This is a genomic window from Fontibacillus phaseoli (assembly GCF_003337355.1).
GTDB lineage: Bacteria > Bacillota > Bacilli > Paenibacillales > Paenibacillaceae > Fontibacillus > Fontibacillus phaseoli.
Genome location: NZ_QPJW01000002.1, coordinates 571,236 through 618,405 on the forward strand (window position 1 = coordinate 571,236; position 47,170 = coordinate 618,405).

Annotated in this window: 47 protein-coding genes and 2 tRNA genes (1 of these 49 running past the window's edge); 12 read left to right on the forward strand and 37 right to left on the reverse strand. The window is 50.9% G+C overall.

From position 1 onward, the window contains the following. Positions 1–203, forward strand: the 3' end of a protein-coding gene (locus DFP94_RS09920) for a YdeI/OmpD-associated family protein (RefSeq protein ID WP_114496304.1). 466 nt of this gene lie to the left of the window's left edge; the window shows 203 of its 669 coding nt (coding positions 467–669); its start codon lies off the left edge, out of view; its stop codon occupies positions 201–203. A 77-nt stretch (positions 204–280) separates the two neighbouring features. Here DFP94_RS09920 and DFP94_RS09925 read toward each other — a convergent pair whose 3' ends face one another. From DFP94_RS09925 to DFP94_RS09945, 5 genes are all read right to left on the reverse strand, one after another. Then, positions 281–514, reverse strand: a complete 234-nt coding sequence (locus DFP94_RS09925; protein WP_114496305.1) for a YuzB family protein — start codon at positions 512–514, stop codon at positions 281–283. A 26-nt stretch (positions 515–540) separates the two neighbouring features. Then, a complete protein-coding gene (locus tag DFP94_RS09930) occupies positions 541–843 on the reverse strand; it encodes a HesB/IscA family protein (RefSeq protein ID WP_114496306.1) in 303 nt (100 codons plus the stop codon). 135 nt (positions 844–978) lie between these two features. Then, on the reverse strand, positions 979–1,236 hold the full coding sequence (locus DFP94_RS09935; RefSeq protein ID WP_114496307.1) for a hypothetical protein: 258 nt from the start codon (positions 1,234–1,236) through the stop codon (positions 979–981). Between the two features lie 190 nt (positions 1,237–1,426). Beyond that, a complete protein-coding gene (locus DFP94_RS09940) occupies positions 1,427–2,359 on the reverse strand; it encodes a M14 family metallopeptidase (protein ID WP_245954664.1) in 933 nt (310 codons plus the stop codon). 66 nt (positions 2,360–2,425) lie between these two features. Then, on the reverse strand, positions 2,426–3,061 hold the full coding sequence (locus DFP94_RS09945; RefSeq protein ID WP_114496308.1) for a TraX family protein: 636 nt from the start codon (positions 3,059–3,061) through the stop codon (positions 2,426–2,428). Between the two features lie 100 nt (positions 3,062–3,161). On the opposite strand from DFP94_RS09945, the gene DFP94_RS09950 reads away from it, so the two are divergent. Next, positions 3,162–4,073 carry a diacylglycerol/lipid kinase family protein gene (locus DFP94_RS09950; protein WP_114496309.1) on the forward strand — a complete coding sequence of 304 codons (912 nt, stop codon included), beginning with the start codon at positions 3,162–3,164 and terminating at the stop codon, positions 4,071–4,073. A gap of 57 nt (positions 4,074–4,130) precedes the next feature. Here DFP94_RS09950 and racE read toward each other — a convergent pair whose 3' ends face one another. The 7 genes from racE to DFP94_RS09985 form a co-directional block, all read right to left on the reverse strand. Further along, positions 4,131–4,949 (reverse strand): glutamate racemase, encoded by an 819-nt coding sequence (racE, locus tag DFP94_RS09955; protein WP_181873091.1) that lies wholly within the window; start codon positions 4,947–4,949, stop codon positions 4,131–4,133. A gap of 182 nt (positions 4,950–5,131) precedes the next feature. Further along, complete coding sequence (locus DFP94_RS09960; protein WP_114496310.1) at positions 5,132–5,590, reverse strand: YtxH domain-containing protein; 459 nt, start codon at positions 5,588–5,590, stop codon at positions 5,132–5,134. Between the two features lie 153 nt (positions 5,591–5,743). After that, a complete protein-coding gene (locus DFP94_RS09965; protein ID WP_114496311.1) occupies positions 5,744–6,172 on the reverse strand; it encodes a DUF86 domain-containing protein in 429 nt (142 codons plus the stop codon). Positions 6,173–6,192: 20 nt separating this feature from the next. Then, the gene (locus DFP94_RS09970) at positions 6,193–6,480 is read right to left on the reverse strand and encodes a Dabb family protein (RefSeq protein WP_114496312.1); all 288 of its coding nucleotides are present in this window, start codon (positions 6,478–6,480) and stop codon (positions 6,193–6,195) included. Positions 6,481–6,699: 219 nt separating this feature from the next. Beyond that, a complete protein-coding gene (locus DFP94_RS09975) occupies positions 6,700–8,007 on the reverse strand; it encodes a 6-phospho-beta-glucosidase (RefSeq protein ID WP_114496313.1) in 1,308 nt (435 codons plus the stop codon). Continuing rightward, positions 8,007–8,996, reverse strand: a complete 990-nt coding sequence (locus DFP94_RS09980) for an N-acetylglucosamine kinase (RefSeq protein WP_114496314.1) — start codon at positions 8,994–8,996, stop codon at positions 8,007–8,009. The genes DFP94_RS09975 and DFP94_RS09980 overlap by 1 nt, the downstream gene beginning before the upstream one ends. A 75-nt stretch (positions 8,997–9,071) precedes the next feature. Next, positions 9,072–9,983: an AraC family transcriptional regulator gene (locus tag DFP94_RS09985; protein ID WP_114496315.1), complete on the reverse strand. Its 912-nt coding sequence runs from the start codon at positions 9,981–9,983 to the stop codon at positions 9,072–9,074. 237 nt (positions 9,984–10,220) lie between these two features. On the opposite strand from DFP94_RS09985, the gene DFP94_RS09990 reads away from it, so the two are divergent. From DFP94_RS09990 to DFP94_RS10000, 3 genes are all read left to right on the forward strand, one after another. Beyond that, positions 10,221–10,529 carry a hypothetical protein gene (locus tag DFP94_RS09990; RefSeq protein ID WP_114496316.1) on the forward strand — a complete coding sequence of 103 codons (309 nt, stop codon included), beginning with the start codon at positions 10,221–10,223 and terminating at the stop codon, positions 10,527–10,529. Positions 10,530–10,629: 100 nt separating this feature from the next. Then, positions 10,630–10,705: transfer RNA gene (locus DFP94_RS09995), tRNA-Ala, on the forward strand. Positions 10,706–10,718: 13 nt separating this feature from the next. Then, a tRNA-Lys gene (locus tag DFP94_RS10000) sits at positions 10,719–10,791 on the forward strand. A 149-nt stretch (positions 10,792–10,940) separates the two neighbouring features. Here the strand turns inward: DFP94_RS10000 and DFP94_RS10005 are convergent. Further along, positions 10,941–11,924, reverse strand: a complete 984-nt coding sequence (locus tag DFP94_RS10005) for a glycoside hydrolase family 43 protein (protein WP_114496317.1) — start codon at positions 11,922–11,924, stop codon at positions 10,941–10,943. A 334-nt stretch (positions 11,925–12,258) separates the two neighbouring features. On the opposite strand from DFP94_RS10005, the gene DFP94_RS10010 reads away from it, so the two are divergent. Continuing rightward, positions 12,259–13,443, forward strand: coding sequence for a winged helix DNA-binding domain-containing protein (locus DFP94_RS10010; protein WP_114496318.1), 1,185 nt, complete (start codon positions 12,259–12,261; stop codon positions 13,441–13,443). A gap of 14 nt (positions 13,444–13,457) precedes the next feature. Here the strand turns inward: DFP94_RS10010 and pfkB are convergent, their stop codons facing one another. Beyond that, the gene (gene pfkB / locus DFP94_RS10015; protein ID WP_114496319.1) at positions 13,458–14,372 is read right to left on the reverse strand and encodes a 1-phosphofructokinase; all 915 of its coding nucleotides are present in this window, start codon (positions 14,370–14,372) and stop codon (positions 13,458–13,460) included. A gap of 260 nt (positions 14,373–14,632) precedes the next feature. On the opposite strand from pfkB, the gene fabV reads away from it, so the two are divergent. Both fabV and DFP94_RS10025 read left to right on the forward strand, forming a co-directional pair. Beyond that, positions 14,633–15,823, forward strand: coding sequence for an enoyl-ACP reductase FabV (gene fabV / locus DFP94_RS10020; protein WP_114496320.1), 1,191 nt, complete (start codon positions 14,633–14,635; stop codon positions 15,821–15,823). A 642-nt stretch (positions 15,824–16,465) separates the two neighbouring features. After that, positions 16,466–18,529 (forward strand): HelD family protein, encoded by a 2,064-nt coding sequence (locus tag DFP94_RS10025; protein ID WP_114496321.1) that lies wholly within the window; start codon positions 16,466–16,468, stop codon positions 18,527–18,529. A 55-nt stretch (positions 18,530–18,584) separates the two neighbouring features. Here DFP94_RS10025 and DFP94_RS10030 read toward each other — a convergent pair whose 3' ends face one another. From DFP94_RS10030 to DFP94_RS10050, 5 genes are all read right to left on the reverse strand, one after another. Next, entirely contained in the window at positions 18,585–19,574 is a 990-nt protein-coding gene (locus tag DFP94_RS10030; protein WP_114496322.1) for a helix-turn-helix transcriptional regulator, read from the reverse strand. 53 nt (positions 19,575–19,627) lie between these two features. Then, positions 19,628–20,125, reverse strand: coding sequence for a DinB family protein (locus tag DFP94_RS10035; protein ID WP_114496323.1), 498 nt, complete (start codon positions 20,123–20,125; stop codon positions 19,628–19,630). A 101-nt stretch (positions 20,126–20,226) separates the two neighbouring features. Beyond that, a complete protein-coding gene (locus DFP94_RS10040) occupies positions 20,227–21,882 on the reverse strand; it encodes a stalk domain-containing protein (protein WP_181873092.1) in 1,656 nt (551 codons plus the stop codon). A gap of 179 nt (positions 21,883–22,061) precedes the next feature. Continuing rightward, positions 22,062–23,411, reverse strand: a complete 1,350-nt coding sequence (locus tag DFP94_RS10045) for a lytic polysaccharide monooxygenase (RefSeq protein ID WP_114496325.1) — start codon at positions 23,409–23,411, stop codon at positions 22,062–22,064. Between the two features lie 600 nt (positions 23,412–24,011). Next, positions 24,012–24,848, reverse strand: coding sequence for a patatin-like phospholipase family protein (locus tag DFP94_RS10050; RefSeq protein ID WP_114496326.1), 837 nt, complete (start codon positions 24,846–24,848; stop codon positions 24,012–24,014). 492 nt (positions 24,849–25,340) lie between these two features. Here DFP94_RS10050 and DFP94_RS10055 point away from each other — a divergent pair, with 492 nt between their 5' ends. Beyond that, entirely contained in the window at positions 25,341–25,547 is a 207-nt protein-coding gene (locus DFP94_RS10055; protein WP_147273846.1) for a hypothetical protein, read from the forward strand. Positions 25,548–25,604: 57 nt separating this feature from the next. Here the strand turns inward: DFP94_RS10055 and DFP94_RS10060 are convergent, their stop codons facing one another. Continuing rightward, positions 25,605–26,246 (reverse strand): DedA family protein, encoded by a 642-nt coding sequence (locus DFP94_RS10060; protein ID WP_114496328.1) that lies wholly within the window; start codon positions 26,244–26,246, stop codon positions 25,605–25,607. A gap of 135 nt (positions 26,247–26,381) precedes the next feature. Next, on the reverse strand, positions 26,382–26,921 hold the full coding sequence (locus tag DFP94_RS10065) for a PadR family transcriptional regulator (protein ID WP_114496329.1): 540 nt from the start codon (positions 26,919–26,921) through the stop codon (positions 26,382–26,384). A gap of 201 nt (positions 26,922–27,122) precedes the next feature. Here DFP94_RS10065 and baiCD point away from each other — a divergent pair, with 201 nt between their 5' ends. Continuing rightward, positions 27,123–29,051, forward strand: a complete 1,929-nt coding sequence (gene baiCD / locus DFP94_RS10070) for a bile acid Fe-S flavoenzyme BaiCD (RefSeq protein WP_114496330.1) — start codon at positions 27,123–27,125, stop codon at positions 29,049–29,051. A gap of 86 nt (positions 29,052–29,137) precedes the next feature. On the opposite strand, the gene pstB (DFP94_RS10075) is transcribed toward baiCD, so the two are convergent. The 6 genes from pstB (DFP94_RS10075) to nrdR form a co-directional block, all read right to left on the reverse strand. Beyond that, a complete protein-coding gene (pstB, locus tag DFP94_RS10075) occupies positions 29,138–29,896 on the reverse strand; it encodes a phosphate ABC transporter ATP-binding protein PstB (RefSeq protein WP_114496331.1) in 759 nt (252 codons plus the stop codon). A 10-nt stretch (positions 29,897–29,906) separates the two neighbouring features. Continuing rightward, positions 29,907–30,794 carry a phosphate ABC transporter permease PstA gene (gene pstA, locus DFP94_RS10080; RefSeq protein WP_114496332.1) on the reverse strand — a complete coding sequence of 296 codons (888 nt, stop codon included), beginning with the start codon at positions 30,792–30,794 and terminating at the stop codon, positions 29,907–29,909. Then, entirely contained in the window at positions 30,791–31,693 is a 903-nt protein-coding gene (gene pstC, locus DFP94_RS10085; RefSeq protein ID WP_114496333.1) for a phosphate ABC transporter permease subunit PstC, read from the reverse strand. The genes pstA and pstC overlap by 4 nt, the downstream gene beginning before the upstream one ends. A 77-nt stretch (positions 31,694–31,770) precedes the next feature. Continuing rightward, positions 31,771–32,712: a phosphate ABC transporter substrate-binding protein gene (locus DFP94_RS10090; RefSeq protein WP_114496334.1), complete on the reverse strand. Its 942-nt coding sequence runs from the start codon at positions 32,710–32,712 to the stop codon at positions 31,771–31,773. Positions 32,713–32,923: 211 nt separating this feature from the next. After that, positions 32,924–33,112: a hypothetical protein gene (locus DFP94_RS10095; RefSeq protein ID WP_114496335.1), complete on the reverse strand. Its 189-nt coding sequence runs from the start codon at positions 33,110–33,112 to the stop codon at positions 32,924–32,926. A gap of 41 nt (positions 33,113–33,153) precedes the next feature. Continuing rightward, positions 33,154–33,624 carry a transcriptional regulator NrdR gene (gene nrdR, locus DFP94_RS10100; RefSeq protein ID WP_114496336.1) on the reverse strand — a complete coding sequence of 157 codons (471 nt, stop codon included), beginning with the start codon at positions 33,622–33,624 and terminating at the stop codon, positions 33,154–33,156. A 131-nt stretch (positions 33,625–33,755) separates the two neighbouring features. Between nrdR and DFP94_RS10105 the strand changes: the two genes are divergently transcribed. After that, the gene (locus DFP94_RS10105; RefSeq protein ID WP_114496337.1) at positions 33,756–33,980 is read left to right on the forward strand and encodes an alpha/beta-type small acid-soluble spore protein; all 225 of its coding nucleotides are present in this window, start codon (positions 33,756–33,758) and stop codon (positions 33,978–33,980) included. An 89-nt stretch (positions 33,981–34,069) separates the two neighbouring features. Here the strand turns inward: DFP94_RS10105 and DFP94_RS10110 are convergent, their stop codons facing one another. The 10 genes from DFP94_RS10110 to DFP94_RS10155 all read right to left on the reverse strand — a co-directional run bounded on the left by DFP94_RS10110 (position 34,070) and on the right by DFP94_RS10155 (position 46,139). Beyond that, positions 34,070–34,633, reverse strand: coding sequence for a lytic transglycosylase domain-containing protein (locus DFP94_RS10110; protein WP_114496338.1), 564 nt, complete (start codon positions 34,631–34,633; stop codon positions 34,070–34,072). Further along, on the reverse strand, positions 34,630–35,226 hold the full coding sequence (gene coaE, locus DFP94_RS10115; RefSeq protein ID WP_114496339.1) for a dephospho-CoA kinase: 597 nt from the start codon (positions 35,224–35,226) through the stop codon (positions 34,630–34,632). Before coaE ends, DFP94_RS10110 begins: the two co-directional genes overlap by 4 nt. Continuing rightward, on the reverse strand, positions 35,223–36,221 hold the full coding sequence (gene mutM, locus DFP94_RS10120) for a DNA-formamidopyrimidine glycosylase (RefSeq protein ID WP_114496340.1): 999 nt from the start codon (positions 36,219–36,221) through the stop codon (positions 35,223–35,225). Before mutM ends, coaE begins: the two co-directional genes overlap by 4 nt. 32 nt (positions 36,222–36,253) lie before the next feature. Next, positions 36,254–38,917, reverse strand: a complete 2,664-nt coding sequence (polA, locus tag DFP94_RS10125; protein ID WP_114496341.1) for a DNA polymerase I — start codon at positions 38,915–38,917, stop codon at positions 36,254–36,256. A gap of 197 nt (positions 38,918–39,114) precedes the next feature. After that, positions 39,115–39,774, reverse strand: coding sequence for a phosphate signaling complex protein PhoU (gene phoU / locus DFP94_RS10130; protein ID WP_114496342.1), 660 nt, complete (start codon positions 39,772–39,774; stop codon positions 39,115–39,117). Positions 39,775–39,794: 20 nt separating this feature from the next. Further along, entirely contained in the window at positions 39,795–40,550 is a 756-nt protein-coding gene (gene pstB, locus DFP94_RS10135) for a phosphate ABC transporter ATP-binding protein PstB (RefSeq protein WP_114496343.1), read from the reverse strand. A gap of 156 nt (positions 40,551–40,706) precedes the next feature. After that, on the reverse strand, positions 40,707–41,810 hold the full coding sequence (locus DFP94_RS10140) for a methyl-accepting chemotaxis protein (protein WP_245954666.1): 1,104 nt from the start codon (positions 41,808–41,810) through the stop codon (positions 40,707–40,709). Positions 41,811–41,932: 122 nt separating this feature from the next. Then, entirely contained in the window at positions 41,933–42,658 is a 726-nt protein-coding gene (locus DFP94_RS10145; protein WP_114496345.1) for a response regulator transcription factor, read from the reverse strand. Between the two features lie 119 nt (positions 42,659–42,777). After that, entirely contained in the window at positions 42,778–44,580 is a 1,803-nt protein-coding gene (gene pnpS, locus DFP94_RS10150; protein ID WP_114496346.1) for a two-component system histidine kinase PnpS, read from the reverse strand. Positions 44,581–44,582: 2 nt separating this feature from the next. After that, positions 44,583–46,139 carry a fumarate hydratase gene (locus DFP94_RS10155; protein ID WP_114496347.1) on the reverse strand — a complete coding sequence of 519 codons (1,557 nt, stop codon included), beginning with the start codon at positions 46,137–46,139 and terminating at the stop codon, positions 44,583–44,585. A gap of 118 nt (positions 46,140–46,257) precedes the next feature. Between DFP94_RS10155 and yfbR the strand changes: the two genes are divergently transcribed. Next, positions 46,258–46,875, forward strand: coding sequence for a 5'-deoxynucleotidase (yfbR, locus tag DFP94_RS10160; RefSeq protein WP_114496348.1), 618 nt, complete (start codon positions 46,258–46,260; stop codon positions 46,873–46,875). The last annotated feature ends 295 nt before the right edge of the window (positions 46,876–47,170 follow it).

A 47,170-nucleotide genomic window follows, 5' to 3' on the forward strand; every position in this document is an offset into this window, starting at 1 on the left:
TCCCGAAGGTGGAGCAAGATTTGCAGGACACGCCGGAATTACTTGCCTTTTATCAGTCCTTGACGCCGGGTTATCAAAAAGATTGGGCCAGATACGTGTACAGCGCCAAACAAGAGGAAACAAGAACCAAGCGCCGGGAGGAGATGAAAATGATTCTTGGCGCAGGCTATAAGAGCCGCGAACTGTACCGTAAAGAACAATAAGTCTAGGTGTTCATTCACATATGAAATCCAGCAAAAAGCCGCCCTGATCTGAGTATCACGGCGGCTTTATTTAACGCTTATTCTTTAGGTTTCTTTACAAAGGGCGCGGCCTTCGCCAGCACTTCGTCCTCCGTCGGTCCGCTGACATAGCGGCCGTTAATATAGACGAAAGGTCTTTTGCCGCACGGTCCGCAATACGATTTGCAGCCGATTTTAATCTCGGCGTCCGGCGCCAATTTCTGCAGTTTCGGCACAAACGTCTTCATGCGGATATGATTGCACTTATCGCATATTCGTATATCGTTAGCCATGCTATTCCCTTCTTATCGTATACTGATTAGTGATCTCCGTGATTCCCTTTGGAAGGATTCGTAATGACGAAGCCCTCTTGCGGGAAATACAGATAATCTAACTTCACGCCATCCAGCAACGGCTCGTCCTTATCAAGGATCACGTCGATCTCCTTATCGGTCGAGACGATATGGTCGTTTTCTTTCGGCTTGACCAAATCCATGCCATAATGAGCGTGGTCCCCATGAGCATGCGTAATGAGCACCTTCAAAACCAGCCCTTTATTCTCTTCCTTGTCCAGCTCTTTCTTTATCACTTTCGCCGCATTGCGGGTAATCTTGACGCTCATATGATCTCTCCTATCCTATCCAAAATAACATCCTCAACATTCCTATTGTAAAGAAACATCGTCTATCGTGCAACATTACTTTGCATGCGGATCGGGCACGGCCCGTCTACTTTTCCAAAGCGCAGAACATCTTGTTCATGGATCCAGTCGTTTTACCTCGGGCCGGTCTTTCCGTTCCGCCCGGGTCACGAACCAGTTCATTAACAGCATCGTTACAGCCATGTCGTCGAGCGGAATCAAGGGCAGTACGTCCGGCAACACCCAATACAGCAAAGCGGGTGCCACTAGAAGCAGTTTGTCCGAGAAAGGAACCCGAGGAGAACGCAGCAATCCGGGAAGCCGGCGAAAAACATGCGACCAATGGCGCAATGACCAGATTTTTGACCATTTCATCGACAATCCCCTCCTTATATAAGTAACATACCCTTTTTTCATAGGAATCAATAGGTCTTATTGGCGCCGAAACAGCATGATCCTTACCGATCCCAGCCGTTAATCAGGCAATTAAGACAGCCCGAAACCGGTCTCCTTCCTTGCCTGGCATACGCCGCAAAAGAACAAAAAAATCCGGAGGTACAGCCCGCTACCCCCAGATAAATTCTGCCAAGATGGGCGCAAGGCCTTCATAGATTTCATCAAACTGCCCCACCGGGAGCGGGTTCACGCCCTCCCCTGCCTCTACGGTAAAACCGGGTCGGCGGAATTCGTCGATGAACCAGTCCTTGTAGCCCGCGTCGCTCCCGCTCAGCTTGACGGCGCGGTAACCGGCACCACTATCCCTGCCGCCGGACGCCGCGGCAAGCCGCGCGGCCATGGCTTCCGCTTCCCGCGGCTCGCGGTCGCGGTAGTTCCAATAAATCTCCTTGCCCTGCGTGTGCAAGGAGAGCACCCGGCTGAAGCGCTCGGCGCGCGTCAGCTCGGCCAGCGCGGCCGCCTCCGGCTCGCTGAGCGGATGCGGGCCGCCGTAGTCCTGCGGCGCCGGGGCCGTCAGCCCCCGGCGCTGCCGCTCCAGTTCCCAGCAAGCCGGGAACTGGTCGTTCAAATCGACGCCGCGGATATTGGCCTTCCAGCGGCGAAAATCCCCGCTGCCGCCGTTCCACGCGGCCAGTTCCTCCGCCCAGGCGCAGCCGGGCGGAATGCCGTCCTGCGCCAGATCGGCGCCGTCCGGGTTCGCCATCGGCACCGCCCAGAGCGTGACCGCGTCCAGCCCGCAAGCATTTCCTGCACCGCGCCCCGAGGCCAGTTCCTCCACGAAGCGCAACAGCAGAGGAGCCGTAATCCACTCATTGGCATGGACCGCGGCATTGATGTGCACCGGCTCTGGCCCTTTTCCCAGGATTAGCGCATACAACGGCTTCCCGAGCACACTGCTTCCGATTTGCCGGCAGTTCAAACCGTCATAGATGTTCAGTAAAGCATTCATTTGACCTACGAAATCGGCGTTGCGGTATCCGCCGCGCTCCATCGCGACGATGGGACGACGGATTTCATCTTCTGCTCCAACCAGATTTTCCAAGCCCCCTCCCCAAATTACATCATCCAATCCGAGAGTACGTCCTACAACGGAAATTTGCGATATTCGTTATCCGACCCCAAAGCGCAGTCCGAAAACAATCAATGCTAAAACAAACAGATGGACGGGATAAAAAGACCGCCACACCCAAGACGGCACGCGCCAAGACTCCAATCTTCTCCAAATGTCCGGCCCAAAAGCGATAATCAGCGTCGGCAAGAGGCTGACCATTTGAATGACCCAGCCGTAGGACATCAAATAAACGAAATTCAGCAGCAGATGCATCAGCAACATTTGCGTGGAGCGCGCATATTTGAATATAAGCACAAGGAGCAGTCCATATGCCCCGTAATCGAACGGTAGCACCTCCATGATAATGCATGAGCCTGCAATGACCAGGACCGACAAGGGTCCGGGTTTAATACTGTCTAAAAGCCGCAGCACGAGCATAGCTCCCAACAAGGTTGCAACCACATTCAAACCGTCATTCAACACCAACTGATAAGGGATTTGAGACACGACCGCAATCAGCAGCAGTCTTATCGCATATCTTCTAAAATTCGAGGTGTGCGCGTAACCTTGAACAAGCGCATAAGCGTAAATCGGAAATGCGATCCGGCCGATCACTCTCCATAACAAGTCGCCGGGAAAAAACAGCAGTCCGACATGGTCGATCAACATCGTTATCATGGCAATCAGCTGCATGAGAATACTCCTTTTTACTTAAAAATGATTTCTTTTTAAAGCTAATTTGCTTACACTGAAATTACAGATGGATGCTTGCTAAATTGATGGAGGAATGACCATGTATTTATTTATCGTGAATAGAAATTCCGGAAACGGAGGAGGCTACCGGGTTTGGAAAAAAATCCAGGAGCTTCTACACCACCGGAGCATACCCTATGATTATATATTTACCCAGAGTGCGGAGGAAGCGCATTCATATCTAATAGACCGGCTCGCCAACAAATCCGGCTGGAGCGCGGTTGGCGTCGTAGGCGGGGACGGCACGATCCACAGCCTGCTCCCGGCCATGCGCGATTCGGGCGTTCCGCTCGCCGTCTTTCCGGCCGGTTCCGGCAATGATACAGCCCGTGGGTTCCGCATTCCGAGAAAAACGGCTGCCGCACTGGATATCATGCTGGAGGGAATGCCCCGGAGCACCGACCTCATCTCCATCTCCGGCGGCAGCACGCTTACCGCACTGGCCGTCGGTTTTGACGCAGAAGTCGCGCACAATGTAAACCGCAGCCGTTACAAAAAAATATGCAACTGGTTCGGCATGGGTCGTCTCGCCTACGTAATCGGCGTCTTCCATACGCTCCTCACGTTCCGCCCCGCTCCGCTGACCGTCGAGTGCGACGGACAAGAATACACGTATACATCGGGCTGGCTAGCCGCAGTCAACAACGTGACCACCTATGGGGGCGGACTTTCGATCTGCCCTGAAGCTAAACCCGATGACGGTTTGTTGGACATCTGCATCGTTCACGACTGTTCGCGCTTTAAGCTGATGCTGCTGTTTCCGACGCTGCTGTTCGGCAAGCATACCCGGTTTTCCTTCGTAAGTATGCTCCGCGGGCGAAACGTCACCGTCCGAAGCAGCCTGCCCAGGCTGGCGCTCGGAGACGGCGAACCTGTCTCCTCGACCCCACTCACCGCATCGGCAGATCCCGGAGCCCTGCGGGTCATGTGTCCCCATACTCTTGCCGTATAACTGACTCTGTACAAAAAAACCTTTGGCGGGAAAACTCCTGTCCAAAGGTTTTTTGTTTCATCTGGAAGGATTCGAGACCTGCCAGACGATTGGCGTCAGTTCAATCTGCTTGCCCAGCCATTGCAGCGCGATTTTTCGGAACATTTCCGGATCCCCGCTGCAGAAAAACTGGTGAACCGGAATGTCGCTTCCCCGCGCCAACCGTCCTTTTTGATGTAGTACCGTGCTGATCTCCCTGGCGGTCTCATCTGCGGAACTGATGAGCTTGACACCAGGACCCATTACCTGATTCATCGTTGTTTTCAAAAATGGATAATGAGTACAACCCAATATCATACAATCGATCGGGTACTGTTTAATTTCGCGAAGCGCCTCCTGGACAACCTCCAGCGCTTCAGGCATTTCATAACGTCCCTGTTCCACAAGCGGAACCAGCGTGGGACAGGCCTCACTGACAATTTCAATTGCCGGATTCAGCTCTTTTAGCGCAGCGGTGTACGCGCCGCTCCGAATCGTGCCGATCGTCCCGATGACGCCGATTTTCCCCGTCTTGGTCGCGCTGATTGCAGCGCGCGCCCCCGGATAAATGACGCCGATAACGGGAATCGTAACTTTGGCCTGGATGTAATCCAAAGCCGCCGCTGTTGCGGTATTGCACGCGATTACGATCATTTTAGGGTCGAATTGAATCAAAAAATCTACAATTTGCTCGGTAAACAGGCGCACCTCTTCAGAGGAACGGGGTCCATAGGGGGTGCGCGCGGTATCCCCGAAATAAATAATTTTTTCTCTAGGCAGCTGTCTCATAACTTCCTTGACGACAGTGAGGCCTCCCACGCCCGAGTCTAGTATTGCGATGGCTTGCTGCACGAACATACCGCTTCCTTTTGCCAAAATTTGAATTGCTTTTTCTCTTCTACTTTATGTTTTTCCGGCATAAAGCGTACCTAAATCTTAACTTAATTTATATTGCGGTACAACCAAAAGGGCTGCTGCCATTTTTATCCTTAGCGCAACAAAAAGACCCTTTCGGGTCTCTTTGCGCCTCAATATCCAAATTACAATTTTTCTTCCGTGTCCGTATCCGCTGCCGGGACGATATCCTCAGCAGAAGGACTTCCGGCGTCGGATTTTTCGGCTGGGGCTGCTTCAAGCGCCGTTTCTTCCGCTACGCCGATAACAGCCGTTTCTTCAGGAGCAGATGCCTCTTCTTCCCCAAAGGAAGAAATCAGCACTTCCTTGTCATCGGCTTCCGTATTCCCTTTGGCCCCCCGCCATGCCTGGAAATCGTTCACCAGGCCCTCAGCCGTTTCCTTTACCTTGCCGGCCAGTTGGCTGCTCTGTTCGCTGACTTTCCCGGCTACTTCCTGCGTTTTCTCCCCTACCTGACGTGCACCATCGGCGATATCCTTACGCAGCTCGCGTCCGGGTTTCGGAGCAAACAGCAGCGCTGTCACCGAACCTACGATCGTACCGATGGCGGCACCCCAAATCCAACCTTTATTCCCTTTACCCACGTTTCATCTCTCCTTGTCAGGCATATGCCGCGATCAACATGTCGGGAACAGAATCCCTATCACTTTAATCAGGGCGAATGCCTATATCGTTAATATATTATAAGCAAAACGGGCTTATCCCGTCACACTTCTCAGCAAAAAAATTGGCGACTGTCATGACGCGATTCCTTCCTTATCCAAATACTCCCTCACGCGGCGGGAAAAATCGTCCAGAACCTGCGGAAGGCGTCCGGCCAGAGCATGATTTCCGCTTCGGTCCCAGTCAAAATACTCCTGAACCAGCGGTTTACGCAACCGGACCAGTTCGGTCAGCACCTGAAACAGGCCGTCATCGATTACTTTCTCATCATGCATGATTTCTACGATATCCTCGTAGCTGCTGGCATCACGCATAATAAACCCGTCAATCAAGTAGCTCCCCACATCCGTCACGATTTCAATCGCCAAATGAAGCGCCCTTTCTTCGGCATAACGCTCAAGCAATGCAGCTTCACCATTTGATCCGGCAGCCTCAAGGATTTGTACCACCTCGGGAAGCACGTTCAGCCGGCGTTCGATTTGTTCCCGGTTTACATAGTACATCACGTTCTCTCCCGCTCTTATTAGAATTCGAAATCGACTGCAACCTGGCTTTCACGGACTTGGGACATATGCTCGATCACTTTCTTGTGCTCGGGATGGACCTGATACCCTTCGAGATCGTCGAGAGAATCGAAGGTTGCCACCAGGGCGATATCGTAGGAACGGGCGGATTTGACCACGTCGATCCCCACTTCCAGTTCCTTGAGCTGCTCTACTTTGCCTTGTAAACCTCTCAGCACTCCCGCCGTAATTCCAATGCTTTCCGGCGACGAGTCCTTCAATTTAAACAACACGATATGCTTAATCATTCCGCAATCTCTCCTTCAACGTTAGTAGCCTAACCGGCTTTTGGCATGTCCAGATTCTCTAAACAAAATATATCATAACGGCAAGATGCAAGAAAGGAAGCATTTGGAGAAAAGCTCTTATTTGCTATCAGAACAGATGATCCATACCATAAAAAAAGCAGCCGGAGCGTTCCGGCCGCCTTGCTGCTTGGATTACGGCAGATGATTAGTTCAAAAGGATCATGCAAAAAAGTTGGGGAGGTATTTCCGGTGAGCTTCCAGCATCTCGTCCAGCAGCATTTTGGCCGTGGAAACCGAAGGCACCAGAGGATGATGAACCATTGCCTGCAGGGCAAGCCCCCGGTCGCCGCTGACCGCGGCGTCGATCGCCAAGCTTTCGTAAGTTTTAACCGCATGCAGCAGACCCTTGATTTGCTGCGGAACATGCTTTGGAGCAAGCGGGATCGGACCTGCTGAAGTGACGACGCAGTTGATTTCAATGCTGGCATCTTCCGGGAGAAAATCATAGATCCCGTCATTCGGTACGTTCAGGGTTTGAATATCGTTCCGACCCAGATATAGCGACTGCATTAATTGAACCGCGGCCTCGGAGTAAAATGCGCCGCCCCGCTGCTCGAGCTGCTTCGGCTTTTCTTCCAGGGACTCGTCGGCATAAAGCTCGAACAATTCTTTTTCCACGCGGCTAACGACATCGGCACGGGTCCCGTCCTTTTCGAGCGACGCCTTTTCTTCTTCAAGCATTTCGGACGTCATATAGTAGTATTTTAAATAGTAAGTCGGAATCGAAACCAGCGACTGTAAAAACTCGGGGTCCCATCCCAAAGTGGGCACATTTTTGGCGGTGTATTCGCCTTTGCCCATCAGAAGTTCCGGCAATCTCTCTTTGCCGTCAACCAGCGCCGATGTCACCCAGTGTAAATGATTGATTCCGACGAATTCAGGCAGCACTCTGCTCTCCGGCGTTCGGTAGGCTTCTGCCAAAAATTTCTTGAAGTTGATGGGGGAATTGCACAATCCGACGGTTTTCACCCGGGAATATTTGATTACCGCCTCCGTAACCATTCCGGCCGGATTCGTGAAATTCAGCATCCAGGCGTTCGGGGCGAGTTCTTCGATATCACGGCAAATATCCAGAATGACCGGAATGGTACGCAGCGCTTTAAACATGCCGCCCGGACCTGTCGTTTCCTGGCCGATGACACTGTGAGAGATCGGAATATGCTCATCCAGCTTTCGGGCTTCCAATTGTCCCACGCGCATCTGAGTCGTAACAAAGTCCGCTCCCCGAATCGCCGTACGCCGATCCATCGTCAGATGAACCTCCATCGGAATCCCCGATTTTTTCACCATTCGTTTGGCCAAATTCCCGACGGTTTCAAGCTTTTGTCTTCCTTCTTCGATGTCGACCAGCCACAGTTCGGAAACCGGCATATCCCCGTAACCTTTGATTAATCCTTCAACCAGCTCGGGCGTATAAGAAGAGCCTCCGCCAATGACCGCGATTTTGATACTCCGTTGCTCTTTCATCACTTCGCATCCCCTTTCAAATCGTCAAATGAAACCTTTTTTAGATTTTGCATGACCACGGGCTCCGCCTGAACCCCGGCTTGGTCCATGGCGCTAAGCACGGCCCCGGCTACGGGTTCCATGGTAATCCTGGCAATCCTGGCATTGGGGGCGGTTTGTAGCACTCTCTTTTCAAGCGCATCCTGCATGATGCCCGGCACGCTTTTTGCCAGCACGCTTCCGCCCAATACGACATCGAACTGTTCCTGCTCCATTCCTAGCCGCTTGATTAATGCCGCCGCCGCATTGCCAAGCTCCATCCCCTGTTCGGCTAGAATGCCTACGGCCACTTCGTCTCCTTGGCTTGCCGCCCGGAACATCAGCTCGGCCACATGCAAAGGCGGGGTATATCCTTCATCCAGAGCCGCATCCAGCATCTCGGGAACACTTGCGAACCCCGTCGCCTCCAACACCATGTCATGAAGCAGAGTAGGCCTTCCGCGGCCATCCCAAGCACGGATCGCCGAGCGGAAAACAAAATTAGCCATATCCCGTCCGGATCCCTGCCCGTCTCCGAATAAATAGCCAAATCCCCCGTACTGAACCTCTTCTCCAGCCCGGTTTCTTGCAGCCGCGTTGAATCCGGTACCACTGATGACAACGGCTCCGTAAGAACGGTCCGTACCGGCGCGCATGGCGATCATGGTATCGCAGGCGATGGCATGTCTGGGAAACCCAAGCCTGGCGATCATCGGGCGCAGGATTCGGTAATCCGGTTCCCGGTCCGCTCCGGCAAGCCCGAAATAGGCTGACGTAACCTCATCCGGTTTAAGTCCTGCCTCCCGGAGCGCGCTTAAGCACGCTAATGCTATATTATTCTCCGCATCCAATGGATTGGTCTGATGATTTCCGTTGCCGGTCACTCCCCTTCCAAGGGTTTCCCCTTTGGCGTTCACGATTAAGCAATAGGTTTTGCTTCCTCCGGCATCTACACCCAAATAATAATTCATCCCGCATCACTCCTCCTTTACCAGCATACAAAAAGAGCTATCGCAATTCTTCTGCAATAGCCCTTAAAAGTAATACTATTTTACTGTTTTGAGGTTTTCCCCTTCATTTCCTCCGCGCAGCCTTCTTCTTAAGGCACTTGGCGATATCCCTACATGATGAAGAAAGAGACGGTTAAAGTTGGACAAGTTGCGAAACCCGCAGGATTCGGCAATTTCAAGGATGCTTAGTCCTTCCTGCTCCAACAGCGAGACGGCGTATTCAAGCCGGAGCTGCACCAAGTAGTTCATTGGTGACGTTCCGGCGATTTGGCTGAACAGAGCGCTGAAACGCGAAGGGCTTAAATGGACGAGACCGGCAAGCTGATTCAATGTCCAAGGCTCGGCCAGGCTCGAATCCATCTTTTGTATCACCTCGCGGATTTGCTCCAGGTGCTTCGCGCTAACCCGGCCCGAATCACCTTGTTCTGCCCGGAAACGGCGATTAATTTCGGTCAGGAATAACAGCAAAAGACCCCGGATCGCCGAGATATAGGACGGCTGCACCAATTCGAATTCCCGAAACATGTCCTTAATATACTCTCCCAACAAGGAAGCGGAAGGATGCTTATGAGAAATCCGGTTCGGAAACTCCCTCCCGGTATGGCGAAAAGGCATTAATATATCGTGATCATATCTTTGCTCCGCCCCAAGCAAGGCTGGTTCAAACATCACGATTACCATTTCCAGGTTTTTGCCTTCATAAGCGCGGTGCAAGTCCTGGGAGTCGATCAGGAATAAGTCCCCCTGCTCAAAGTGATACTCCTTGCCGTTAATCACGTAGATGCCGCTGCCGCTGGATATCCAGTTGATCTCAAGCGCCCGGTGCCAGTGCAGCCGTTGAAAGGAAGGAGACACCCCCCTTGAGCTTGAAATCGAGAATGGAAATCGCGGGGGCAACTTTATTTTGTCCGGTTGAATATGCAGCGAAGAAGAAATTGTGGGTTTCACCTTATATCCCTCCCAAGATATGACCGATAGGCGACAAGTTGCAACGTAATCATATATTCTTATTGAACCATACCGTACAAGTCGGCACAATAGAGGCTCTAACCCTCGGGAAAATATCCCGTTCCGCCGGTATCCCTCGGTTGTCCAATCCCTATGAAACTATCAAACATATCATATATTGTCTTCGGATGATTAGAAACCGGAGATAGAATAAGCAACCATGAGGAGGTGAAAATTATGAGAGTATTACAATTCCTGTTGAACGCCCCTATCCGCAGGCGGATTAGAACACTCCAGGCCAAGCTTGAACTATTGGCAAACCGCGTGGAACAATTAGAACTTACCTTGGAAGCCTCCGGATTCCCGGACATCGAGACTAGAGAGAAACTGTACATGTCCATGGGTAAACCCCTAACCGTATTGGTCGGCGATTCCGTTATTCAGGGAACTTTATTTTCGATTCTGAATGAATCTCTCGAATTGCGCGACGATTCCGGGCAGCTTGTCATGATTCCTCTCCCTAGAATTACCGCCATTCGCTTCTAACTGCAGACTGTTTTTATATCCGGTAATGTTTTCCGGATATTTTTTTTACAAAGCCCTTGACATCCAGCAAGCATTTTTATAAAATAAAATAGTCGCTCACGGGGCCTTAGCTCAGCTGGGAGAGCGCATCGCTGGCAGCGATGAGGTCAGGGGTTCGATCCCCCTAGGCTCCACCAAACTACTTCTTATGGATCGTTAGCTCAGTTGGTAGAGCATTCGACTCTTAATCGACAGGTCCAGGGTTCGAGCCCCTGACGATCCATAACCAAAACGGCAGAGATGCCGTTTTTTTGTTGTCTTTTTCCTGGATTGTTCGCGCTGCCCATTCGGCGATCTCCATTCGTTTCCGCATAACCTGAAGAAGAGAGCTTTCGCTTCCCTCCTCAATCTTTCCGACGATCAGGCTTGATTCTAAAGATCATAAGGCTCGATCGTTTGAATCGTTCCATCTTCGTTGTATTTTAGCTCGGTATATTTTACGCTGCGTTTATTGTCAGCGCCGCCCGACAAGGAACTGTCATGGTAGAATAGATACCATTTCTCTTTGAACTGGACGATGGAGTGATGGGTGGTCCAACCGATGACGGGGTTAAGAATCGTTCCTTGGTAGACGAAAGGGCCCAGCGGATTTTGGCTGGTGGCGTAGACGATCTTATGCGTCGAGCCGGTAGAATAAGATAAGTAATAGCTCCCGTTATATTTATGAACCCACGGACCTTCGAAATATCGTCTCTCTTCGTCTCCCGCCAATATCGGATGGCCCTCTTTGTCCACGATCGAGATTTCTTTGGGTTGATCCTTGAAGGTTAACATGTCGTCGCTTAATTCAGCCACGAAGGGGCCAAGTGCCGGTTCATTGGCGGCTGGGCCTTCCGCATCGGGCATAAAGGTTCCCGTCTGCCACTTCTCGAGCTGACCTCCCCAGAGCCCGCCGAAATAGATGTAAGCCCTTTCGTCATGGTCTACGAAAACGGCCGGGTCGATACTAAAGCTGCCCGGGATGTAATTCGGCTCAGGTTTGAAAGGTCCGGTAGGAGATGAACCGGTGGCTACTCCAAGACGGAAAATATCGTCCTGATCCCTTGCCGGGAAGAACAGATAATACTTCTCGTTCTTGAATGCCGCATCCGGTGCCCACAATTGCTGCTTCGCCCACGGAATATCTCTCAAATGCAGGGCTTCTCCATGGTCTACGCAAACCGCACCTTCTTCATCCATGGAGAGGATATGATAATCTTCCATATCGTATTGGTCGCCATTGTCGTTCGACTCCATCACATGATCAAGGTCATGGGAAGGGTAAATATAAATTTTTCCTTCGAATACATGCGCGGAAGGATCTGCGGTATAGATATGAGTTACTAAAGGCTCATTAAACTTTGCGGGTTTTGTCACGTCATTTCCTCCTAATATTGTCGAAATGCCTGCCTCCTTCTCCATCCTATCAAACAAACCCGGGTCAGTGAATGCTCGAAAGTATAGATGATATCCAAAAAACTTTACATGTTCCCGCCCGATTTGTTGCGGATCATCTCGATAACTAATTCATGTACTTTGATATGAAAGTACAATATCACCGATCCCATTCAAACCTCGGCAAAACCTTGACACTAGGTTGTCAGGGTGTTTCCTTTACAATAAAAATAAATGAACCCTGAGACCTTCGGATTCGGGGCTATCTTCACCTTTTAATGATATTAGGTCTATATTACTTTCAGGAGGCTTGATTATGTCCGATTTGCCTAGCAATCTGCCATCGCCAGCCAGAGACTTCGATTCCTGCGGTGTACCTGGCGCTATCCTAGATATACGAACGCTAAACCGTTCGCTGCTGGCCAGGCAAATGCTGCTACAGCGTGAACGGATTACGCCTTTAGATGCTATCGAACGGCTTGTCGGCATGCAAGCTCAAGCACCGAACGCGCCCTACTTCGGCTTGTGGGCGCGACTGGAAAGCTTTCGCCAGGATGAGCTGTCCCGGCTCCTCCGGGACAAGCAGGCCGTGCGACTAGCGCTTATGAGATCCACGCTTCACCTGGTCTCCGCCCGCGATGCGCTGCGGCTGCGCCCCTGGGTGCAGCCTGTCCTCGACCGCGGGCTCAAGGGCAGCTTCGGCCGGCAGCTTGCGGGCTTGGACGCCGACGCGGTCGCCGCGGCTGGCCGTACGCTCATGAAGCGGCAGCCGATGACCTTCAGCGAGCTAGGCGGAGAGCTAGCCGAGCTCTGGCCTGAGCGCGATCCTGATGCGCTCGCGGCGCTCGTCCGCACCCGCCTGCCGCTGGTTCAACTACCGCCGCGCGGACTCTGGGGCGAGAGCGGCCAGGCCCGGCACACGACGGCGGGGGTGTGGCTTGGCGGGCATCAGGCCGAAGCCGGAACGACGACCGAAGATGAGGAAGACTCCTTCCTGCTTCGGTATTTGGCTGCGTTCGGCCCCGCTTCGATCAAGGACATGCAAACCTGGTCCGGCCTGACCCGGCTTATCAGGAGCGTACAAAGGCTCCGCCCTTGCCTAGCCGTTTTCCGCGATGAAAACGGCACCGAGCTGTTCGATCTGCCCGATGCCCCGAGGCCGGGTCCGGAAACTCCCGCACCGGCGCGATTTCTAGGCGAGTACGACAATATCCTGCTGTCGCATGCCGACCGGCGGAGAATCATCAGTGAGGCGAATTACCGGCATGTATTCACCAAGAACGGAATCATCCGGCCCACCATACTGCTTGACGGATTCGCAGCGGGAATCTGGAAACTGGAAGCCAAACGAAGCACCGCAACCTTAGTGGTTGATCCCCTCAGAAAGCTTGCAGAAGATGAATCGGAAGCGCTGCATCGGGAGGGAACCTTGCTCGTTGATTTTGCCGCGCCGGAATGCAATTCCATCGATATCAGGATAAATCCGGCACTGGATCGATAGTGTTTAAGATGCCGTTACAGCCAAGGAACCAGATTCACTTGCGGCAGCAACTCGCGAATCTGTTCTTCCCCAGCCAGATCATCGGATAAAGCAGTCGCGCTTCCCGACGCCACGCCGGTGCGGAACGATTCAAGTAAATCTCCGCCCAGCGCCAATCTGCCCAAAAACCCGGCGATCATCGAATCGCCGGCCCCGACGGAATTGCGCAGTATTCCCGGCGGAACATTTGCATAAAACGCGGTATCCGGAGTAATCAAGAACGCCCCGTCTCCTGCCATGGAAACAAGCACATGCTTCGCTCCCAATTCAAGTAGCTTCCGGCCATATGTGACGATCCGGTCTCTGGACTCCAGGGATACGCCAAACAGTTCGGACAATTCATGATGATTCGGTTTCACCAGCAGCGGCTGGTGTGCCAGGGCTCTCATTAGCGGCTCACCGGTCGTATCGATGACAAACTCGGCTCCCGCCTCCCTGCATACTTTTATGATCCTGTCATAAAAATCGCCGCCAAGCGATGGCGGAACGCTGCCCGATAGCACGACTATGTCTTCTTTTTGAAGACCGGACAGTTTATGCAGTAAGTTTTCACGTTCAGCGGGTGTGATATTTGGTCCTTGCCCGTTTATTTCTGTTTCTTCCCCATGCTTAAGCTTAATATTAATCCGCGTCTCCCCGGCGATATGTACAAAATCGGTTTTTAATGATTCCGCCCGCAGAAATTCCTCGATATGCCGCCCGGTAAATCCGCCGACAAAACCTAATGCGGTATTATCGGTCCCTAACCTGATCAGCATGCGTGATACGTTGATGCCTTTTCCTCCCGGAAGCTTCAAGTCCCGGTTCATCCGGTTCAAACCGCCCCATTGCAGACCCGGAACTTCAACGATATAATCAATCGACGGGTTTAGCGTTATGGTGTATATCATAAATAATCCCTCACTATATATTTATCGAAATGATCGACCCCGATCCGGCACGGATTTATTGGCCAATCCAGTACGGATTGCCGTATCGGAGACGTTGACGTAGTTAAAACTTAACACAAAGATTGCTGAATGGGGACGGATTTATTCATGATCTCCATCCCCTGCCCTTTTTCAAATCGATAATTACAGGTACAATAGATAAGATTAGTAAAAATTTAAGACAAGCACTATTTTCCGAAAGAAAGGAAAGACTCCAATCCATGATCATTAAACCACGAACCCGCGGCTTTATTTGTACGACGGCTCATCCGGAAGGATGCGCCCGTCAAGTGGAGCAGCAGATTGATTACGTAGAAAAACAGCCTGCCATTAGCGGACCCAAAAATGTGCTGGTGATCGGAGCCTCCACCGGATATGGCCTTGCCTCGCGCATTGTTGCCGCTTTTGGAGCCCGGGCCAACACCGTCGGCGTTTACCGCCCGAGCGCCGCAAGCGCAACCCGGACTGCGTCTGCAGGATGGTACAATTCCGCCGCGTTTGAACAAGCCGCCCAGGCAGCGGGACTCAAATCATTCAGCGTCACGGGAGACGCTTTTTCCGAGGAAACGAAGTCAAAAACCGCCGAATTGATCGCCAGAGAACTCGGACAGGTCGATCTGGTCATCTACAGTGTGGCAACGGCGCGGCGGACAGACCCGGCTACCGGCCAAAATCGCAACTCGGTGCTGAAACCGATCGGAAAACCGTATACGAACAAGACAGTGAACTTCCATACTGGAGATATCAGCATGGTGACCCTGGAGCCTGCGTCCGAGCAGGAAATTGAAGATACCGTTTATGTAATGGGCGGTGAGGATTGGCAAGATTGGATCCATGTACTTGAGAATGCCGGCGCATTGGCCCAAAATGCCGTCACCGTTGCTTACTCATATATCGGATCGCAAATAACCCTGCCCATTTACCGGGAGGGAACCATCGGTCAAGCCAAGGACCATCTGGAGCATACCGCTCAGGAACTGACCAAACAGCTGTCCGGGATCGGAGGCCGGGCTTATGTGGTCGTAAGCAAGGCTCTTGTGACTCAATCCAGTTCCGCAATTCCGGTCGTTCCGCTTTATATGTCCACGCTGTATAAAACGATGAAAGAGAAAGGGATTCATGAAGGTACGATTCAGCAAATGTACCGTTTGTTTGCCGATCGGCTTTACGGCCAGAGTACCCCTCAGCTTGATGAAGAAGGCCGGATCCGGCTGGATGACTGGGAAATGCGCGATGACGTACAGGCCGAAGTCACAAGGCTCTGGAATGAGCTGAAATCGGACAATATATATCAGCTGTCCGACCTGGAAGGATTCCGGCGCGAGTTTTTCCAGCTGTTCGGGTTTGAAGTGGACGGCGTGGACTACGAGGCGGATACCGATCCTGTCGTCGAAGTGCCTAACGCCAACTAAAGATAGATGAAAGGGAGCCTCTTCTCAAGGCTCCCTTTTGATATCGACCGTTAGCAGTAACTGTATTTCCTCCATCTAATATTAAAATTATCCGCCCAGGAAAAGAATTTACTGTATAACCTGCAGTTAATTTTTCCCGTTCCGCTCTTCACGACGCTAATGCCTGATTTTAGATGGAGGTTTTCCAGTTAAATTGCGAAATCCAGTAACTTCCGTTTATTTAGCTGTAGATTTTCCAGTTAATTGAGTCAGCCGGTAACTTGGTTAGCTTGGGTCACTTCTTGGGTTACTCTGGTTACTTCTTGGGTTGCTTGGGTTACTTCTTGGGTTCTTGGGTTCTTGGGTTATTGGGTTATTGGGTTCTTGGGTTCTTGGGTTACTTGGTTAGTTTCATCCGGTCAGATCGATATACTAATTTGCCAATTTCACAAGAGTCGCAGGATAGGATAGCTCTTTTATACACCAAAAAACGGTTGGACAAGGACAAAATCTCCCTGTTCCAACCGTTATTTATATGCTCAATCGTATAACTAATATTAGACCCACGTACAAAATATAATACTACAAGGGAAAGTATAAGTCTATACTTTTTTTAAGTTGCTTCTATACTTAAAGATATTCTTACTAGAGGAGGCAACGGGTATGACAGTAATCAATGAATCCGAGGCTGAGGAAAGAGCCTATGTGGAGACCTTGCTGGGCAAGCTCCGTCAGGCGATAGAACAAATGAATGAGGGCATTTCCTCCTCCTACCGGGAAATCATCGAAGCAAAAAAATACGTCTGGGAAAACATCGGCCAGTTGGACCCCGCGGAAAGGGCGGCAAACCGGATCGAGATCGGATTGAGCATCGATGCCGGCGAAAAATCGAAGGACAATCTAAGAAAGCTGTACAAACTCGAGCAGTCTCCGTTCTTTGGTAGAATCGATTTCCGGCGAGACGGCGAAAGCAAACCGGAGCCCTACTATATCGGAATTCACTCCTTTTCCGAAGGGGATAACCAAACCAATCTGATCTATGATTGGCGTTCCCCCGTAGCCAGCCTATTTTACGATTTTGGCATAGAACGGGCTAGTTTTCAGGCACCGGAGGGCAGGATTAAGGGTGAAATCACCTTAAAACGGCAATACAAAATTAAAGACGGAGCCCTCGATTATATGATCGAAACCTCGCTGAACATTAACGATGATGTTTTGCAAAAGGAGCTCAGCGGCAATACGGACGAAAAAATGAAAAACATTGTAGCGACGATCCAAAAAGAGCAAAACGCCATTATCCGTAACGAAACGTCTAAAGAACTCATCATCCAGGGCGTGGCCGGATCCGGGAAAACCTCGGTAGCCTTGCACAGAATTGCCTTTTTACTTTACAAATACAAAGGATCGCTAAGTTCAAAAAACATTCTGATCCTGTCCCCCAACAAAGTGTTCTCGGACTATATTTCAGGCGTGCTCCCGGAATTAGGCGAAGAAAATATGTTGGAAACCGAATTCGAAGACCTGGCGGCCGGAGAACTTGCGGGCATTTGCCCGTTCCAGACGTTCCATCAACAAGTCGCAGAATTGACGGAGCACAACGATGACGGGGCGAGAGAACGAATACGGTTTAAGGCCGCGACCGATTTCGTTAAAAAAATGGAGTCCTTTATCGCCTACGCGGATCAGGCCTTCTTTTCGCCGGAAGATATCGTTGTCGATCCATTTTTTATCTCTAAAGAGGAAGTAAAAATTGGTTACGAATCCTTGGACAGGATGCCGCTCAAGCCAAGGCTGGACAAACTCGCCGCCCAGCTTTCAGCCCAATGCAGAAACTCGGACGGAGACAAGCCCGACCCTTCCAGCGCCAAAAAAATCAAAACAGCGGTGAAGAAAATGTTTCGCTATTCCGGCCTTCTTCCGCTCTACAGGGAGCTTTACAATTACTTAGGAAGACCCGAGCTTTTCAAATATTCGGTACCGAAAACAAAAACCGTCGAATATTGCGATGTATTTCCTTTGGTTTACTTGAAACATTACTTTGAAGGATTAACGCCCTATGAATTTGTAAAGCACTTGCTCGTGGATGAAATGCAGGATTATTCGCTCATTCAATATGCCGTTTTGTCGATTTTGTTTACCTGCAAGAAGACGATTTTGGGTGATGCCAGCCAATCTGTGAACCCGTACTCCTCCTCCTCGCTTCCGGAAATCAGCGGCATGTTCCCCGGCGCGGAAACCGTGGAGTTGAACAAGAGCTACAGATCCACCCTGGAAATCACGAACTTTGCCAAAAAAGTCAAACCCAATGATACCTTGATCCCGGTCGAACGGCACGGCGAGGAACCGCAAATCCTGAAATGCCTCGATGCTTCGGAGCAATTATTGCGGATCGGGGAACTGTTGGATGATTTTTTCGCTTCGGAACATCATTCCATGGGGATCCTATGCAAGACGATGAAGCAGGCCAAGGATCTTTACGATCATTTGAAAATAGACCGGCAAGCTGTCTACTTGCTCGATTTCAAAAGCATCCGGTTCCATGAAGGCGTCATTATTACCTCGGCGCATTTGGCCAAAGGGCTTGAATTCGACCGGGTGCTCGTTCCGTTTGCGGATGACGAAACCTATAACAGCGAACTGGATCAAAGCCTTCTGTACATCGCCTGCACAAGGGCCATGCATCAACTAAAATTGACTTATTCCGGAAACCCGAGTCCATTTATTTAATGAAACGCCCAAAAACAAAAAGCCGATCCACTCCGGTTCTCCGGAGATATCGGCTTTACTCCCGCTTATCGTATTGCTTCGCCATTTCCTCGTAATACGATGCAATCCCCGCGCTTACTTTAGCCATGGTTTCGATCAACGACAACGGTTCAAGGATCTTCAAGGATCTGCCGTAAGTCAAAAGAAAGTAGGGGACATAGGACGACAAGGAGGCTTGTCCAAGCCGAAACACCGCTTCATCTGCCTGACGGGAAACCAGCGCATGGCCGAACAGCCAATGCCGGCTCAATTCATTGAGCGCCTGTTCGTGTCCGGCGATCCTTACGGTTACCATCGTTTCGCTATCCAGCGCCCCCGGGAGCAAGCTTCCCAGCAGATGGGCCTTGGCGGAAAACGTGCCCGGGCGTTCAAAACGCAGCTCGCTTGGCCGCAAGTCCACGATTCGGTCTACCCGAAAACTGCGCAACGTTTGACGTAGCCGGCAAAACCCCACCGCATACCAACATCCCTTCCAGTGGACGATCCCATAGGGATCGAATCCACGGGAGATCGGAGGTTCACTTCGGCCTTTATCATAAACCATTTCAAGGGTTCTGCCTTGAGCGGCTGCTTCCTCCAACTGCTGAAGAAAGATCCTTTGGCGCTCCTCCAATGGCGGATGGATCACCGTTACCCCTTGGTCATGAAGTTCCATCAGGTTCAACTGCTCTTCGTTCGTATACAGCTTCAGTTTACCGACCGCGCGTTCCAGCGCTTCCGTATGGGGATAACCGGCTTCCCTGGCAAAAGTGGATGACTGCACCAGCGCTTTTTGTTCCTCCTGATCGAACAGGAGCGGCGAATCCACAAATCGTTCCAGAATCCGGTAACCTCCTCCCGGACCGGAATCGGCGATGATCGGAGCCCCGCTGGCACATAACGAATCGATGCAGCGGTAGACCGTTCGAATATGAATCTCCAGTTTGTCCGCCATCTCCCGGGCAGTCATTTTTCTTCCGGAACGAAGCAGCCATAATATCGAGAGCATGTGATCCGCTTTAGACATGTCCGTTAGTTTCCTTTCCTTCAGTCGCCTCAGTTCATCCCATTGTAACGCTTTTATTTGAGCGGTTCCATCCCCGCGTCGATCCAGGAATCATAGGTTTGTCCGTACACTTCCGGAATCCGCAGTCCCGCTTGTCTCATCAGTACCGTCATCTGCCCCCGGTGGTGTGCCTGATGCATGACTGTAAACCGCAAGGTTGCTCCGTTCTTCCAGGATTGGCCCATCATATCCTGGCTTTCAAGCAGCTTGTCGTTATCCCACTGGGTCACTACCGCATCCAGTAGTGCATGGCTGACTTTAGCATATTCTTTGGCAATGACCGACGCGGACTCCGGAACTTGATTACCGCCCTCCGGCCCGTCAAAGACCAGACCTAATCCCGTCATATAATGCGGAGAGAGCACCAAATGCCAGGCGATATCTCCCAATGTTCTACGCCCGAATACGACTTCCCGCGATAGCGACTCATCCGTGAGCGCCTCCATCACCTTTTCCGTTAGCTTAAGCTCCTCTTCCCATTCCTTTGCAAAGTCCTTGATTTGGTTGAACATGATCTATTCCTCCTTTGGTTGAGTCGGTTCACTTCGAAGTATAAACAAAAATCACTGACAGTTACGGTCAGTGATTTTTGCAAAATTTAAATTCGACTATCTTAATTTACAATGATCGACAGCTTGCCATCTATGAAAACAATAGTGTCAAAGTCGGCATACACCCATGTTTCAATGACTTTTCCCTTAGCGGTGGTCGCGTCTTTGCCCGCCGGAGCGCCCCAGGACAGCAGAACCTGCTCTTTTGTCATTCCAAGGGAAATATAGCCCGCCTTGATCTGGCTCCACACGGTGGATGACCATTTGTACTTTTTATAAGGATCATAGTTGAAGAAGCTCGATCCATCCGCGAACAGGTCCGTTACGTAAGAAGAAGACATCGGGTAGCTCTCCAGCTTTTTACCAGAAGCGGACTTGAACACGACTACGAATTCACCTAATTCAACCGGTTGAATATCCGTAACCGTGACTTTGGAGAAGCGGTCCCATCCCTGAAAATAGTTAACCCAATAACTTTTCCCCACGTACTTAGCCAGACTGCCCTGGGCCACCTTCTTAACCAGCCCCGCCGTATCTGCGGATACAACGATCATTCCTGCCTGACCATAAGTAATTTCGGCCTGTTTCCACTGGCTGTTCCATTTGACCCCTGCTCCAGTAACGTCAATAAGCAGCGATGCCGGCATCATCATTCCTTGCTTGTCAACAATTGGTGCAGCTTTTAATTGAAACGGCTCTCCGTTCAAGTTTGCAGCTGTACTTTTTGGTTTCAGCGACAAGGAAATATCGCCTAATGCCACTTCAACTCCTCCGTCACTCGAAGCGACTGTTCCGCCTAAAGCTTGAACCACCGGTTTGACAGGGACGTAAACAACCCCTTCGATCAGTTTGGCATAATTCAAATTGTTGCGGAGGCTTGAAGATATCGTTACTGTTTTGGTCAAGCCGCCCGATGTCACTGTGGCCTCGATTTGTCCAACTCCAAGAACCTTGAAAGTTCCATCCGGCTGAATAGCAAGCAAATGAGGTTTTTGAACCTTAATATCTGCTTGAGATGCCTGAACTTTTATTTTGGCTCCATTGGTGTAGGTCTCCTGAATACCAAGAGTGATTCCATCTCCAACAAACGGGTTTGGATCGGAAACCGAGATATCCAGCTGTTTAACGCTCGGTACATCAACCGGGGTTATTTCCCCCTCATTGAAAAACACCCAACTGCCATCGCTACGCATGGCATAAAAATGTTCGCAATCCTCAAGAACCGAGGTTTTTACAATTTGACTCAGTCTGGATACCTGTTCGGTTAATTTATTCCGGTCCTTGTAATTTCCCGTCATCCATACCGTGCCGTCTTTGCGGGTAACCAGCAACGCGTCCGTCGGATGATCGCCTGTACTTTTTGCAAAAGCGATATGAGCGGCATCCTCGGTGATCGTGAACGGGATAATTTTGCCGTTGTCGTCAAAATCAGAGGTTCTGAACACGATAACCTTGCCGTTGCCGTATAACACGGCCACTTGTCTGTCATAAGCCGCCAAAGCTATCACGGAAGCCGCATCGGCTACTGTCCCCACCTTATTGTATAAATACAGTTTATAAGGATCCGCAAGGAGCACATCACCGTTCGAAGTTAATGCCGCAAACTGCTTCCCGCCATAACCGATCAAGCTGATTCCTTGCAGAGTTTTTATTTTTCCGCTGCCGTTCCAAACCGTACCGTCGTTTTTCAGCCAACAGTCGCCCTGCACCTGTTTCACGCCGGATTCTCCCTCTATGACATGCGGAGCCATGCCCACGCTCCATTCAACCAGCTTACCGTCTTCAGTAACGCCTGAACCGTTGAATAATTCGCCCCCGAAAAAACACCCCCTTGAGAAATCGTTCTCAAGGGGGGAGTGTCTAGCTTGTTCTAAAAGAGATGATTATATCATATCTATTATTTCAACAACCAAAGTGCGGGAACATTGCTAGGTTCCCATCCGACAAGCGAAGTATGGGCTTGACGGCATTCATACGTGCTTCCGTTGTAGCTTACCAGCGTCCCGACCGCGTAAGCTACATTCGGTGCCCAAGGCTGAGCGGATGGAGCGCTTGCCGTCGTAGCGCTCACAGCATTGCTGGCGGCGGACTCATTGCCGGCCGCATCGATGGCGCGCACCGTAAACGAATAGGCCGTACTTGCGCTAAGACCCGTTGCGGTATATGAGGTTGTCGTTCCGGAGACCGTTCCTGCCAGGGTGCTTCCACGATAGATCCGGTAGCCGGCAACTCCGACGTTGTCCGTGGAGGCGCCCCACGTGAGCGAAACGCTGGAGGAAGTCGGCGTTCCTTGTACACTCAAGTTGCCCGGAGCCGTTGGTGCCTGCGTGTCAGTCACGTTCGGACTCGTCGTCACACTGACGGTATTGCTGGCAGCGGACAAGTTCCCCGCGGCATCCACCGCCTTCACCTGGAAGGAATAAGGGGTGTTGGCCGTCAGCCCGGAGACCGTATAATTCAAGGTCGTGCCCGAGACGGCTGCGACTTGGCTTGAGCCGCTGTAAATCCGGTAGCCGGTCACGCCTACATTGTCCGATGAAGCGTTCCAGGACAAATTCACGCTCGTGGAAGTGACGCCCGACGAAGCAAGGGATGCCGGTGCGGTTGGTGCCTGATTGTCGACGGGATTACTGCCGCCGAAATTCACATCGATGACATTGTAAAATGCATTGGCCGTATCGGCGACTTCCCACACCGCCAAGATGACATGGTAACCGGTACGGGCCGGTACGTTACAAGTGTCTGAGTACGTATAAGGCGGTTGAACGCCGCCGTAATTCACGGAGCAAAACGGAGTCAGGTCGAACGAATCCCGGGTCAGCGGAGCATCCGGGTTCCAATTGGGTTTCGTAATATAGTATTTCCAGCTTGCCGTTCTGTGAGGGGCGGTCAGCTTCCAAGTGAAGGTATTCGTCCCGGAAGAAATATTGACTTTGGTCCAGCGGGTAGAGGATTGTTCATCCAGTTTCGGGAAGATTCCGCCTGCACTGGCGATTTTCCCGTCAGCGGGCCCCGCAGCCGGAAAACCCTTCGGAGCTTCCAGACTGTGAGGCTCATACACGACGGCGCCACAGTCCGTATTCTGGCCGGTTTTGCAAAGATAACCCCGGCTGCCCGGCGAATCGATATAACCGTGGGCGGATGCCTTTTCCGATAACAGGACCATACATAAAACAGCAATAAGCATAACTCCCAAAGAAGTAAACGCCTTCATCAACAATGAATTCGATAAACGAATAGAAGCCATTATCAATACCTCCTTAAGATTTGGATAGATCCTTTTATTTGGCAATGCTGTATACTTTCCTGTTACTCCAGATGAACGTAAATCCCGCCCCCTTCCATCCCGCATATTGGCCAGCACAATAAAAGTCTCATTCAGACCTGACACCGCACGCTCCTTCCTTAAGCAGATTTATATAAACCTTGAAAAGGCTTATATACAAACAGAAGTAATCTTGGAATATTGCTAGGGATAGGATAAGAAGATAGCGAAGTAGAGTAAATCGAAATGAGTAGAAGGCAATAAAAAGAGGAAGAAAAAAGGAAAAATTGTATCTTTGTCCAATTATATACCCACCTGTGACTTTTGTGTGAATATTCTTTAAAAAACAGTGATTTTTGACAGAAAGTGTAGTTATTTATAATTCTCAGAAGGACAAGTACGAACTACAATCCGGAAGGCCAGATTCTTTAGATTCTCGCCTACTGAAATAATTTTGACTGTAAATATCCAATAAAGCGGCCTGCATGCCAAAAAAGCTTATCCCCTTGTAATCCAAGCAGGAATAAGCTTTCATGATGTGTGGTTGTGAGGTGTGGCTGAAAATCGCAACGGCTGAGATAATTACTGGAACAGGCTGCGGATGTCGCTCATACGCTCTGACGCTAATGCATAGCCATGCTGGCAGCTTTCACGCAACTTGCCGATATCCTTCTCAAAGCTGTCCAGCGGTGCCGCCGGACGAATAATGACCGCCCGTCCTTCCCTTTCCAGTTGTTCGCATAATGCTACGGTTTCATTGTACCGCTCATGTCTCATGAGCAACACTTGCTCGAGTTTCGGATACTTGCGGCGAAGCAGCCGGGCTACCCTTACATTGCGTTTGCCCAGCGTTTTTCGGTAGCCTTCCGGCTGGGTTAACACAATCAAATGCTTGTCGTTCCCGTCGGCGATCGCTTTCCGAATCGGAATCGGATCGGCCAACCCTCCGTCATAATACTTTTGCCCGTTCAGTTCGATAGCCGGGAACACCAGCGGAATAGCGCATGTAGCCCGGAGCATGGTCCACTGCTCGTCCGCCTCTAGCCCGTTCATATATTCCGGCAAACCGGTGCTGGCGTTCGTCACCCCTACAAGAAGTTTGCCTGAATAATTACGATATGTTGCGGTATCAAACGGAATCAGTTTTGCCGGAATTTCCCCGAATACAAAATCGAGTCCAAACAAGCTGCGGCTCTTTAAAAAATTCCGGTATCCTAAGTATCTGGGGTCATGCCGATACTTCTCCATAATCTCCAGGTTTCTTCGCTTTTGCCTGGAGATATAGGAGATCCCGTTGCTAATCCCGGCGGAAACTCCAATACAGTATGGAAACATCAGGTCCTGGTCCAGCAGCGCATCCATCACGCCGGAACTGAAAATAGGACGTAGGGTTCCCCCTTCCAATACTAAACTCGGCACTCTAATCCTCCTTATTGCTTGAAGCGTTTTTCTGAATTCAAAGTTAACCTTACTAAAATCATAGTTCACGGAAATAAAAATGTAAATGATAAGCAATATTTCCGGTAATTATTAAAAAGGACCCCGCCCGCAGGCAGAGTCCTAAAAGGGATATTGTCTAACTACACAAATGTTCTGGATACAATAACCAAGAGGATGAACAATACCAAAATGACTCCAGTAGAAGTAAAAATTCCTCCCACGTATCCTCCGCCGTTATTTCCGTTATCGTAGCAACCCGACATAGCTTTCCCTCCCTTTTTCAGTATACCGTATCGTATTATTGACTCCGTCTAAGGGCCACGGCATTCGCACAGACTATAAAAATAAAGACATCATCTTACGGCAATAATCCGCTCCGAATTTATTTGTGCCCATATTTATTAAAACGCCTATTCAAGTCGTTTCCGCCGGCATATCATAAAGAAAGACGATTTGAAGCAGGTGGTACGTTTGCCCAACAGAGGAAGAATGGTCAGGACTAAGAATAAAAAAAACGGCAACGGCGGCGGCAATAACGAGATCGCCAGCACCGAACTTAGCGCGGATGATTTAGCCATTATCGGGGCTGGACTTGCCGTCCTGGGGGATCTGTTCGCCTTTTTATCCTTAATTAAAGTGCAGCAAGAAGAAAAAGGAACGGAGAACGGGAAAGGGTAAATCATTAAAGAGCGCCGAGACGCTTCTGTCCCGACGCTTTTTTGAATAGAAATGAATTTAACCCAGCTCTTTCTTCGGATTAGCTTGCTTCAGTCTCCACTTTCTCCATTTACGCCACCTTAAGTATAATAATCCAAGCAAAAGCACGCCTAATCCGCTGAAAAAATAAACCAGATACTTCTCTACCAGCAGGATAACATGCTGCCATTGCTCCCCGAAAATGTACCCGATTCCGACAAAAACGACAACCCACAAAGCCGCCCCAGGGTACGCATACAATGCGAAGGTCCGGAAGGGAATCTTTATGATCCCGACAAAGTAGCCGAAAAACTGCCTCACGCCCGGGATAAAAAAGCTGATCAACAACATCCTGTTTCCGTATTTATCATAGGTTTTTCTCGTTTTCTCCAAATGGGACGGCTTCAAAAAAAACCACTTGCCATAGCGTTGAATTAACGGAGCTCCTACATGATGTCCAATCAAATAAGTAATCGTTATTCCGATCGCCGACCCGGCGAATCCTACCAGGATGGCGGGCAGTGCATCAAGAACGCCTTTATATGCCAGATATCCGGTATAGGTCAATGTCGTTTGCCCGGGCGGAAGCGGCAATGCAATAAAATCTACCGGTAGTCCGAGCAGCAGTACGAAATAACCGTATTCCCGGAACATCCCTTCAATCCATTCCAACACGTTCATAAATAAATAGTCTCCTCTTTCCCTGTTCCAAAGGCCCGCTTCCCTTTGCGCCGCCCGTGTGTAATATGTTAATTAATAGTATGCACGGCAAAACGCAAATTCAAAATAGACTCAGGTCGTGTCCTTTCCCGGTCTTTAGTCTATGGTGGCAGGCTTGTCCTTAAGCTGCTCGATCATTTCGGAAATCAATTCTTTTTCCTTCTCGATCATATTTTGAGTATAGAAATAAAGTTCAGAAGAGTACATCAGGTACTTGCTTTCGCCAACGGAGTGAGACAACTTTTCCAGCCGCTTCTCCTTGTCTTGCACAATCGTCATCCGGTAATCGAGCAGCCTATAACGCGTTTCATCATTCATAAGATTATAGTAGGCTAACCGGATGCTCCACTCGTCATCCATCTCGATCAATTCGGGCGTAAAACGGTTAATCGTATCATGAAAGACTTGGCTGCCGATTGCCGTGATGGCATATACATGCCGGTTCGGCCGTCCTTCCTGCTCCTCCATCGTCTTGCTGACCATTCCCCGCTCTTCAAATTGCTTCAATTTGGGATAAAGGGAGTTGTTGTTGATAATTTTTTTGTTGTTCATGACAAATAGAATATTTTTCTTGATTTCATAACCATGCTTGGGTCCCTGCATTAACTGGGCCAGTATTAGTATCTCTATATCCATGTAGCTCCTCCGTACCTTGAAATCCAACTGATCGCTTCATATCCCTTTATTTTACTCCATCCTACATAACGTGCCAATCAATTGTTTGAACGTGATATAGTTCGTGATTTATTTCACATAATTATCGAAATCCTCATTTTATAATAAGGTTAAAATTAACCTATGTTATTTTATTCTTAATACAGGAAAGGAAGATGCAGGATGGCATCATTTTCATACTTGTTCAGTCCGCAAAAAATCGGAAACATGGAGTTAAAGAACCGGGTCATTCTTCCCGCGATGGGTACGAAAATGAATGAACCGGGGGGGTACGTAAGCCAGCGGCTGATCGATTATCACGTCGCCCGGGCCAAAGGCGGCTGCGGCTTGAACACCGTTGAAGTTACCACCGTTCATCCGACGGCTTATACGGAGGATTCACCTGCATTATTTGACGATAAATTTATTCCCGGCATGAAAAAATTAGCAGACAGCATCCGTGAAGCAGGCGGGAAAAGTTGCCTTCAATTATGGCACGGAGGCAAGGTTGCGTATAATCCGAACCAAGTATCCTCTTCTCCTGTAGCATTTGAAGGATCAACGGTCATTCCCCGAGAGCTGGCTACCTCGGAAGTGCCCGAAATGGTGCAAGCCTACGCCGATGCTGCAACCCGTGCCAAACAAGCCGGTTTTGACAGCGTGGAATTTCACGCCGGGCACGGCTACTTGCCGCAGCAATTCTTAAGTCCAGCCATGAACTTCCGGCAGGATGAATACGGCGGCTCGTGGGAGAACCGTACCCGATTTCCGCTGGAATGCATCGCTGCCATCCGCCATGCGGTTGGTCCCGGCTTTCCGATTCTGATGCGCATCTCGGCGATCGAGGATCTGCCGGGCGGACTTACCCTGGAGGATATGAAGGCATTCAGCGCACTCGCGGAACAAGCCGGCATCGATGCGATCAACGTTTCCCGCGGCGTTCCGGCGGGGGCGGCAATTAAGTATGAAGTGCCGCCTATCGATTTGCCGGTCGGCTTCAACGTCGATAATGCGGCTCAGATCAAATCCGCGGTCACCATTCCGGTAATTGCCGTAGGGCGTATCAACGATCCCGCCGTCGCTGACCGGATCATCGGAGAAGGACTGGCCGACTTTGTCGCTATCGGACGGGCCCAACTGGCCGATCCGGAATTTTGCGCCAAGGCGGAAAACGGGCGGGAAGGCGAAATCATTAAATGCGTCGGCTGCGACCAGGGCTGCTTCGACGGATTCGTGAACCCGAATGTGCCGTTTATCAGCTGCATGTTCAATCCCGCCACCGGCCGGGAAAAAGAATATGAACTCGTTCCGGCCGAGCGGCCGAAGAAAGTGCTTATCGCCGGGGGTGGCCCGGCAGGCCTGGAAGCGGCCGTAATATTGAAGCGGCGGGGCCATGAGCCGATCCTGTGCGAGAAGAGCGCGATGCTAGGCGGGCAGCTTTACATCGCTGGAGCGGCGCCGCGCAAGGAAGAGATGGCCGCGGCGGCGATCGGCATGGGAGAAGCGGCGAAGCGGGCTGGCGTAGAAATCCGTTTGGAAACGGAAGTCACGCCGGACCTGATCCGGGAAATTAAGCCGGATCAAGTGATTCTCGCCACCGGCTCCGCACCGGTGATCCTGCCGGTTGAAGGCGCCGACCTTGCGCACGTAGCAGGCTCCCATGATGTCCTATGGGGGACGGTTATTCCGGTGGGCAACGTCGTCATCATCGGCGGCGGCCTGGTCGGCCTTGAAGTGGCCGAATTGCTCGTTGAACGCGGGCAGAAGGTGACCGTAGTGGAGATGCAGAACGAAGTAGCCGCAGACCTGAGACTGCTGCGCAAAATATGCGTCATGGAAAGTCTATACGGTCACGGCGTAAATCTCATGACGAACAGTAAATGCCTGTCCATCGGACCGGACAGCGTCCTTATCGATCAAGGCGGAGAAGAACATTCCCTCCCTGCCGATTATGTCGTGCTGGCCGTCGGCTCCAAATCTTTGGACAAACAAAATCTGATCGATTGTCTGGAAGAGTGCAGCATTCCGTATCATATCGTAGGCGACGCGAAACAGGCTCGCCGGGCTCTGAACGCGATCTGGGAAGCCGCGAAAGTGGCCAGAACGATCTGACGATCTTGGCGTGTCTTTTCCACCATGAACAATCATCTAAAATTCAAAAACCCGGTTGGCAATAAGCCAGCCGGGTTTTTGATAGTTCATCCGAAACGTCCGGAAATATAATCATCCGTCCGTTTATCCGACGGATTCGTAAACATTTTACTCGTATCGCCATACTCCACTAATTCACCCATCAGGAAAAATGCGGTTTTCTCGGATACGCGGGCTGCCTGATGCATATTGTGGGTAACGATAATAATGCAGTATTCACGCTTCAATTCAGCAATCAGTTCTTCGATCTTCGCGCTCGACACCGGGTCCAACGCTGATGCAGGCTCATCCATCAAGATGATGCTCGGGCTGACCGCAATCGATCTGGCGATGCAAAGCCGCTGCTGCTGGCCGCCGGATAACGAGAGCGCGGAACGGTTCAACCTGTCCTTCGTCTCTTCCCATAACGCGGCTTTGATGAGCGACTCTTCCACGATCTGATCCAGCTTCTTCTTGTCGCGGATTCCGTGATAACGCGGTCCGAAGGCGATATTTTCATAAATCGACTTATGGAACGGATTCGGCCGCTGCCAGACCATGCCGATTTTTTGCCGCAAAAGCACGACGTCCGTCTTAGGGTCATTGATATTCTCATCCCCGATCCAGATTTCACCGGTAATCTGCGCACCGTCGATTAGATCGTTCATCCGATTCAAGCTGCGCAAAAACGTGGATTTTCCGCAACCGGAAGGACCGATCAAAGCCGTGACCTGTCTTGCGGCAAAGTCTAGCGAAATCTCCTTGACCGCTTGCTTTTCCCCATAGAATACGCTCAAATCCTTGGTGGCCAATTCAATATTTTGCATGGGAGTCCTCCTATTTCGTAGCCGTAAATTTCTTGTGCAGCAGACGGCCGACCCATCGCGCCAGCAAGTTAAACAGCAGCACCGTGAGAATCAGGACCGCCGAAGCTCCTGCAGCGATCTCCGGCGCATCCGGAGCCAAGCCCTCGGAATTGATTTTCCAGATGTGCACGGCCAGCGTCTCGGCAGGACGGAACGGATTGAGCGGCGACATCGGACTGAGCGGATTCCAATCCGAAAAGTCCAGTCTCGGACTGCTCATGCCCGCGGTAAACAGCAATGCCGCCGCTTCACCGAAGACGCGGCCCGCGGCCAGGATCGTACCGGTGAGAATAATCGGCAGGGCAATCGGCAGCATAATCGATTTGATCGTTTTCCATTTGGATAAGCCCAGCGCCAGGCTCGCTTCTTTTTGCGCTTGGGGAACGCTGGCCATGCCTTGTTCCGTGATTCGCACCATCAGCGGCAGGTTGAATACCGTTAAGGCAAGCGCACCCGAAAACAACGAGAACCCGAAGCCGAATACATTTACGAAGACAAGCAAGCCGAACAAACCGACAACGATCGAAGGAAAGGACGATAACACTTCCACTATCAGGCGGATAAAATCCGTCACCTTCCCCGGCTTCGCGTATTCGCTCATATATATACCCGCTCCTAAACCAAGCGGAATCGTAATGATCATTGTGAGAACGAGCAGGAACAGAGAGTTAAACAGCTGCGGCCCAATCCCGCCGCCCGCCTTGATCGTTTGCGGGGCTGAAGTCAGGAAATCAAAGCTGATATGACCCACGCCGCGTACAAGAATAAACCCGAGCAAACCGGCCATGATCAGAATGATGATGCCTGCAAAAAAAATGATGACTGCCGTTGCGATTTTATCTGCGGTTTTTGCGCTCATCGGTTTGCCCTCCTTTCAAGCCACCGGACAATGAATACAAAGACAAAGGTCATCAGCATGAGAATTAGTGCCAGCGTCCAGAGCACGTTGTTTTGTGTCGACCCCATTACCGTGTTCCCCATACTGAGCGTAATTGCACTTGTCAATGTTGAGGTGGATTCGAACAGGGAATGCGGAATATGTGGTGCATTCCCGATGACCATTTGCACGGCGAGCGCTTCCCCGAACGCCCGGGCCATGCCCAGTACGACGCCGGTCATGAGCGCGGGCAGCGTCGTCGGAATCACTGTGCGGGCCAACGTCTGCCAGCGCGTTGCGCCAAGCGCATAAGAGCCTTCTTTCAGTCCAGGCGGGAGCGCTGCGAGCGCATCGGTCGCAATGGAGGTCATCGTCGGCAAAATCATGACCGACAACACGCTGGCCCCGGCTGCGATCCCGAGACCTTGTCCCGGAAAGATATCCCGGTAAAGCGGAACGATTACGCTTAGACCTACGAAACCGTAAACGACGGATGGAATGCCGGCAAGCAGTTCAATCGCCGGCTGCAAAAATTTCCGGCCCACCTTCGGCATGATTTCCACCATGAACAGGGCAGCGCAAATACTGAGCGGTGCCGAGATCAGAGCCGCCAGGATGGACGTACTGAAGGACCCGATAATAAACGGTAGCGCCCCGAACAGCGGCGGTTCTCCATCCGGTTTCCATTTGGTTCCCCCGAAAATTTCCCCAAAAGAAATCCCGTCTTTAATAAAGGAACTGAAGCCCTTAGTGGCGACAAAATAGACTAAGGAAAAAATAGTCACTACCAAAAGCACAATACATAAGGAGGTAAAAACTTTACCAGTCCACTCTTCAATAATGTGCTGTTTTATTTTACGTTTCTCTCTGGACTGAGCCATGAGACCTCTCCTTTTTTAAAGCACAGAAAGAGGCAGAGTGATCCGCCTCTTGTCTTGCTGTATGATGTTATCGGGATTTATTTCGTGATATTGCCGTCAACGTCGCGCTTCACTTGCATTTTGTTGGCTGGAATGTATCCCAGCTCCACTACGTCCCCGTTTTGCACTTCGTCGGATACCATGTAGTCCAGGAAAGCTTTAACGACTTCGTTCGGTTCGCCTTTCGTGTACATGTGCTCATATGCCCATACCGGATAAGTACCGTTAGCCACATTGTCTTCCGTAGCTTCCACGCCTTCATATTTCACAGTTTTAACGCTATCGTCCAGATAGGAAAGGGCAAGGTAACCGATGGCTCCCGGTGTTTCACCTACGAGTTTTTTAACCGTACCCGAGGAATCTTCTTGAATGGCTTTAGGAAGATCTTCCGTTTTGGTTCCGAGCGCATATTTTTCAAAAGTGGCACGCGTCCCGGAGCTGGAAGGTCTGTTAATGATTTGGATCGCTTGATCCGGACCACCCGCATCTTTCCAGTTCGTAATTTTCCCTGTGAAGATTTGAACCAGTTGATCTTTTGTCAAGTTATCGATATTTACATCAGGATTGACTACAGCGGCCATAGCCACAACTGCGACTTGATGGTCAACCAGTTCACCCGCCGGTCCTGCTTCCAGCTTCTCTTCGGCAAATACGTCCGAGTTACCGATATCCGCTTGCCCGCCCGATACTTGCGTCAATCCGGTACCGCTGCCTCCGCCTTGAACTTGGATGGAGACTTTAGAATTTTGATCCATGAAATTTTTCGAAGCTTGATCCACCAAAGGTTGCAGAGCCGAAGAGCCGACGGCCAAAATGGAACCGGACAACTCGGAAGCCGTATTGCCGTTTCCTCCGTTTGCCGCGCTGTTGGCGCCGCCTTCGTTCCCCGCCGTATTATTATTCGATTTGTCGCCTTGACCGCATGCAGCCAGAGCGAAAGTCAAGATCAGCGTCATTACCAAAGTCAAACTCTTTTTCATTGTTATATTTGCCCCCTCATTTGTTTGTACAAAATTGATTATAAAGAGCAAACATCAATCCCATGTTTTTGTTTTGTAAACGCAATGTAAAAAATATAGGCTTCTGTGTCGGATTGTAAACGGAGAGTGAAGATTCGCTTCCAAAAAAAGACGACCGGACCGCGGATATGAAATCCATGGTTCAGTCGTCTTGATTATCTGATATATCCTTTCACAAAGAAGCCCTTCGTCCGATCCGCTTTCCCGCAAACACGCCAATGATGACGCCGGCCAGGCCAATAACCGAAACGGACGCTATCAGCGTATAGGATTGCCAGCGCATTATAAACGCCAAGCCGCTGCCGAAAGTCGTACCCGCCAAAAAACCGAAGGCCGGCCCTGTCAATTGCTTGATTTTCACCCGAACGTCTCTCCTTTTCAGGGAAAGAAGTTTCAAATGAATCAGGCATCCTCTCCCGTATTTTTGGATAACAGGCCCTTCAATTCCTTCATAAACATATTGATATCTTTAAACTGCCGGTAAACCGAAGCAAAGCGCACATATGCAACTTCATCGACCGGATACAACTGCTCCATGACCAGTTCGCCGATTTCCCGGCTCTCTACCTCGGCCGTGGCCGAATGACGAAGCGAACGCTCCACCTCGGAAACGATGGATTCCAGCTGATCCACGGATACCGGTCTCTTTTCACAAGCCCGGATCAAGCCGCGCAACATTTTCTCTCGGCTAAATTCTTCCCGGCTGCCGTCTTTCTTAATCACGATCAGCGGCATTTCCTCCACCATTTCAAAGGTTGTGAAACGGCGGCTGCATTTCTCACATTCACGCCGGCGGCGGATGGAGCGGTTTTCATTTGCCGGTCTTGAATCCAGCACCTTGGTTCCTAAAAAATCGCAGTACGGACATTTCAAGCGTGATGCCCTCCCTTCAGTATGCTATAATCTCATTTTATAATAATTCCAATAAATAACTTTAAAAACAGGTAATGAACTTTCCCTTCACCGAGCATAATACAGTTACCAACCACAAGGAGGTGAACATCATGGCCCAAAATAATAATTCCTCGTCGAATAACCTGGTGGTTAGACAAGCTACCGGAGCGCTGGAGCAATTAAAATACGAAGTTGCTCAGGAGCTTGGCATCTCTTTCCCGCAAGACGGATATGCTGGTAACCTGACTTCCTACGAAAACGGTTCGATCGGTGGTTTCATTACCAAACGTTTGGTAACTTTGGCCGAGCAACAACTGGCAGGTCAATTTCAATAAACAACCGATGAACACCGGGAAGCATAGACAGCCCTTGCTGTCTATGCTTCCTTTTCTATACGAGCACTAAGCGAATGAACAAGCATGGCCTAGAGGTTCTCATAAATGTTGGAATACTGCTCATAATAATGGGACACCCGTTGAACGTAATGGCGGGTTTCGCCAAACGGGATATTTTTGGTCGTTTCCAGCCTGCCGTCCCAACGCCCGCTTTTGATCCAGTTCTTCACATTGGTCGGACCCGCATTATAGGCGGCAATTACAGCGACCATGTTCCCGTCGAACTGGTTTGACAACGATTTCAGGTACCAGGTCCCGATGCGGATGTTCGTCCCGCTCTCATCCTTTACCCGATCCAGTGCGACGTCCTCCAGCTTTGCTTTATCTATAACCCATTTCGCCGTATCGGGCATGATTTGCATAATGCCGAGCGCGCCTTTTTTCGACTCCGCCCCGGGTTTATAATTCGTTTCCACCTTGATGATCGCGGCGACGATCAAAGGATCAATATCGTTATTGCCGGCATGATACCGTATTTCATCTTTATAATAAATCGGATAAAACAGCGATAACCAAGCGGAATTAAGAAATAAGACCAGGATAAAGCCCAGAAGCAGCAGAAGAAGCACTCTTTTTTTTCGCAGCCACCTCATCCCAGTCCCTTTTTCCGCCAGAAGTCGTCTATTTGAAGTTCCGTCTCTTCCCTGCCGAGACTGTTATCAATCAAAATATCCGCCCTCTCTCTCTTTAATTCGATATCCATTTGGGCACGAAGCCTCGCTTCGGCCTCCTTCCGGGTCATTCCGTCCCTTGCCAATAAACGCTCCAATTGAAGCTCGCGCGGAACGTAAACCACCATCACCTCGTCATACAGACTTTCCAGTCCGGACTCATAAAGGAGAGGAATATCCGCCACGACAAGCCGGTGCGGGTCTCCTGCCTCCAATTCCGCCATCCTTTGCTCCATTTCAAGGCGGATCGCCGGGTGTGTAATCGCCTCCAGCGCTTTTCGCTCCTCGGTATCGGAGAAAACGATGGCCCCCAGCCGTTTCCGGTCGAGTCCTCCGCAAGGAGTCAGCACGGCTTGTCCAAACCGCCGCGCAACGGCGGCAAGGACCGGATGACCCGGCTCCATGATTTCTCTCGCGATGACATCGGCATCAATTAAAGCAGCTCCACGCTGGACCAGCATCTGCGAAACCGTGCTTTTCCCGGTGGCGATTCCTCCGGTCAATCCGATATTCATCTCCTCACTCCATTTCCAGTTGACTCAGTGGATGAAACCGGCCCTTCTGGACCCTGCTTCCCGGCGAATTTCTTGGCGATTGGATTGCCGGGCTTCTTGCCGGATTTCGCACTTGGTTTTGTACCCGGTTTCTCGCTTCCGTCAGACTTACCCAACCGTCCTCGCCCCCCCGGAGGCTGGCAGTTCGGACAGAAATGCGTACCCCGTCCGCCGACTACCGTTTTCTCCACGGGTTGTCCGCAATTTTGGCACGGTTCCCCCTGCCGCCCGTATATCCGTAGTGAATGCTGGAACATCCCCATTTCTCCTTGCCCGTTCACATAGGATTTGATTGAGGAGCCCCCCGCATCCACAGCTTCAGTCAGGGTGGTCAGGATCGCTTCATAAAGAAGATCCAATTCGGCATTACTGAGCGTGTTCGCTGGATGCTCCGGATGGATGCCTGCACGGAAGAGCGCCTCATCCACATAAATATTCCCCAAGCCTACCACATATTCCTGGTTCAGCAAGGCCGGCTTGATCTTAGTCGTCCGCTTGGCGATGGCTTTGCGGAAAGCATCCGGCGTGAAGGACTCATCCAGCGGTTCCAATCCCAGTTTGACCAAAGGCTTATGGTTAAATTCCTCGCCGGGAAGAAACAAATGCATCGTTCCGAATTGGCGTACGTCCTTGTATCTCAACTCGGTTCCATCCGTAAAATGAAAGATGACATGCGTATGCTTCTCTACAGGTTCGCTGCTGTTATATAGGCCGTACCGGCCTTCCATCCGTAAATGGGAGACCAGCACAATCCCGTCCATCATGATCCGCAGAAATTTCCCCCTGCGGCCAACCTCCAGAATCTGATGCCCGGCCAATTCCGTTTCGAAACGCCGGATATCGTCCGGCCGCTGAATAATCCGTGGCAGCGATACCGTAACGGATTGTATCGTTTTGCCGACAATGAGGCCGGTCAATGTTCGTCTGACCGTCTCTACCTCTGGAAGTTCCGGCATGTTTATTTCACCTCGTTACGTAATTAATTCTTCTACTTCGCTTCGTACCAGTTCACCCCGCTGCTAACTTCAGCTTTAAGCGGCACGGACAGTTGGAGCGCCTTCTCCATCGTCTCCGGCACAAGCTTCGTCATTGCTTCAAGTTCTTCCGGCGGTACTTCGAATACAAGTTCGTCATGCACCTGCAGCAGCATCCGGCTCTTCAAGCCGTGAGTGTGCAGCGCCTCGTCCATCAACACCATCGCCAGTTTGATAATGTCGGCGGCCGTGCCCTGGATCGGCGTATTCATCGCCGTTCTTTCGGCAAAGGAACGGAGATTAAAGTTGGAAGCGTTGATCTCCGGAAGATATCGCCTACGCTCCAATAACGTCTTGACGTAACCGTCCCGCTTGGCGTCACGAACGATATCATCCATGTATTTGCGTACCCCCTGGAAGGCATCAAAATACTGGTCGATAAACCGGGCCGCTTCCTTCCGGGTAATATTCAGGTTCTGGGACAATCCGTAATCGCTGATCCCGTATACGATCCCGAAATTGACGGCTTTGGCGGAGCGGCGCATATTGGCGTCCACCTGATCTGCAGAAACGCCGAACACGTCCATCGCCGTTTTGGTGTGAATATCCATGTCATGCTGAAAAGCTTCCATCAGCCCTTCGTCTCCCGAAATATGAGCCAACACGCGTAGTTCGATTTGTGAATAGTCGGCCCCCAAAATGAGCCAGCCTTCCTCGGAAGGAACGAATACTTTCCGGATTTTCCGGCCTTCCTCCATACGAATCGGTATGTTTTGCAGGTTCGGAAATTGGCTGCTCAGTCTTCCGGTGGCGGCCACGGTCTGCCGGAAATAGGTATGCACCTTGCCCGTCTCGCTGCGGATTTCCTTCAACAGGCCTTCTACATAGGTAGACTGCAGTTTCGCCAACTGGCGGTACTCCAATATATATTGGACGATCTCGTTATATGGCGCCAGCTTCTCCAGCACTTCCGCGTCTGTGGAATAACCCGTTTTGGTCTTCTTGATTACAGGCAGCCCCAGCTTATCGAACAAAATTTCGCCAAGCTGCTTCGGTGAATTCAGATTGAATTCCACTCCGGCGATTTCATATATTTGCAAAACCAACCTGCTGATCTGGGATTCAAATTCTTTGCCCAATTCCGTCAGGTCTTCACGGTTAACGGCGATGCCCTGTTTCTCCATGTCAGCCAAAATACGGGACAACGGCATCTCCAGTTCGTAAAAAAGAGACTTCATTTCGTTCTTTTCCAATTCGGCCTGCTGGAGAGGAACGATCTTCATGATCGAGTCGCTCTTGCGGGCCAAATGAGAGCTAAGCGTTGCATCATCCGGAACTTTGAATTTAGCGCCCTTCCCGTATACCTCATCATCCGAAACCAACCGGGAAATTCCGTACTTTGCCGTCAACGCGCTCAAGGTTTGATCGTTTTCCGTCGGGTCGAGGAGATAAGCGGCAAGCTGAATATCGAAGTAAGCGCCGGCAAAAGAAATCCCTTCCCAATGCAGGGCCAGGTCGATCCGGTGCAAATCATAACCTCGCTTCGATATCTTTTCATTTCCAAGCCAGGCTACGACAGACTCAGCTTCCCCGCTCTTCAAAAACTGCGGCGAGATGTAGAAGTGGCGGTCCGGGGTCGACAAGACCATGCCCATAAGCTCGGCATGATGCGGGTTCTCTCCGGCCGCCTCGACGTACAAGCTGCCGATTTCAGGAAGCAACTCCGTCAGCGCCGGCATTGCGGCGGAATCTACAATCGTGACATCCAGTTCCGGCGCAGGTTCTGCCGGAGCCGCACTGCCGCCAGCTTCCCCCGTACCCGTAAAAGACAAGCGCTCTAACAACGATTTGAATTCCAGCTTACGCAGCGTCGGAACCGCTGTCTCTTCCTGCAAGCCATTAAAAGTCATGTCATCCCAGGAGCGCTCCACAGGCACTTCCCGAAAAATGGTAGCCAGACGCTTGCTCATCCGGGCATCTTCGGCATGATTCACCAGGTTCTCTTTCATCTTTCCTTTCAATTCGTCGGTATGTGAAAGCACTTCTTCAACCGAACCGAACTGATGCAGCAATTTCAGCGCCGTCTTCTCCCCAATGCCGGGCACGCCCGGGATATTATCGGACGCATCTCCCATAAGACCTTTTAAATCAATAATTTGCAGCGGACGAAGTCCGTACTTTTCTTCTATTTCATTGGGCCCGAAGGGTTCCACCTCGCTAATTCCCTTCCGGGTCAAGGCCACGGTGACTTTGTCGCTAACGACTTGCAGCATATCCTTGTCACCGGTAACTACGAGCACTTCACGCCCCGATTCTTCCCCTTGCTTGCTGATCGTACCGATAATGTCATCCGCCTCGTAACCGGGCAGCTCGAACCAGGCGATCCCGAAGCTTTCAAGCAGTTCGCGCATCAGCGGGAATTGCTCCGACAGCTCGGACGGCGTCTTCTCGCGGCCGCCTTTATAATCCTGGTAACCTTCGTGACGGAAAGTTTCTTTTCCCGCATCGAACGCCACCAGGATATGGGTCGGTTGTTGCTCCTGGATCAAACGCAGCAGCATATTTGTAAATCCGTATACGGCATTCGTGTGCAGCCCGCTTGAATTGGTCAGGGGCGGCATCGCGAAAAAAGCGCGATAAATAATGCTATTGCCATCGATAAGAATCAATTTTTCCATATGACACCTCGTCCTTCAGCATACTCCTTTACCTATTCTAACACATGCATCCCGTTAATAAAAAAGCAAAAACGCCGGGTTGTCCGACGCTGCTTGCAAACTGGAGGAAACTAGAATTACGGTCGGAAATCATCTCGTCAAAAAAAGACGTTTCGGCCTCAAGTCGGCTAAGAAACGTCTCATCTGTACTTTGAGTTCTATTGATTTAAATCCGGGCGGTGTCCCGTTACGAGATAAACCGCACTCTCCCCGATGTTGGTGGCATGGTCGGCAATCCGTTCGATGTAACGGCCGACCAATGTCAAAAGCATTGCCTGCTGCAGTTCACCGGCATGTTCAACCATATGGGCATACAAATCCCGGATAATTTGGCTGTACAAATGGTCTACCTCATCGTCATCCTTTGCCATCTTATAAGCCAAATCCGTATTTTCATCCAAATAGGATTGCAGCGACTCTTGCACCATCGTTACGACCAGTTCGGCCATTTTCGGAATATCGACGAGCGGTTTGATCAGAGTCTGGCCTTCCAGACGTATCGTCACTTTAGCGATATCTATCGCAAGATCGCCCATCCGTTCCAGGTCGCTGGAGATTTTGAAGGCGACGATAATGCGGCGCAAATCCTTGGCTACCGGCTGTTGGGTCACGATCAGCCTTGAACCCAGATCCATTACCTGTTCTTCCATTTGATTGAGGATAATATCCCGCTCAACGATCTTCTTCGCTTTATCGGCGTCGAAGGTTTGCAAAGCCGTAATCGAATCGGTCAGCGCATGTTCCACATGTTCTCCCATTTGTCTGAGCAATTGGCGCAAATCCTCGAGATTCTGATCAAACTCTCTTCTTTGTATCATCTTAAGTTGCCTCCTCCTAATTAACCGAACCGGCCGGAAATATAATCTTCAGTGCGGGAATCCCGCGGAGTTGAGAACAGGGTTCGCGTATCGTCAGCCTCCACGATCTCGCCGTTCAAGAAGAAAACAGTGCGGTCCGAAATCCGGGCAGCTTGATGCATGTTATGCGTAACCATTACTATCGTATACTTGTCTTTCAATTCCTGGACGAGCTCCTCGATCTTGAGCGTGGAGATCGGATCCAAGGCGGACGTGGCTTCGTCCATCAGCAGAATTTGCGGCTGAACCGCAATCGCCCGGGCTATGCAAAGCCGCTGCTGCTGCCCTCCGGACAAACTGAGTGCCGAGCGCTTGAGGAAATCCTTGACCTCGTCCCACAACACGGCCTGCCGCAGGCTTTGCTCGACGATTTCGTCCAGTTCGGCCTTGTTTTTCGTCCCATGCAATCTTGGTCCGTAAGCTACATTGTCATAAATCGATTTGGGAAAAGGATTCGGTTGCTGGAACACCATGCCAACCTGTTTGCGCAACATTTCCACCTGGACGTCATCGCCATAAATTTCGCTTCCCGCAATCAGAACCGAGCCTTCGATCCTTGTCGTGGGAATCATGTCATTCATCCGGTTAAGCGTACGAAGCAAGGTCGATTTCCCGCACCCCGAGGGGCCGATAAAAGCAGTAATCGCTTTTTCCGGAATATCGAGCGATACATTTTTCAATGCATGAAACTGGTCGTAGTACAAATTCAAACTTTCAATATGAATAATCGGTGTCATGACATATCTCCCACAGAATGTATTATCAATACGAAACACGGACTTCGCCCTGGAGCGTGCCCGTGCCGAGAGCTTAGGTAAATAGGTACATGACGATTTTACCTTTCCTATGTAAAAAGGGATAAGCCGGATTGTAAAATCTATGTAAAATTTTCGTCATTCCGACTCCGCCAGTTTGGATAATTCTTTACGTACCAGTCCGGTAGTCCTTGCGGCGCTCTCTGAGGATTGAACCACTTCCCGACCGCGCAATTCGGTCTGATGAGCGGATTCTACAAGCAGTCCGAATGTATCTTCAGCCTTCTCAACCCTGCCTAGGCTTTCGTCCATTTCCTTTGCCGTAGAAAATGCGGTTTTCGCCGTCTGATTTACCAGTTCGCCGACCAATTCCAGCGTAGCGCCGATTTCCCCGGACAATTGCTTGGTCTGCATGGACAGCTTGCGTACCTCGCCGGCCACAACCGCAAAGCCCCGCCCGTGCTCCCCGGCGCGAGCCGCCTCGATGGAAGCATTCATCGCCAGCATCCCGCTTTGATCCGCCAAATCCCGGATCCGTGCGGCAACCAGGGAAATTTCTCCCGCACGGGCGCTCAGTTCGGTGACTTGCCGCTCCTGCGATCGGGTCATTCCCGCTACTCTGGTAAACGAGGCTTTCACTTCCTCCAGCTCCAGCCTCCCTGCCGACGCCAGAGCGGACATCCGCCCGGATTCCGTTAAGCTGCGTTTCGAAGCCTCCGATGCCTCATCTACAGCCTGTTCAATCTCCTCCACTCGGCTACGGCTCTTGCATACCGCTTTACGCCGGGCTTCCTCCGCCTCGCGCTGCAAATCCCTCGACAGCATCATTAGATCCTGAACCGTTAAAATCCCTTTATATTTACCCTGATGCGTCACGATCATGCTGTCATAAAAATGGTGGTCTTCCCGGCTCAATGCCGCATCCAGCAGTTCCCGCGCCGAGACAGTTAACTCACAGACAAGCGGGTTCCGTTCGGCAAACTCCCGAGCAGGCCGCTCGTAGAAAAGGTCAGCCGCAAATCTCCCTGCCAGATGGCGGAAAAACACATCCCGCATCATCAGCCCGATTGGAAAGTTCCTTTCGTCACAAACTACGATACAGGGAAGATCCGGCTGTTTTTGAAACATCCGCAGCACGTCGCGGCATAACTCCAGTGGATAGATCACCGGCACAATCCGGCAATAGTCTACCGCTTTCACCCGGCTATCTTTTGTCAATTCAAGAACTGCCTGGTTGCTCAACACTACCACTCCTTTTCCCTCATAAAACATGAGTATGCCAGAATGATAGATCAATAATGTTATGGGAGTGTTCACAGGACTAAAGACCTATGTAAAAAAACAAACAGCCCATCATCGCAGTTTCAATGATGGACCGTTTTTTTCTTGTTTACAACAAGCTTGTACCCTACGCCGCGAATGGAATCGATGTGCACGGAACCGGGATCGAGTTCCAGCTTTTTGCGCAAAGAACTGACATGGACGTCCACCGTACGCTGTCCGCCGATATAATCGAATCCCCACACCGCATTCATCAAATCATCCCGGGTCATCACAACCCCAGGTTTGCGTGCGAGATACAGCAGGACCTCAAACTCTTTCGGTCTTAGCGTAATCTGCTCCCCGTTCAGCGTTACTTCATACTTTTCAGGGTAAACGGTGAGCGCGCCGAGCGAAATTTGGGCTTCTGTCTGAACCGGCATCGGTTCCCGATCCTCCTGTCCGTTCGACCGACGGAGAACTGCAGCCACTCGGGCCAGGAGCTCGGCAACGCCAAACGGCTTAGTGATATAGTCATCCGCGCCGGACTTCAAACCCTCGACAACTTCTTCCTCCGCATTTTTGGCCGTCAAAATAATAATCGGCGTTGTCACGCCTTCTCCCCGAAGCTTGGACATGATTTCGAACCCGTTCATCCCCGGAAGCATCAGGTCCAGCAAAATCAAATCGAATTCCTGCTGCATCGCCGTATCAAAACCGGTCTGGCCATGTTCGGCCACGACTACCTGGTATCCCTCACTGGTTAAATTGTAAGACAGCAGTCTAGAAAGCGTCGGTTCATCTTCTATTACCAACAATCGCTGCGTCATGGTAACCCCCATTTTCTCCGAAAGTCTCAAATTAGCCGTTATGATTCTTATCAAACAAGCCAAGCATAACATGGATATGTTAACGGGGTGTAAAAATATAAAAATACGGAAAAGTCAAATCAATGTTCATCCTCATGCTGCTGCATAAAGGGGAGCTCCAGTATAAACGAAGATCCTTCCCCAACCTTGCTTTCTACACGGAGGGTTCCGCGGTGCAGCTCAGACAAGTGTTTGACAATAGATAGCCCCAGTCCGGTACCGCCCGAACTGCGCGACCTTGCTTTATCCACCCGGTAGAAACGTTCAAATATCCGCGGCAGGTCTTTTTTCGGAATGCCGATGCCCGTATCGCTGACCGTGACCCGGACTTTCTCTTCTTCTTCAGCTTCGCCTAATACTTCAACATCAACTCTTACCTTCCCGCCTTCCAGCGTATAACTGATCGCATTGGAGAGCAAATTCATAAAAATTTGTTTCAGCCGATCCTCATCCCCTTCAATGAAGAGATGCTCCGGAATATTCTGCAGCATCACGATCGATTTTTTGGTCGCGGCAGGCTGCAGCATTTCAAAGATGCTGTCGAACAGTTCCTTAAGGTGAACCGGAGCATATTCCAACGGCACTCGCTTCGATTCGATTTTGGACAGCTCCAGGATATCCCCGATAAGCCGGTTTAGCCGCTCCCCCTCATCATGGATGATCTGCAAAAAGGATCGCTCCGTCTCCTCGTCCTTCACCCCGCCGGCCAGCAGCGTTTCCGCAAACCCTTTTACCGCTGCGATCGGCGTTTTCAATTCGTGGGATACATTTGCGACAAATTCGCTGCGCATCACTTCCAGACGCCGGATGTCCGTAACGTCCTGGAGTAAAAACAACATCCCCCGGTAGCTCCCGTCATCCTCAAACATAGGGACTCCGTCAAACTGCAGGATCAGCTCTTCCGGATCGTAGACGTTCCGTTCCTCCGTGATTAACTCCTTGGCGGTTATTCCCTCCTCCACGAATTTCATAAACTCATAATTTCGTTTCAGATCCTGATAAGGCTTGCCGAGAATCTGCTCGCCCCGGAGATGCAATATACGCTCCGCCTCTCGGTTGATCAAGGCTACTCTACCGAAACAATCGACCATCAAAATCCCGCCGGTCATATTCGCCAGTACGCTTTGCATCAAGTCTTCATTATCATGGATGACTTTGAGCTGCTGCTGCAAACTGTCGGCCATTCCATTGATGGTCTGGCCCAATTGACCGATCTCATCCTTGCGGTTCAAATTCACCCTGGCATCATAATCAAGTCCCGAAATCCGGTTGGCCACCTTGGTAATATGCTCCAGCGGCCTGGTCAGCCCGGCGGCTACCCGGTAACTGACAACAGCTGCGGCCAAAAACAGGAGCAGAAGGCCGCCCGCCATCAGGTACCAGCCTTTATTGAGCTCTTTGCCGACGGCCTCCAGGCTCATGGACAACCTGATGTATCCGTCAAACCCGGTGTCCGACTTAACGTGACGGGCCACATAGAGCATATCTTGCCCTATGGTCTCGCTATGGCGGATCGCACTGCCGACAGAAGCTCCGCTTGCCGACTGGATCTCTTCGCGTTTTCGATGATTATCCATATCCTCAGGCCGCATTTCCGAATCGCCGATCACCGTGCCGTCCAGGTTAATAAATGTGATCCGCGAATCGGTCAGGTTATCAAGCTCCCGAGCTTTGGCCGTATAGAACTCGACGGCATTATCGCCGTCAGGGGATATGAATGGAAATGTGCTTTCCAGCAAATTGATTTCCCGCGCCATGTTTTCTTCCAAGGCACGGATATGGGAATCCTTAAACAATTGCGCCATCGTCAATCCGGCCGCAAGCATGGAAATTCCAACCAGGCTCATTAAAATAATAGTAAGTCGGGTACGAAAAGTTTTCATCTTTATTTGAACACCGCTTCTTTAAAAGTGGCCAGTTTCTCCAGCGACTCTTTTTCTACGCCTGCATGCAGACTGTTGCCGTGCGAATCCATCGTAACGATCGCCTGAAAGTCCTCGGCTTGCAAATGCCACATCGCTTCCGGTATGCCGAACTCCATGAAATCCACGCCGTTCACCTTCTTTAAGCACTTGGCATAATACTGGGCGGCTCCGCCGATCGCGTTCAGGTATACCCCTCCGTGTTCTTGAAGCGCTGCAAGCGTTCGCGGCCCCATCCCGCCCTTGCCGATGACTGCGCGAATGCCGAATTTCTTGATGATGTCGCCTTGATAAGGCTCCTCACGGATGCTTGTCGTAGGTCCGGCGGCCATAACGCGCCAACCTTGATCGTTCTTAAGCATGACCGGGCCGCAATGGTAAATAACGGATCCGTTCAGATCAACCGGTGCATCGTGATCCATCAGGTACTTATGCAACGCATCGCGTCCCGTATGAATTTCGCCCTTTATCGTTACGACGTCGCCTACGCGGAGGCTGCGGATCTTTTCTTCCGAAATCGGCGTTTGGAGCACGATCTCCCGGCCCTCCGAGGGCTGTGCCTGGGCTTCACCGGCAGCGTCTGCTTCCGTCTTCTGCGGAAACTCCTCCATCGCTACCTCGCTGCCGGCCGGATACAGCCAGCCGCCGATTTCCCCTGTAGAGGGATCCATTTTCACGCCTTGGCGGCGAAACGCCCAACAGTTATACGCTACCGAGACAAAAAAGCTCGCCGGCAGGCGGTTGGCTACTCCGACTTTGCAGCCCAGCAGCGTCACTTCGCCGCCGAACCCCATCGTGCCGATGCCGAGTTGGTTCCCGGCTTCCATAATGTAACGTTCAAGCTGGTCCAGTTCGGCAATCGGGTTGACGTCGTCCACCTCACGGAACAGCTGTTGCTTGGCCAGCTCATACCCCGTCGTCCGGTCTCCCCCGATGCCGACGCCGATAAAGCCCGCGCTGCAGCCTTGACCCTGCGCCTGATATACCGCATGCAAAATGCATTTGCGGATTCCGTCCAAATCCCGTCCCGCGCGGCCGAGTCCTTCCAATTCAGCCGGCAGGCTGTATTGAATATTTTTATTTTCACATCCGCCGCCCTTCAAAATAAGCCGCATGTCGATGTAATCCTCTTCCCATTGCTCAAAATGAATCACCGGCGTTCCGGGTCCCAGGTTGTCCCCGCTGTTCTCTCCGGTAAGCGAGTCAACCGAATTCGGACGCAGTTTGCCGTCTTTCGTAGCACGCTGAATCGCCGATTTGATGACTTTCTTCAGCTCGATCTGGTTCACACCAACCGGGGTATGCACGACAAAGGTCGGCATTCCTGTATCCTGGCAGATCGGGGAAATTTGCTCCTCGGCCATGTTTATGTTTTGCGTAATTGTCGATAGTGCCAGACCCGCACGAGTACCCTGATTCTCCAGCGCCCGCCCCGAGTTAACCGCACGGCGGACGTCTCCAGGCAAGTTAGTTGAAGTTTCCACAATTAATTGATAAACGCTTTCTTCAAACTGGTGCATGATCCGAATTCCCCTCTCTTGTCTTCGAAATCTGAATAGCTTTATAATAACATAGTACCTAATCAGAGGTTGAAAATATATACAAATTCATCGCGTAAAAAAGAGAGGTTTCTCACTGATGAGCTATCATTTTTCCGCTTATATGTACCGCCTGCGGTCCATCAAACGTTGGAGTCTGATGCGGAGCACGGCCGCTGAAAACGTGGCCGAACATTCCTTCCATGTGGCTTTGCTGGCCCATCTCCTGTGCGAGATCGGCAACGGGCTGTTCGGACGCCGGTTGAACGCGGAACGCGCGGCCACGCTCGCCTTATTCCATGATGCGACTGAAGTATTCACCGGGGATATTCCTACCCCCGTCAAACACCACAATCCAAGGCTGCTGTCCAATTTCCGGGAGATGGAAGGGATCGCCGCCGAGCGGCTTCTTTCCATGATCCCTCCTGCCTTGCAGCCGACCTATGCACCTCTGCTGGCACCGGGAACCCATCTTGGTCCCGAAGGCGATGCCGAGTTGCTGAAGATCGTAAAAGCAGCCGACAGCCTGGACGCATACCTGAAATGCGCATGGGAATTAACCGCCGGGAACCGGGAGTTCGCCGTCGCAAAACAGCAGCTGGCGGACAAATTGGAACGCCTGAACCTGCCTGAAGTAGCCTATTTCCTCGAACACTTCGCGCCTAGCTTCGAAATGACGCTCGATGAACTGTCCGGGGACGAGGTACCGACGGATTAGCGTTAGTTATTTTTGGGGTTAAGCAATGGCTATTAACTGGATTTCCTCCAGTTAATTTGCCCGATTCCCCCGAATCTGGCGAAATAGCAGGAAAACCTACAGCTAATTCGCTGTTTTTCCTGCCAGCACAACGATTTCGACCAATCTAACTGTAGGTTTTCCAGTTAAATTTGCGATAGGTGGTATTGTCAGAAAATTAACTATAAAGCCCCCTAATCACCTTGGACACTTACAGGCTAAACAATATACAATAAAAATTAGCTGGAGGTAGTCCATATGAGAGTACAGCACAGCA

Excerpts from the sequence above, each read along its gene's own strand:
- DFP94_RS09925 (WP_114496305.1), bottom strand. The coding sequence starts at position 514 with ATGGCTAACGATATACGAATATGCGATAAGTGCAATCATATCCGCATG.
- DFP94_RS09930 (WP_114496306.1), bottom strand. The coding sequence starts at position 843 with ATGAGCGTCAAGATTACCCGCAATGCGGCGAAAGTGATAAAGAAAGAG.
- DFP94_RS09935 (WP_114496307.1), bottom strand. The coding sequence starts at position 1,236 with ATGAAATGGTCAAAAATCTGGTCATTGCGCCATTGGTCGCATGTTTTT.
- DFP94_RS09945 (WP_114496308.1), bottom strand. The coding sequence starts at position 3,061 with ATGCAGCTGATTGCCATGATAACGATGTTGATCGACCATGTCGGACTG.
- DFP94_RS09950 (WP_114496309.1), top strand. The coding sequence starts at position 3,162 with ATGTATTTATTTATCGTGAATAGAAATTCCGGAAACGGAGGAGGCTAC.
- racE (WP_181873091.1), bottom strand. The coding sequence starts at position 4,949 with ATGTTCGTGCAGCAAGCCATCGCAATACTAGACTCGGGCGTGGGAGGC.
- DFP94_RS09965 (WP_114496311.1), bottom strand. The coding sequence starts at position 6,172 with ATGTACTATGTAAACCGGGAACAAATCGAACGCCGGCTGAACGTGCTT.
- DFP94_RS09970 (WP_114496312.1), bottom strand. The coding sequence starts at position 6,480 with ATGATTAAGCATATCGTGTTGTTTAAATTGAAGGACTCGTCGCCGGAA.
- DFP94_RS09975 (WP_114496313.1), bottom strand. The coding sequence starts at position 8,007 with ATGAAAGAGCAACGGAGTATCAAAATCGCGGTCATTGGCGGAGGCTCT.
- DFP94_RS09980 (WP_114496314.1), bottom strand. The coding sequence starts at position 8,996 with ATGAATTATTATTTGGGTGTAGATGCCGGAGGAAGCAAAACCTATTGC.
- DFP94_RS09990 (WP_114496316.1), top strand. The coding sequence starts at position 10,221 with ATGAGAGTATTACAATTCCTGTTGAACGCCCCTATCCGCAGGCGGATT.
- DFP94_RS10010 (WP_114496318.1), top strand. The coding sequence starts at position 12,259 with ATGTCCGATTTGCCTAGCAATCTGCCATCGCCAGCCAGAGACTTCGAT.
- pfkB (WP_114496319.1), bottom strand. The coding sequence starts at position 14,372 with ATGATATACACCATAACGCTAAACCCGTCGATTGATTATATCGTTGAA.
- fabV (WP_114496320.1), top strand. The coding sequence starts at position 14,633 with ATGATCATTAAACCACGAACCCGCGGCTTTATTTGTACGACGGCTCAT.
- DFP94_RS10025 (WP_114496321.1), top strand. The coding sequence starts at position 16,466 with ATGACAGTAATCAATGAATCCGAGGCTGAGGAAAGAGCCTATGTGGAG.
- DFP94_RS10030 (WP_114496322.1), bottom strand. The coding sequence starts at position 19,574 with ATGTCTAAAGCGGATCACATGCTCTCGATATTATGGCTGCTTCGTTCC.
- DFP94_RS10035 (WP_114496323.1), bottom strand. The coding sequence starts at position 20,125 with ATGTTCAACCAAATCAAGGACTTTGCAAAGGAATGGGAAGAGGAGCTT.
- DFP94_RS10045 (WP_114496325.1), bottom strand. The coding sequence starts at position 23,411 with ATGGCTTCTATTCGTTTATCGAATTCATTGTTGATGAAGGCGTTTACT.
- DFP94_RS10060 (WP_114496328.1), bottom strand. The coding sequence starts at position 26,246 with ATGAACGTGTTGGAATGGATTGAAGGGATGTTCCGGGAATACGGTTAT.
- DFP94_RS10065 (WP_114496329.1), bottom strand. The coding sequence starts at position 26,921 with ATGGATATAGAGATACTAATACTGGCCCAGTTAATGCAGGGACCCAAG.
- baiCD (WP_114496330.1), top strand. The coding sequence starts at position 27,123 with ATGGCATCATTTTCATACTTGTTCAGTCCGCAAAAAATCGGAAACATG.
- pstB (WP_114496331.1), bottom strand. The coding sequence starts at position 29,896 with ATGCAAAATATTGAATTGGCCACCAAGGATTTGAGCGTATTCTATGGG.
- pstA (WP_114496332.1), bottom strand. The coding sequence starts at position 30,794 with ATGAGCGCAAAAACCGCAGATAAAATCGCAACGGCAGTCATCATTTTT.
- pstC (WP_114496333.1), bottom strand. The coding sequence starts at position 31,693 with ATGGCTCAGTCCAGAGAGAAACGTAAAATAAAACAGCACATTATTGAA.
- DFP94_RS10090 (WP_114496334.1), bottom strand. The coding sequence starts at position 32,712 with ATGAAAAAGAGTTTGACTTTGGTAATGACGCTGATCTTGACTTTCGCT.
- DFP94_RS10105 (WP_114496337.1), top strand. The coding sequence starts at position 33,756 with ATGGCCCAAAATAATAATTCCTCGTCGAATAACCTGGTGGTTAGACAA.
- DFP94_RS10110 (WP_114496338.1), bottom strand. The coding sequence starts at position 34,633 with ATGAGGTGGCTGCGAAAAAAAAGAGTGCTTCTTCTGCTGCTTCTGGGC.
- coaE (WP_114496339.1), bottom strand. The coding sequence starts at position 35,226 with ATGAATATCGGATTGACCGGAGGAATCGCCACCGGGAAAAGCACGGTT.
- mutM (WP_114496340.1), bottom strand. The coding sequence starts at position 36,221 with ATGCCGGAACTTCCAGAGGTAGAGACGGTCAGACGAACATTGACCGGC.
- polA (WP_114496341.1), bottom strand. The coding sequence starts at position 38,917 with ATGGAAAAATTGATTCTTATCGATGGCAATAGCATTATTTATCGCGCT.
- phoU (WP_114496342.1), bottom strand. The coding sequence starts at position 39,774 with ATGATACAAAGAAGAGAGTTTGATCAGAATCTCGAGGATTTGCGCCAA.
- pstB (WP_114496343.1), bottom strand. The coding sequence starts at position 40,550 with ATGACACCGATTATTCATATTGAAAGTTTGAATTTGTACTACGACCAG.
- DFP94_RS10145 (WP_114496345.1), bottom strand. The coding sequence starts at position 42,658 with ATGACGCAGCGATTGTTGGTAATAGAAGATGAACCGACGCTTTCTAGA.
- pnpS (WP_114496346.1), bottom strand. The coding sequence starts at position 44,580 with ATGAAAACTTTTCGTACCCGACTTACTATTATTTTAATGAGCCTGGTT.
- DFP94_RS10155 (WP_114496347.1), bottom strand. The coding sequence starts at position 46,139 with ATGCACCAGTTTGAAGAAAGCGTTTATCAATTAATTGTGGAAACTTCA.
- yfbR (WP_114496348.1), top strand. The coding sequence starts at position 46,258 with ATGAGCTATCATTTTTCCGCTTATATGTACCGCCTGCGGTCCATCAAA.